We start from the raw sequence: 57,671 nt of genomic DNA on the forward strand, positions 1-57,671 counted from the left end.
GAAGATTATGTTAAATTAGGTTAACCCTTTAGCAAGTATCAGTTAAGAAAATCAAATTTCTGTCCACGCCGCCCAGATGCTGGCGGCTGGTAAGAGGCCGTTTTATTTTCGAGTCAGGGTCCCGGCCTGACGTTTACTTTGGTAATGTGCCATCTGTCAAATTGAAATCTACGCTATCATCGTCTTCGTCGGAAGAAGGCTCTGATAGCTCTACTACCACCCTACGCTGTAATATTTTACCAATGTCCGACGTACCATTATTTTTTTCCTCAGCTTTTACTTTTTCTGTTATTCTTGCACTCTCTTCTTTCTCTGCTTCAGTCACCGTTAAAGGCATCCAACGTTCCACCCCGTTGTTACTCTCTACTTGTGCTAATTTTCTTAATTTTCTGCTCCCATCTTTTAGCGAACTAGCGTCTACGCGGGGGGGATTTGTACCCATTTCTTGCGGTGGCGGAGCCCCGTTAACCGTAATGTCAGACGCTCTATGAGTAGATGAGTTCAGATCCATCGATGGTATTGAATTTGTTGAAAAGCTGCTTTGCGGCTCGTGGTTTGAGGAATGCCCGCCGTTGGATTGGTGTTGGTCTTGAGCGTGCTCATCTGTTTGCGGAGGTCCGTTCTCATTTTCCCTTTGATGTGTCGTGTCGGTTTGCGCGTGGATATTGTTTGCAGGCCCAGGCATAGATTTGGCGCCGCTATTGTTGTGAGGGGACTGACCTTCGTTAGTGTCCTCCTTGCCCGGATGCGTTGGTGTGTTTGTGCGGTTGTTGTCTGCCTGCTGCTTTTGGTGGGAGGAATCGCTACTGCTGGACTGAGGTTGGTCATGAGAAGACTGGCCACTATTGTTTTGCTGCCTTTGAGAAACCTCGTCATCGCCTTTAAGCTGGGTAACCTGCTGTAATGGCAACACAGACACGGTTATCTCACTGCGGTTTGAGGTATTGCCGTGATCATCATTAGCTACGGCCAAGATCATCATCTGATTAATCCCTGCAGGCTGATGATGGGGAAAATGGATGGCGTATGCCTGTGCGCCTAATTGTCTTATATTCCCTCCACTGGCGCGTAGCGCGTGGTCATCCCATTTAATTGATTTCATTTTAAAAGTACCATGGAAGCTGTATTTGAGCAGTTTCGTTTCTCCAGGATACCTCTCAATCGTCGGTGGAAGTACAAACTCAGGCTGCTGGCTTGTCTGCCGGTAATCCAAAACAATTTTATTATTGCGTTCCACCAAACGATAACGGCTATCGGCCACTTTGCCTTTGGTTGCTACATTTCCAGGGTCCAATTGTTGGGCTAATGGAACGCCGAGTTGGTAATTTAGCGACAGCCCGAAAGTGGTGTTACTTCCGCAGTGACGATAAAAGATGTTATCAAGACCGAAGGTGATTAATGGCACCGGCGTTTAGCCTATACCCAGTGTCAAGGCATAAGGATTGCGGCCGTGAGAAGCATGCTTGCCGAAAGCGACGCCCTCTCCAAAATAGTTTTCAAATTTGAGTTTTCCGCTAAGTTGCGGCATTGAGGGGAGCCAGCATTGCGCACGAATGTCGTAGCCATGGATACGCGCTCATCGCGTCCCGACATGGCGTCTGCAGCACGCCAGCCGGTAAGGCCGTAATAACCATTAACGGCGAGATGGAGAGAGTCGCGACGATACTCGACACCCAATCCGAGGCGTTGATGCGGGCTATCCGAGAGTTGCGCGTCGTAAAAAGCGTTGTAACCCGCAAGCCAGCCTGCGCCGTAATGCCGCTGTCCGAGACCAAGATTAAGGATATTGCGATTCTCGCTGCGACGTAAGCCGAGCTGATTAAACACTATGCGTCTATCGTCTTCATACAGAGGATAAAGTAAATCTAATGAGCCGCTCGAGATTTGACTTTCCGATAAGGGTAAGTGTACCCGCGTTTCACCTGCCGCCTGCTTATCGCTGGCGTTATTCTCCTCAAATAACATTGGCATCTCCGATGAGTGCATTTGTTGGTTCAGCGAGGGGGATCGCGCGTTTTTGCGACGACCTGATTCAGTCGATGCGGTGTGGTGTGGTTGATTAAGGTTGGGGGCAGCTTCTGCCTCCTTATTCCTCGACCACTTATTGTAGCTAACTAATGAGGTGACTAAACTTAAGGCAGAGATATATCCCATCACTTTGCGCATAGAAATTGACTTATGTGAAATGAATAATGTTAACTGAATTGATCAGCATGAGATTTAAGTTGAACAGGTAAAGTGGACCTGTCCGAAACTTCTCACACGGTCAAAAATAAATTTTTGCGGGCTGAAACTAAACGAAGAGTTTAATATAGATACATTCTGCCTCCCGGTGGATTAAAATAAGGCGTTTTTAAGCTGTCTTTCTGACGATAATGTTATGATCAAAGAAAAACGCACAAGAAAGACCTCACGGCGTTCTTAGACGGAAACGTCTTTCGGCAGCCGCTCTGTATTAACAGGGCGCTTTACAATTAATCGTATGTTTACAGAAAAGACTTTGTTGATTTTTTCCTGTTTCGTTACTGAATTTGCATCCTTTCGCGGCGACAGGGTGAACAATACTTTTTTTATCGCTAGCAAAAAATACAAGAAACTATTGCAATCTAATTGCAAAAAACACTTATTTCATTGTGTCCAATGCGGTGGGATGCCGTTAAGCTTGCTGGGTCACAGGCGCTTTTGATGTTCCGGCAGAATGAAGCAATATCTGTACTTATTAGCGATGGCATTGCTTCAAGACGCATGCAGGTGTCCCCGTTGTGTTAGATCAATAAACTCCCGGTAGTCTCATGTACCCAACACGGCAATTTAATAAAATCTAGTTCATTATCGCTACTTGAGATTTTCTGCACAGCGGGCTGGGAATGTGAGCGGATATGGGCAATTACGCGCTATATAGCAGCACGGTTGAATCAATCCCAATGCCACAGCATGGGTTGCTGCTCAAGTGTAATGGCGCGTAGGCAAGGTAAAACAAAAAAATACGTTGGCGTCCAGCCAGGAGGATGGCACACAGACACGGGTGATATTGGCTAGAGCAGCACTGAATACGAAAAGCGCGGCTGCCTATTTTAGTGAATACCTCCTCACATGTATAGCAGCCTCCGAAATAGACATGTCGGAGACTGGCATTTTATTCGCTAATAATCACGATATTATCGGGTCATTTCCATCGTTTAAATTAACTAACATTTTTACGTTTCACACAGGAGAAGTGATCGGGGAGCAGAGGATATGTTGTCGCTGCGGGTAATTCAAAATGCCACCACTCGATCGGCATTCCAACGAACCCGCCGCCCAGCATAATGGCATTTAGCATTAGACGATTTCGCTGCGCTGGCTGCGCGACATCAAGGTGAAAAGGATGCGATTGGCTCTCCATGGCATCAAACGCCGTCCCTATATCCAGTTCCCTGCCATCTTCATCCAATAGCATTAGGTCTATGGCAACGCCGCGGCGGTGATTCGATCCCTGTGCCGGTGGAACATCATAATTTGCATCTGGGCAAACATCCCACAAGTGCCATTGCGCTTGTTGCTGGCGATAGGCATCCAGTATCAGTAAGCGCAAACCCGCCAGCTGGGCAATATCTATACTTCTCTGTAAAGCGCTAGTGGCGACTGGGTGCAGCAAGGCCCGCGCCTCGCTGTATATGGCATAACCGGCGTGACATACCGCAAATCAAACGTTAATGAGGGAAATTTTGACGCTAAATCAACGAGTTTTAGAAACTGCTACATGCTTCACCTTGATATTCAGTTGTTTGGCAGCGAAAAAAGCTGGCGCGGTAACGTTGTCAGCCGCTAGCGCCATCCATTTCCAGCCCCGGCGGCTGGGCGCGACATGGCGCCTCATCCAACTCGCGCAGCACCATCCAGACTTGCGAGGTGCGCACAGCGTAGCGCTGGACCAGCTCTATATCACCTGATAATTTAGTTACAACATCATTTTGAATGATTATAAATACAATATAAAACCCTCACGTCGGCAACATTTATCTCAGAAAAGCTGAACCGGGTTCATTATCAGTATCGTGCTTATCAACACCGTTGTCGGGTTGGTTCGTTAAGATAGCACTCGCGATAATGTGATAAAGGTTCTCGGCCCGCGGAGTGAATGAGGGCTGGCCAACCATCCAACCCATCGCCGATATCAGGGCGAATAAATCAACCCCATCCATATCAGGACGCGCGGTCCCCTCGGTTTGAGCACGGCGCAGTAGTCGCCCCCCTACTGTCCTCAGCGCTATACTTGACGCATGAAGCGCTGAATTTGGGTCCGCATGGGCGCTGGCCATCAAGTCGCAGACACCGTTATAACTATGCGTGAAAATTACCCCTTCGCGAAACCAGGCCAACAGCGCGTCGTCTGCGGGCAACGACTTTTCGAGATCGTGCGCCTTTTGTATCAGATCCTCCGCTCTGGTACACAACAATGCCTCAAACAGAGCCTCTCGCGTCGGGAAATGACGCAGCAGCGTGGCCATTCCAAGGTTGGCCCTGCGGGCGATATCGCGCAGGGATGCATGAATGCCGTTTTCCGTGACAACGTCACGTGCAACTTCAATGATACGCTGGTAATTTTTTTCGGCATCGGCTCGCATAGACTCACTCTTGACAATTGGATCAGTGATCCCTATATTCGGATCGGTGATCCATAAGATGTGCCGCACTATACCATTGAAGAAGCACGCGTACCACTCCAACAACGACGAGGCTGCACATGAGCACTATCAGCGTTATCGGATCAGGCGGCCTCGCCACTAAAGCGGGACATAGCGTTGAAATCATCAGCCGCGACCCGGCCAAAGCGCAGGCGCTGGCCGGCCGACTCTCAACGACAGCAATAACAGGCGCGTACGGCGCCAAGCCGGCGGGCGAGATTGTCATCCTCGCCGTGCCATATGCCAGCGCTGCGGCGGTGGTAAGCGAGTACGGGGACGCGCTCGGCGGCAAAGTGATTATCGACATCTCCAACCCGCTCGCGCCCGGCCTCACGAGCCTTGTCACCACCGCCGGCAGTTCTGGGGCCCAAGAGATCGCCAAGGGAGTCCCCGCCGGGGCACATGTCGTAAAGTCCTTTAATACCATCTTCGGCCATGTTCTGGCACGGGGTGAACGCCTCGACGCGTTCATTGCAGACGACGATGCGGAGGTCAAAGCGCGCGTTTCAACCTTCATCGCGAGCCTCGGACTGCGCCCGCTTGATGTCGGCGGCTTGTCGATGGCCCATTCGCTTGAAGCGCTGGGCATGCTGCTTATCGGCCTGGCACGCAACGGCGCCGGCACCTTCGATATTGCCATTAACGTCAATATCGGCTAGCTCATGTCATCCATAGAAGGCAGCGGATGAGCAGGGTCTGCAGAAGAACATGATGGGGGCAAATTCACTGCCCACAGGATTGCATAATGCCTGATAATGAAGAGATTATCAGAGAACTCTACGCCGCCTCGGCGGGGGACGGGAGAGACATTAGGTTGTTCTTCATAATGCATGAAATAGCCTCAGGGCTTGTAGGATGATTCGACGTCACCATCTTCATCAGCACGCTTAATACCAGGACGGTTTATCACCGTCGGTGCCGGGCTTATTTACGCCAAGAGAGTCGTACACATGCCGCTTGGGATCTCGCGCCAATTTTACCACCAGATCGGCGACGCTCTTACGGGAAACCTCGGTGCCCTTGAAGGGTTCACCCTTTTGTGTAAGCTCGTAATCCACCTCGCCCTTATCCGTGAGCCAAGCCGGCCGCAGAATTGTGGTGTCAAGCTTCGAGGACGCGATAACGCTGGCCGCTGCGCTGTACGGTTCAAGATAGCCTCCGTCCAACATTTCGTGATTCCACTTGCCGAAGGCACCGGGCACCTCATCGTAAATACCCAAAGTAGAAATCCAGATGAGACGCCGGACACCGACAGCCTCAAGCGCTGTAACGGTAGACAACGATTGTTCCTTGATATTGTCCCCCGCCAGATTGGCATAAACGACATCTTGCCCTTGTGCCACTTGTTGCAAATGTCGCGTGTCCATGACGTCGCCATCGATCACCCGGACATGTTTACCTGCCTGAGCTTGTAAAAGTCGCGCATTACGTAAATACAGCGTCAGATCGTCCTGTTTCTGCGCGATAAACTGCGCAATGGCGTGTTGCGCGATCTTCGCGGCGGCACCCAGAATAAGAATCTTGCTCATAACCCACACCTTATTTCGTCTATCTCCCTCCAGGGGAGAATGAGGATGAAGTTTGACCGATCCCAGCCTTTAAAACAGACTCTATCTATCGTAGTTGATGAACGTTCATACCTTCAATGTGTTTGCCCCGCATTAGAAGGGTGAATTGAGGCCTACCCGCGTCAACTGTGCCACTACGGCCTGACTTAGGATGATATATTTCACGCTTGGAACCCAAGGCGCGCTTAGGAGGATGACAAGACTACCCTTCCCTTTCATCTTCACGTGCAGAGCTTGCGGGCATCTTGGGTGGGCTTTAAAGTGACGGCTCAAACAACGTGTTGACGTTTATCCTTTCCGAATGCCTTACAAGCTGCGCCACGAACTGCTTCGGCATCTGCGGCATGCGTGGCGAGTTAATCCCATTATCTCTTTCTTGAACTATCTTATTAATGGTATGCAGCGCCGTGCCAACATCCGATTGAGCCTGCACTCTACTCTTTTGCAACTCAGATGGCCGACACCCGCCATCGCGCAATGTCACTTATTGCCAACTTTTGGGTTAATCGAGGCAAATGCATGAATTCCATATTTTTCCCTAAAAGTTGGGGGGCCGAATACGTGGACGATAGCCAGGTTCGTTTTCGCCTCTGGGCGAGCGGCCAGAACAGTGTCACGCTCAGGCTGAATGGCGAAGAGCACGAGATGGACCAGGGCGGCGACGGTTGGTTTGAAGCGTTGTTAAGCGATGTCGCGCCCGGTGCGGAATATCAATACATGCTTGCCGAGGGTTCAGTCGTGCCGGACCCTGCCTCGCGCGCCCAGAAAGGCAATGTCAACGGTCCCTCTCTCGTCATCGATCCCACTCGCTATGCGTGGCAGCATCTTTACTGGCGCGGCGCCGCCCGTGGGAAGAAACGGTCGTTTAAGAAATGCATGTCGGTACTTTCACGCCGGAAGGGACGTTTCAGGCCGCCAGCAAGAAATTGCCCTATCTCGCCCAACCTGGTATCACCATGATCGAACTGATGCCGGTCTCGCAGTTCGGCGGTAGCCGCGGATGGGGCTATGATGGCGTACTTCTCTACGCCCCGCACAGCGCTTATGGTACGCCTGAAGAGATGAAAGCATTCGTCGATGCCGCGCACGGCCATGGCCTGTCTGTGGTACTTGATATCGTGCTCAATCATTTCGGTCCTGAAGGTAATTATCTACCGCTGCTGGCGCCTGATTTTTTTCATCCAGAGCGTATAACACCGTGGGGGGCGGGAATCGCTTACGATATTGATGCGGTACGACGTTATATCGTAGAGGCGCCGCTTTATTGGCTGCAGGAATATCATCTTGACGGGCTGCGTTTCGACGCTGTCGACCAGATCGAGGACAAAGCCGGCAAACATGTGCTGATAGAAATAGCCGAACGCATTCGCGCTGAAGTGACCCATCGGCCGATTCATCTGACGACCGAAGACAGTCGCAACATCATTAGCTTGCACCTGCGTGACAAAGATGGCTCCGTACCGCTTTTTACCGGGGAATGGAATGATGATTTCCATAATGCCATTCATGTTTTTGCCACCGGCGAGACGCACGGCTATTATCAGGATTTCGCCATTGCGCCGGAAAAACTTGTTGCCCGGGCGTGGGCTGAGGGCTTCGCCTTTCAAGGCGAAATTTCAAAGCAGACGGGCAAAAAACGCGGTGTAAAAAGCGCCGCTCAGCCACCGGTTGCCTTTGTGGATTTCATCCAAAACCACGATCAGACAGGCAATCGCGCGCAGGGGGAAAGGCTGCTCACGCTGATCGGCGCCGAGCGTACCAGGATCCTGCTCATTGCCCTGCTCTTCTCCCCGCATATCACGCTCCTTTTTATGGGTGAGGAATATGGTGAAACGCATCCGTTCTTGTTCTTCACCGATTTTCATGGCGATCTCGCCAAGGCGGTGAGCGAAGGGCGGGCCAAAGAATTTGCAGGCCATGACGGTCATGAGGGTGAAGATGTGCCCGATCCTAATGCCAAAATGACCTTCTAGCGCTCCAAACTCGATTGGCAAAAGCCGCACAGCGACGATGGCAAAGAGTGGCTAACGCTAACCCGAGACGTCTTGGCGTTGCGCCAGAAATATGTGGTACCTCTGCTGGCCTCGTCCGGCGGCGATGTCGGTAGAGTCGTACAGATGGCGGAAGGCTTCCTTGCCGTCAGCTGGGCCTTGCCAGCAGGCACGTTGTCGATAGCACTGAATATCGGCGTAACTCCGCAGCCGATACCCCGCTTTCCTGGCAAGACACTCTTCGCTTGGCCGCAGGAGGAAAAGGAACTGCCGCAGAATGCCATTATCGTCCGCCTTGCCTCGGGAGATGCACAGTGAACACGCCAACCGCCACCTACCGTATTCAATTTCGCAACGGTATGGCCTTTGATCGCGCCGCAAGCCTGGTACCCTACTTGAAACGACTCTGCATCAGCCACCTTTATGCGTCGCCGATTTTCACCGCGACGTCAGGATCTACCCACGGCTATGACGTGACCAACCCTAACGAGAGCGCGCCTTCCCTGGGCGGACGCGACGGTTTTGACCGTATGGTAACGGCGCTAGCGCGGGCTGGTCTTGGACTGATTCTCGACATTGTTCCTAACCATATGGCCGCCTCGCTGGAAATGCGTGGTGGCGCGACGTCATCGAAAAGGGTGATAGCAGCCGTTACGCCCGGCATTTCGATATCGACTGGTCGCGCCCTCTGACCTTGCCCTTTCTGGGTGATACGTTTAACAACGCGCTGGAAAACAACGATATTGCCGTAAAACCCGACCCAATCACAGGTCGGCCGGCCCTGGTGTACTATGACAGTGCCTATCCGCTCGCCCCTGAAACCTATGAAGGCCGAGAGACAGAAATTCTCGGTCTTTCTGATAAGGCGGCGATTGCCCGACTGCACGCACAGCAACCCTACCGCCTAATGACGTGTCGTGATCTTTCTTACCGCCGTTTTTTCGAGATAACCGGCCTCGCAGGCGTCCGCGTTGAGGACGCTGACGTTTTTAACGATACCCACCGTCTGATCCTAGCACTGGTCCATTCCGGCGCGGTCGACGGACTGCGCGTGGATCATGTGGATGGTCTTGCCGACCCGAAAGCCTATCTTGAACGGTTACGTCAGGAAGCCGGGCCGGACTGTTATATTACGGTCGAAAAGATCCTGGCCGCGGGGGAGCATCTTCCAGATGACTGGCCTGTTTCCGGCACCACCGGCTACGAATTCATGGCAGCGCTCTCGGATGCACTGGTCGATGGCGGGAGAATCGATCTGCTACGCTGGGCCTATGACAACGTTCTTGGCAAACAGGTCGATTGGCCGGCCGAACTTCGGGCGACCAAGGTGTTGATGGCGGACAAGCACTTTGCTGGTGAATTCACTACCCTGGTGAAACTTGCCATAACCATCGCCGAATCAGAGGGAGTGGCGCTTGACGAGACATCCGCCCGGTCAGCCCTACGAGAGCTGCTGGTTGCTTCCCCTGTTTACCGCACCTACGGCACGGCTGCATGGCTTACGCCGGCAGACCAGGCACTGTTGCATAAGGTAGTCGAAAAGGTGAGCTCCGGCGCAAACGCACCCTCTCACGAGGCGCTTGATTACCTGATGCGGCTGATGACCGGCGAAGTTACGGCAAACGTCGCTGATAAAACCGCCGCTTTTCGCGTACGACTACAGCAATTAACCAGGCCGCTGATGGCGAAATCGGTGGAAGACACACTTTTCTTTCGCCAGCACCTGGCGCTTAACGAAGTCGGTGCCGAACCGATGCCGCGCACTTTCTCACTCAAACACTTTCATGCGCAGATGAAGACGCGGCTTGAACGCCAGCCTGATACGCTCTCAGCCACATCGACGCATGATACCAAACGCGGCGAAGACGCCCGCGCCCACATTTACACGCTAACGGAGGCACCGGACCGCTGGGCCGCAGGCGTCGCCCGCTGGCGCAACATTAATCATGCCTACGTCAGGCGACTTGACGTAGGCCCGGCACCGGATCCGGCCGTCGAATGGATGCTCTATCAGGCGCTGGCCGGCGTCTGGCCGGCAACGCTCCAGTTGCAAGACGAAGACGGTGTAAAAGCGCTTGAAGAACGGTTTTTTGCCTATGTGGAGAAAGCGCTGCGGGAGGCGAAGCTGCGTACCCATTGGAGCGACAATAATGTCATTTATGAAAAGGCCGTCCTCGACTATGCCCGACGCCTGTTGTCAACGGACAATCACGCCTTCCTGACTGATTTTACCATCACGATGCAACCTTTTATTCGCGCCGGGTCGGTGAACAGCCTGGTTCAGACCATCATCAAACTGACGGCGCCGGGCGTACCTGACATCTACCAAGGCAGCGAGGCGCAGGATTTTAGCCTCGCCGATCCCGACAATCGGTGCGAGCCGTATTTTGCCATGCTGCAACGACAACTGTCCGAACACCAAATACCGGTTGTAAACTCAGAACAAGGCTGGCTTAATGGCAGGCTGAAACAGCATGTCATTGCCAGACTTCTGCACATGCGCCAACAAACCCCGGCACCGTTTCGCCATGGCGATTACCTGCCGCTTACCGCTACGGGGAAACGGGCGGATAACGTGATAGCCTATGCGCGGGTTCACGCTACCGCGGCGCTGCTTGTTGTTGTTCCCCGCTTGCTTTTCAGTGCGCTGGAGGGTTCCTCTACTGGCCGTCCTACGATACACGAGTCGCAAACGGAAATAGTATTGCCCGCGTCGCTTGCACACCGACGCTACCGCGATATAGTCAACCAGCAAGAAATGGTCTTAACCGACCGAATCGACTTGGGATCATTCGATGAAAGTCAGTTATTTCTGGTTTTGATGGGGTAATTACCCAGTGATACCTCTGAGACGCGTGCAGATATGCCGGTAGAAGCAAATGGCGCAACGGATGTTCGTCCACCGTTGCGCCACTTTGTTCAGCTTAGGGAAGTTTTGCAACGGTCATATCTGAAATCCGCCCGCCACATTTAGAACGCCGCCGGTGATGTAAGCAGCGTTGGGGCCCGCAAGGAAACTGACGGTAGCCGCCACTTCTTCCACCGTGGCGATCCGGCGAATGGCATGAAGATCCATTACTGATTTCGGCAAGTTATGAGCTGCGGCTTTCACCATGTCCGTTGGCATAATGCCGGGCTGCACAACATTGACGGTGATATTGCGCGGACCGAGATCACGGCCCACGCCTTTGGCATAACCGACGATAGCCGCCTTGGTCGCTGCGTAGTCCGCCGCCGCAGGGAAGGAAACACGCTCGCCCAGTGCAGAGCCGATGAAAATGATACGTCCCCCATCGGTGAGCTTTCCCGCCGCCGCTCGCGTAGTGGCTACCGCCCCCAATACATTGATGCGCCATTGTCGGTCCAATTCTTCGACGTTAAGATCAGGATCATCCACCCGCTGTCCTTGGATGGCGATAGCGGCATTGTTAACGAGGATATCAAGTTTGCCAAAATGGGACACCACAGCATCGATGAGATCTGCCGCAGAGGAAGGATCGCCTTGGTCGCTTTGTATAGCGATCGCCCGGACGCCCTGCTTTTTCAATTCATCAACGACCGCTGTCGCTTTTTCTGCTGATGCGACATAGCTAATTACGACGTCAGCCCCCTCCGCTGCCAGCGCCAAAGCGGTGGCAGCGCCAAGACCGCGTGACCAGCCGGTTATCAGAGCAATCTTACCTTGCAATACTTTCGACGTATTCGACATATAATCCCCTGCGGTACATAATCATCCTGTCGCTGGTGCAAGCGACGGTATAGCATTATCGTAACGATCATTACGGTAACGGTTGACATGAAATCTAGAAGACTTTGACAGGTGCTGTCAAGCGATTTAGTAACAACCATTATGAAAAATACTGATGACACTCATGGGGCGACATCGCGAATTTGACGTGGACAAGGTGCTCGACGCCGCATTGTGCGTCTTCTGGCGCAAGGGGTATGAAGGGGCGAGCTACGCTGACCTGACTGAAGCTGCCGGCGTAGAGAGGCCTGCTCTGTACTCAGCTTTTGGCAACAAGGAAGCCCTGTTCCGCCAGGCCTTAAACCGTTATTACGAACGATATATGGTCTTCATTCCTGAGGCACTTCAGCGTCCGACAGCGCGGGAAGTTGCTGCGCATATACTGTTTAGCTCGGCAGAACTCAATACCCGTTTTTCCGATCGGGCAGGGTGTCTTGGCATCAATGGCGCCCTGGCCGGTTCGGATGAAGCAGAACCCGTTCGTCAAACGCTGATCGACTTTCGCGCGGCTGGCGAAACCCTGCTTCGTGAACGATTCGAGCAAGCGAAGACCGAAGGTGATTTACCCCTGTCGGCCGAACCCGCTATCCTGGCGGCATTTGTGATGACGGTTATTCACGGCATGGCAGTGCAGGCAAAAGCCGGCTTCGGCCGAGACACTCTAGAGGCTGTGGCGGAACAGGCGCTTTCTACGTGGCCTGGCGATTCCTCCCCCCGCAAAAAGACGTCTTGAGATCGGCATATTTTTGGCGCCGGTCTGTCGTATATGCCCAAACACGGGCGTTTCCTCCTTATGAAAGAGGCGCCAGACTTGGCCGTGAAACCATTATTTTGCACGGGAAATATTTTCTGCATACCCTCTTGACATACCAAGATTACATAACATCGCTATTGCAAACTGAAAAAAGCTGAAATCTAAAAGTTCGATGTGCTTTCCAAGTTAACAACGTAGAACGGGAAGACTATACAATAGAGCAAGGATAGGATACTCATCAGTTATACAGGATAAGATTCCAGATTCTATAATGATTGTGAAATAAATGCATTCAATTCTCAAATGGAGGAAAAGAATGAATTCAGAATTTAATGAAAATACTGATAATAATAGACACGTCATGACGAAAAGATGTTATACGCATAAGATAAAAGTAGCTGAAAATACATTAGAAGGAGCCTATAATGCGGTAAATATTATCAGTCATTTAAAATCATCAATCAAGAAAGGTGATTTATCCCCCTGAAACACCAGACAGTAGCTGTATCTCCAGATAAGAGATAGGCTTGAATATATGTCTAACACTAACGCCAATTTTGATATGACCGGGATCCTGTTAGGTCAAGAAGTCCGTAAACGTAAAACTCCTCAGGAAAAAATGGCCATTATTCAGCAGAGGATGGAGCCCGGCATGAATGTCTCCCATCTCGCACGACTGCACGGTATCCAGCCCAGCCTGCTGTTTAAGTGGAAAAAGCAATATCAGGAAGGCAGCCTCACCGCCGTGGCTGCCGGGGAGGACGTTGTTCCTGCCTCTGAGCTTGCAGCTGCATTGAAGCAGGTCCGGGAGCTCCAGCGCCTTCTGGGTAAGAAGACGATGGAGGTTGAGATCCTAAAAGAAGCCGTGGAGTACGGCCAGTCACGAAAATGGATAGCGCACGCGCCCTTGTTGCCAAAGGCCGGGGAATAGCACAGGTCAGCCGCGCCATGAGCGTGTCGCGTGCGCCGCTGTCACTGCGGATTAAGCGTTCTGCCGACTGGCAGGACAGGCGCTGTAACCGGCGTAATGACGAAGCAGACGCTGAAATACTGTCGGACATCCTCGACATCATCAGCGATATGCCCAGCTACGGCTATCGGCGGGTGTGGGGCATCCTGTGTAAACAACGTCGCGCAGAGGGACTGCCGCCGGTAAATGCGAAACGACTTTACAGGATCATGTGTGAGCATAACCTGCTGTTATTACATTGAAAACCAGAGCGGCCGAGGCGTGAGCATAAGGGCAGGATCGCGGTGGCAGAAAGCGATATGCGCTGGTGTTCAGATGGCTTCGAGTTCGGCTGCGACAACGGTGAAAAACTGCGGGTCACCTTCGCACTGGACTGCTGCGACAGAGAGGCCATAGACTGGGCTGCGAGCACTGGAGGCTACGACAGTTCGACCGTGCAGGATGTGATGCTGATGTCGGTAGAAAAGCGCTTCGGCGACAGGTTACCCGATACAGCGGTGCAGTGGTTGACGGACAACGGTTCAGCGTATACCGCGCATGAAACGCAGAGGTTCGCCAGAGAACTGGATCTGGAGCCCTGCACAACAGCGGTGAGCAGCCCGCAGAGAATGGCCGAACGGTTCGTGAAGACGATGAAGGAAGACTATATCGAGTTCATGCCAAAACCGGATGCGAGAACAGCCCTGCGAAACCTTGCAGCAGCGTTCACGCATTACAATGAAAACCATCCGCACAGCGCGCTGGGATATCACTCTCCGAGAGAATACCGGCGGCAGCGTGCTTCGTTAACTTAAGATACAAAAGCTGTACGGAGATGGCGGGGCAAGATCACATCAATCAAGAAAGGATTAGAGGAGTATATATACGCAGGTATAATCGAAGTGGTCAAAGACACGGCGCAAACGACTTCAGAATTCGAGACGGCGCTTAAAATAAACTATAATGAAATCATGAAGTCGGAATCACCTATTACTCAAGATTTAACTGATAAATTCAATGAAAATTTTAACAATATAATGCGTTTTTCAGCCTGTGCTAATTTTCTGACCAGTATCGTGAGAGACGCCATAACTTCAGTACAAAACGTCTTTCTTGGGGGAGATGACTTTGGAAACAGTATACAGAATTGTATAAAAGTTAAGCTTACAGAAATGCACCGAAAATTCGGCAGCGCATCTGCGGACATGGATTATGATTCAGAAATTGAGGACTTAGCACATATTGCCAAGGTGGCCGCTGAGCGAGAAAGAAAAAGGGGTGAGAAGGATAATGCGGGTCAAGGAAGTGACTCTTTCAGCATCGCCTCACTCAGCCAGGAAACCGCATTAGCAACCGGTGTTATTCTCGGGGCCGGAGCAATTGCATTAGGTGCGATGATCGCCGGTAAAGGTGCCAGTGATAAAATATCGTCTACAGTTGTGGATGGAACGCTAAGTTTGACTGAGGGTGCTATTAGGGCCTCTGTTACTACACCAAGCAATAGCGCTGACACACTACCGGGTATACCATCCCTGGAAAGTTCACAGGGTGACGATATTTCTGCTATAGCAGAACAACATGAAGACAGTGTCGGAAATGTCACTACAGATTACGGTTCGACAGGAACGGGAGATCTCCCCTCAGAAAGTGATCCTTTGCATGAGATGGCACAATCTTCAGGGACTTCTACGGCATTGACTTCAAGGGTTGAGGTGTTAACAGAAATGATTGAAAAATTAAATTCCTTGCGGAAGAATATCGCGGCAGTGAAAGAAAACATAAGCAAAAGTGCTCAAGAAGCAGATCATGCTTACATTGAACTGAAAGAAATAACAGGTAAAAGGATGGTCTATGGAGATACCATCTACAATACGACGCTCAATAAACAAGCGTATATAAAATATACGTCGAGGAATGAAAAACATAGAAAGTTATCCCTTGAATATAATGCTTTAAAGGACCTTGAAAAAGAATCCATTTCATTAATTGAAAAATTAAAACAGTGAATTTCTGATGGAGATAGGGTGTCCTCGGAAGCATTGTAAAATAGCGATCTTACCTCACCTGATGTTATAAGTTTAGTTACGGCCAGGTATGAGAGGACGGCATGATGAAAAGCGCCTATCAAGGTATTAACAGCTCCATGTGCCTAGGCCAATCGGCGCCGTTTATGCCAAAACGTAGTGACTTGCCGGGTTGTTTTTTATCAGTCATGGCTGTTAAGTGAAACAGCCATTGGTCGGGGTGGTTATCCCGACCTAGAAAAAACAGATTGTTCACTATGTACGCGGCGAGACGCAATAAGAACGCTTACTGGCTGATCAGCTCATCAAGTTCTTCATCAGTTAAATCGGTCAAAAGTTTCACCATCGCACGCTCGACGCCGTTAGCAAGACATCGCCGAGCCGTTTCAATTTTTGCTTCATGGCGGCCCTTCTCCCGGCCTTGTTTCTCACCCAGCTGAATGCCTTTTTGCATCCATGCCTGAATACCTTTCTGCATACCTTTCTCTTCAAGCTGTTGTGCAATGGTCATAATTTCCTCCTGATAGTCACCCGTTTTCTCGGCCATGGCCTGCAAAAACTCCTCCGCAGCCGCCGATTCTCCCTGCATGACAATATACCAGACCAGACTGCGAAATTGCGCCGCCGACGGCGGCCAGCGTTTAGCTAGCCTGGCGATGTCATTTACCATCTCCAGCACATCCCGCGTGCGGATATGCTTTTGTACCAGCTCCAGCAGCGCCACACGCCGTTGGGTCAGGATTTCATCATCCGCCATCGCCGTGATGTCCACCAGCGTGAACGCCTGCATGTACACCGATTCTGCCAGCTGCGGGTCGGCAAAGCAATCCAGCCAGCGGGTGGTGTACGGATAAGGCGACGTGCGCCCGTGGTAAAACAGTAACGGTATCATCACCGGCAACCGGTCATGTCCCTGCTCAAGATGCTGCTGTATCGCTGCGATACTGTAGCGCAGCAAACGCTGGGGCATCAGCTTTTCCGGGCGCGATTGATGCTCTATCAAGCAATAGATGTACCCTTCCCCGCCAGCGTTCTGCACCGAATAGAGCATATCGGAAATCTGACTGCGTAAATCATCCTCGACAAAGCTGGCGGTGGCCATTGCCAGCGTCCCCAGGTCGCAACGGCGGCGGATGGCCGGTGGATAGCCAGAAAATCCCGCGCCACCGTAATATCGCCGAGAAATCGTTTAAACAGCGCATCGTGCTGACAAATAACCTGTAACATCGTGCCTCCCTGGCAAAAATCCGACGCATCATAGCGTCAGTGCCGAGGTAAAACTATACCTGGTCAGGTCAGGTCAGGTCAGGTCAGGTCAGGTTACGTTATGTTCTTTAAACACAATAAGGAACAGCCTGGATGCTCGACTTTATTGACTGGGCGGCTATGGAATTATTTTTCTGATGGTTCATTTAAATTTATGGATGATAATAAGGGTCAATGAAAAGCAAAAGTATGTTGTAACTAAAAAGTGTGCTGTTTAATATAGTCACTTACCGGCACCATTATTAGCGAAATACCATTGCATTTGGCCGTGTCAACGGCCAAAGCGCTGTGGCATAACGTGCATCGCTCCAAACGGCCAGAAAGCGTGACGTCTATAGGCTACTGTCTGTTCAGCGCTGGTGATGGCATTAACCCGGCCTGACGAGCATGCGTCCGACTGTCATTCCGTGCCGATGACGATTTCGATGAGCCCGGGTTCTTGTGGCACTACGGCGGCCCTGACCGCGTCAGCAATTTCTGAACCCAATGTTACCCGCTGCGCTTTTACACCCATTGCAGTAGCCAGTGCCGTGGAGTCGATCGCAGGCTCGTCGATTTCTATGACTGGGATGGAGCCAGCGGCATAGCATTGAGCAACCGAATAGCGCTTCAGAATAGCGTATTCTGCGTTGTTCATAATGATAAATGTCACCGGTAATTTCTGTTTTGCCGCCGTCCAAAGTCCCTGTGGACTGTAATAGAAGATCCGTCGCCAAGCAGGGCCACGACGGGAGCTCTGTTCAAACCCGGTGAAACACCCACTGCCGCCGGCAGCCCCCAGCCTAATATGGCGCTGCGCATAAAGAAATAACGTCGTATTGCGTTACGCTCCAGGCAGGCACGGACGTGATACATCGTGACCGGGGATTCATCCACACTAGCGACATTATCGCCCACGTTAGCCAACACTTCTGCAGCCGCGATGAACGGGGTGATGGGGTAATGATCTTTTTCAGCGATACATCGTTCTGCCAGTGCGGCCAAACGCTGTGGGCGGCTAGCCGCGACCTTCAGTTTCTGTAGCAATCGCTTTCATTACTTAAGTCACTCCCTACGTTTGGTTGATAAGACGTGATATTGTCTTCGGCACGGTAAACTTTTCAGGTCATTTTACTCGAGTTAAGCGAACAGCAGGTTGCGATCTCTTGCTTATTAACCGCATTATTAGCATTCAATGCTACCAATACTGTTTATACGAAGTGAGAAATGCCAGACAATCTGGATAAGATTGATCGTGCTCTTTTTTACGCCCTTCAGGCCGATCGCCGGCTACAGAACCAGGAACTTGCCGCATGCGTCGGGCTCTCGCCCTCGCCCTGCTTACGCCGGGAAAAACGTCTCGAAGACTAGGGTATCATCAGGCGATATGTGGCATTGCTTGACGCGAGTAAGGTAGGTATTGGCCTTAACGTTATCGTCCGCATATCCCTGATAGCCCAGGATGCTGAAACGGTTGGCACTTTTGTCCAGGCCATGAAAGCGCTTTCGCACGTGGTTGAATGCCACATCATGGCAGGAGAGTTCGATGCCCTGCTTAGGGTGGTCGCTGAAAATATGGAGGGTTACCGCACCTTTCAGATGGCTCATCTTACTCGCCGTAACGGTGTGCAAAATGTTAAAATCGACATCCCGATGCAGACCGTTAAAATATCGACCGAATTAACGCTGTAATGGAGTAATAGCAAAAGTAAAAGCACAGCCAGCATCTGGGTGCATTACCCTTATACTCACAAATGGCGCTTCATTCGGCGCTGTAGGTGGCGGTTACAGCGCGAGATTCAGGCGGCAGTTCGTACCGGCGAGCGGTGACATTTTGCTCCTCGTTTAGAGCTAGAATAACGCTGGTTTATGACAACAATAGCGTGCAAAGATGCGGTAGGTTGCCCCAACCACTCACGCCTGCGGGTATTGGCCAACGTCTTCCGGCCACGCTTGTTCGCGGACGGGCTTTTTTGCTGTGTTAATGGTGCCGATGTGTTTGCACTGGTTAGCGCCCTGGCATGGCTCAACGATCAACCCTCTCTGGCAACACGCGTCGATCATCTCTTTGCAATAATCGCTGACGCGGTGTTATTACAGCGGCATTGAGTCCGTCAGACGCTTAGAACACCTGAGAAGCAGCAGCAGCTTTTGTACGCCAGCTCGCCGTTCTTTGAATGACGATAAGGGAAGCAGAGGTTATCGCTTGTCATGCTTCCCCTTCCCCATGATAAACACCAGGTGCTTAGTGCGGGGGGATGGCTGACAGCACGTCAACGCCCCATACCGCATTGCACGCAGCAAGCAAACATCACATCAGCCATTGACATTAGCGAAGTCTTCGGCGTCTCATCGTTTCTTAGACCATTCTCGACGCAATTCACTAAGGCGTAGTGGTGTTTGCCGGCGTCGCGCTGGTTTGTGTGGTCGTGGTATCTGCCGGCGTGGTGGTGGCACCCTGCGGCGCCACCGTGGGTGTTTTGGGCTTTTCTTGGGTCTGCGGTAGCGGCTCGTCAGGCAACTCTGTGAATGCTGGTTTGGTCGCTTTAACCGTATAGGCGACGTGCTTCATGTTATTCGTGGTGGTGGTGATTTGCACCGGCGGGACCGTGACGTGCCCGACCAGCGATCGGGCATAACCGCCAACTTGATGCTTGCCTGCGGGGACGTGCAGCATGATGCTCTCCCCTTTAGCCAGCTCACCAGCATCATTGCCATCGACGGTGACATAGATAGAGGATCCATCGGCAGATAGGGCTTCAAGATGGGACACATTGACAACCGTAGCACCAGTGGAGAAATCGGTCGCAGGCTTGTCAGCAGCATGTTTGACACAGCCCGTCAGGGCAAAAGTAGCCGCAAAAGCGACGAGAGTGAAACGATTAATCATCTGGCGTAAACGTCCTTAGTGCTGTAAAAGTTTTATCGTGTAATATAACAGATGTAGGGATCAAGATGAATGTGCCAAATTCCTAAAGGGGTTAAATCCCAAAGCCCGCCGTTAATCCCCGCAGTCCTTTCTAGTATTAGGCACAGAAAATTAAAGAGGGCCGAACGAGGATAAGCAAATCCCGTATTCCCTGTTAAACATAAGGTTAACGACAAAACCCAACTGGTTTCTCCAATCCTTATTTTTATTTTGTTAACTAATTCAAGATGTAACCTCATGTAAATCATGTGCTTTAAATGCTATTACGTACGCTGCTGCCAGAGTGAATTGGCAAGGGATAATCTTTTTTGTACTGCGCGAGGACATGTTCTGCAAAATACAAAGTCAATTGAAGTCTGGTGTTAAAACAATCGAAGAAATCATACTTGGATTAGGCTGTTTCCTCACGAAATATTTAAATCAAATACAATAGAATCGCTAGAATGGAAGAGATTGCGTCAATCTTAGTAAAATGTGTTCGGGACATTAAACCGAAGCCACTTCGTGGCACTTCCATGTTTTGCGAACTCGAGAATTGACGCTCAATAAAACCAGTTTCACATTAAGCGATAGCGTTCTACTTCAAGGTTTATTGCAAAGATCGCAGATGACCTTGCTCCACAGAATCGATCAGCACGCTTAAGAGTAGCTTCGCATTCTCATCCGCCGGTGGCCGTGCGCGGGATTAGGCGCAGTATCGCCCACCACATGTTCCCCCTGTGTTTTCAGACATTACAGAGCCGCCTGTCGGCAAAGGTTTGCCATAGCACGCAGGAGAATGATGACCCTGCGGGCTGGGTGCAAAGGTCTGGCTAAATCGTCAACTATCACCCTCATGGAGCACAATGTGCCTGGTTGACCGGCTACTGGCACGGTGAGCCTTTGGCGTAGCCACCCTGGGTTACGTTTATACCCGTGCCTGATAGACTGCGTTGTCGTCAATATATTGCCGCACTTCCCGTTGCGAGGAAGCCTGTAACAAAGCTCTAAGAGCCCGTTCATCGCTAATCAATGCATTCAACAATTCCAGTAAGGTAATATGCGACAGATCCTGGGTGGGTACTAAAATGACTATAAGCCGTGGCGTCAGTGATACCTTTGGCAATTCAAAACGTAAAGGGTGGCGAAGTTTCAACAGCTAAAGCGCTCCCATCGTTAGGCCGGGCGGTGGCGCATGGTGATCTTGCCCCGCCATCTCCGTACAGCTTTTGTATCTTAAGTTAACGAAGCCCGCTGCCGCCGGTATTCTCTCGGAGAGTGATATCCCAGCGCGCTGTGCGGATGGTTTTCATTGTAATGCGTGAACGCTGCTGCAAGGTTTCGCAGGGCTGTTCTCGCATCCGGTTTTGGCATGAACTCGATATAGTCTTCCTTCATCGTCTTCACGAACCGTTCGGCCATTCTCTGCGGGCTGCTCACCGCTGTTGTGCAGGGCTCCAGATCCAGTTCTCTGGCGAACCTCTGCGTTTCATGCGCGGTATACGCTGAACCGTTGTCCGTCAACCACTGCACCGCTGTATCGGGTAACCTGTCGCCGAAGCGCTTTTCTACCGACATCAGCATCACATCCTGCACGGTCGAACTGTCGTAGCCTCCAGTGCTCGCAGCCCAGTCTATGGCCTCTCTGTCGCAGCAGTCCAGTGCGAAGGTGACCCGCAGTTTTTCACCGTTGTCGCAGCCGAACTCGAAGCCATCTGAACACCAGCGCATATCGCTTTCTGCCACCGCGATCCTGCCCTTATGCTCACGCCTCGGCCGCTCTGGTTTTCAATGTAATAACAGCAGGTTATGCTCACACATGATCCTGTAAAGTCGTTTCGCATTTACCGGCGGCAGTCCCTCTGCGCGACGTTGTTTACGCAGGATGCCCCACACCCGCCGATAGCCGTAGCTGGGCATATCGCTGATGATGTCGAGGATGTCCGACAGTATTTCAGCGTCTGCTTCGTCATTACGCCGGTTACAGCGCCTGTCCTTGACGCTGTCCTTACTCGCCATCCCCCCAGGGCATCGTCTGCGTTTTTCCACGCTCATGCATGGGATAGAAGGCATCACGCTGCGCAATCTCGAGCGGTACGGGCTGTTAACCCGGCATTACTTTCCCGAGGTGCCGCCGCGCGTTGAATATGAATTAACCGAGATGGGCGCGGACATATTGCCTGCGTTGGAAGGGTTTACCGGCTGGATACGCGGCCATTGGCCGCGGATTGAAGCCGCGCGCCTTCGCTACAACGAGACTCACGGTAACCAACGCTAACGTCCGTCCAGGAAGGGCTGCATGCAACAACTTAGGGTGTTGCCAGAGAGGTAATGTTACCCAGCCCGGCACCGTTTTCATGGGTTGCCCGGCTTGATCCGGGGTTTTTTGCTCGCGCTGTTTGCGACGGCGACCTTGTATGGCAACCGTTTAAGTTAGCATCGTTATAACATTTCGCCTATAAGGCAAACCGCTATTTTGCGCTTACCGACCATCATTTTATTGGGGTTTCCCAAAGCTATCGTCTGATATTCGACTGGAGTCGCCGTGTTATATATTACTCATTTTTCCCTTTTTCTGGTGTCTGTTTTTTCTTTGCATCACTCCAGGCCAGGATCTGGCCTATGTCGTAGGGCAAAGCGTAGCGAATGGCCGCCGTTCCGGCATTATCTCGGCAACCGGTGTCGCATTAGGGAGTTGCACGCATGCCTTGGCCAGCGCGGTAGGTCTCACGGCACTAATTACGGCTTCTCCGCTCCTGCTTACTCTTATCAAATATCTGTGAGCGGCCTACCTGATTTATCTGGGAAGCAAAATGCTCCTGACCACCTTTAATATTGCTAAAACCCGCGCAAACGCAGAACGCAATAACCATAGCGTTAGCACCCATAACCTGCTTACGCGGGGATGTGTCACCACCATCACCAACCCGAAAGTCCTGCTCTTTTTTATCTCTTTTTTTCCACAGTTTGTCGCGGTAGAAGGGCAACATCATGCCGCCTCGTTTTTTATTTTAGGGATCGCCTATGCCATGGTAGGTTTCATGACCGACGTCACTTTTGCCATCGTAGCGGGCGGCGCGGTAAGCAAGGTGACCAAAAGTGTTACGCTACAGAAGCTTCTCTACCGACTTGTCGGTACGACATTTATCGGACTCGGCATCAGGCTGGCGCTGAGCCGTCGTTAAGCGCGGCAGTGATAGGCCGCAGATAACCGCGGGCATGATGACAGTGAAGGACATGACGTTGTTCAGGCGCCATATCAGGCACCGGTCCCAGCTGTCACTCCCATGATACGCTGTGCAGTAAAATGTAGTTGACAAGGTATAACGACCATTCTACGTTCAGTAGCATGAACAAGACCGCATACGATACACGGGAAAAGATCCTCTCTACCGCTGAGCAACTGATTTATCAGCATGGCATTCAGGCCACCAGTATGGACCTGCTGGTGAAGACCTCCGGCGTGGCGAGAAAGAGCATTTATCGCCATTTTGCGACCAAAGACGACGTCGCGGCCGCTGCCCTGCATGCGCTGGCTGGCCTGGTTTCGCAGCGCGACCGAAACCGCGGGCAGTCCGGAATTGTTCATCCTTGCGATGTTTGATGCACTATCCTGCTGGTTCCAGTCGGACGAGTTTCGTGGCTGTGTCTTTATCAATACCGCGGGGGAGGTTGGTGATCCGCAAGCGCCTGTCCGCGTCATCAGCAGACAGCATAGACAAAAATTACTCGCTTATATCGAACATCTTTGCCAGCGGACAAGCTGCCCACAGCCGACGCCTTTGCCCAGGCAACTGCTGCTCTTGATCGAAGGGGCTATTACGCTTGCCCGGGTTATGGGCGAGCTTGATGCTGCCGATACCGCTAAAGACATGGACCGCACGCTGCTTAAGCAAGCAGCGACATTGCCGGCTGAATAATTCAGCGCTTGATTCCACCCAAAACTGATCCCCGAGAGGCCCCATGTCGCATAATACGCAATCACGTCCGCCACTACCGCCATTTACGCCATCATCCGCGATTGAGAAAGTCAGCTTGGCGGAAGATGGGTGGAATAGCCGCGACCCGGAGAAGGTGTCGCTTGCCTACAGTCTTGACACGCAATGGCGTAACCGTGCCGAATTCATCCATAGTCGTGAGGAAGCCAGGGCTTTTCTCAGCCGTAAATGGCAAAAGGAACTCGATTATCGGTTAATTAAGGAACTATGGGCTTTCAGTGACTATCGTATTGCCGTACGTTACGCTTATGAATGGCATGACGACGCCGGAAACTGGTTTCGCTCATACGGTAATTAAAATTGGCAATTTGCCGCCGACGGCCTGATGACACGGCGATTTGCCTGCATAAATGACCTGGTGATACAAGAATATGAGCGTAAATACCATTGGCCGCTGGGGCGCCGCCCGGACAACCATCCTGGCTTGAGCGAATTGGGGCTCTAAGCGGTCGTCATCTTTCTCGACTGCCGGCCGGAACAGGTATGACATGTGTGGACGTGGTTACTTTGCCGGTAGTCGAACACGTTTGCCGAGACGGTGCTAAAGAGGTGTTGTGCCTGGCTTGACATGTGAGAGGTGCGTACAGCTGCATTGGCGTTGCCGTCAGCAGAAAAGGGTGGCATCTCGTAATGTCAATGTAACCCACACCAGCTGTCATTAACCTGACTTGCAGTCCGCTTTGTCACTGAAGTGGCTTGGCAGGCCCACTTCGTAACGAATATGTTTATCCGTCCCACCGCCGAAGAGCAGGCAGAATTCCAACCCGATTTCCTGGTATTGAACAGCTCGAAATGTACTAATCCGGCATGGTGATTTATCCCCCTGAAACACCAGACAGTAGCTGTATCTCCAGATAAGAGATAGGCTTGAATATATGTCTAACACTAACGCCAATTTTGATATGACCGGGATCCCGTTAGGTCAAGAAGTCCGTAAACGTAAAACTCCTCAGGAAAAAATGGCCATTATTCAGCAGAGGATGGAGCCCGGCATGAATGTCTCCCATCTCGCACGACTGCACGGTATCCAGCCCAGCCTGCTGTTTAAGTGGAAAAAGCAATATCAGGAAGGCAGCCTCACCGCCGTGGCTGCCGGGGAGGACGTTGTTCCTGCCTCTGAGCTTGCAGCTGCATTGAAGCAGGTCCGGGAGCTCCAGCGCCTTCTGGGTAAGAAGACGATGGAGGTTGAGATCCTAAAAGAAGCCGTGGAGTACGGCCAGTCACGAAAATGGATAGCGCACGCGCCCTTGTTGCCAAAGGCCGGGGAATAGCACAGGTCAGCCGCGCCATGAGCGTGTCGCGTGCGCCGCTGTCACTGCGGATTAAGCGTTCTGCCGACTGGCAGGACAGGCGCTGTAACCGGCGTAATGACGAAGCAGACGCTGAAATACTGTCGGACATCCTCGACATCATCAGCGATATGCCCAGCTACGGCTATCGGCGGGTGTGGGGCATCCTGTGTAAACAACGTCGCGCAGAGGGACTGCCGCCGGTAAATGCGAAACGACTTTACAGGATCATGTGTGAGCATAACCTGCTGTTATTACATTGAAAACCAGAGCGGCCGAGGCGTGAGCATAAGGGCAGGATCGCGGTGGCAGAAAGCGATATGCGCTGGTGTTCAGATGGCTTCGAGTTCGGCTGCGACAACGGTGAAAAACTGCGGGTCACCTTCGCACTGGACTGCTGCGACAGAGAGGCCATAGACTGGGCTGCGAGCACTGGAGGCTACGACAGTTCGACCGTGCAGGATGTGATGCTGATGTCGGTAGAAAAGCGCTTCGGCGACAGGTTACCCGATACAGCGGTGCAGTGGTTGACGGACAACGGTTCAGCGTATACCGCGCATGAAACGCAGAGGTTCGCCAGAGAACTGGATCTGGAGCCCTGCACAACAGCGGTGAGCAGCCCGCAGAGCAATGGCATGGCCGAACGGTTCGTGAAGACGATGAAGGAAGACTATATCGAGTTCATGCCAAAACCGGATGCGAGAACAGCCCTGCGAAACCTTGCAGCAGCGTTCACGCATTACAATGAAAACCATCCGCACAGCGCGCTGGGATATCACTCTCCGAGAGAATACCGGCGGCAGCGGGCTTCGTTAACTTAAGATACAAAAGCTGTACGGAGATGGCGGGGCAAGATCACTCCGATCAGGAAGGTACACCACAGCAAATTCGCAAAGTGGTGGACACGGTCAAAAAATACCGTATCCCGGCCGTATTCAGCGAGAGCACCGTTTCCAATAAACCGGCGCGTGAAGTGGCACGTGAGACCGGCGCACATTATGGTGGCGTTTTGTATGTGGATTCCTTAAGCGAGCCCACAGGCCCGACGCCCACCTATCTCGATCTGCTGCGCGTCACGGCGGATACCGTGGCAGAAGGCATGACCGACGGGGTAAAGCATGATTGAGCGCGGAAAATATACCCTTACTGTTGCGCCGGGGGGCGCAACAGCACTTGATGTCAGCCGGGCGACGGTGATTTACCGCAACGGCCATCTGGCGTTAAAACAGGCGACATTTACTATCCAGCGTGGGGTGATTGCGAGTCTGGTCGGTGTCAACGATTCCGGCAAGTCGACGCTATTCAAATCGATTATGGGGTTTATTACCCTGGCCAGCGGCGAAATCAGCGTCATGGGACACCCGCCGGCGAAGGCGTTGAAACGGCATCTTGTCTCCTACGTTCCCCAGTCGGAAGAAGTGGACTGGAACTTTCCCGTGCTGGCGGAGGATGTGGTCATGATGGAGCGCTATGGCCATATGGGTACGATGCGTATCGCGCGTCAGGCAGACAGGGATGCCGTGGCATGCTCTTTGGAGCGTGTTGGCATGGGCGGGCTGCGAAAACGTCAGATTGGCGAGCTCTCCGGCGGCCAGCGTAAACGGGTTTTTCTGGCGCGGGCCATTTTGCCCAGGATGGCCAACTGATACTGTTGGATGAACCCTTTACGAGTGTCGATCTGAAAACCGAAAAACAAATAGTCACCCTGCTGCGCGGTCTGCGCGATGAAGGCAGGACCATCCTGGTATCCACCAATAATCTCGGTTCGGTGCCGACATTTTGCGACACGAACGTATTGGTAAAAGGGACCGTGATGGCTTGTGGACCGACCCGGGAAATCTTTACCCGCAGCAATATCGAGCGCGCCTTTGATGGCGCGCTGCATCAGCTTGCCTGGGACGATAATCTGTTGACGCCGGAAGCCCGCTGAGGAATGTATGCTTGACGTATTACTTGAGCCCTTTACCTACGACTATATGCGCAATGCCATGTGGGTTTCCGCTTTGGTCGGCGGCGTCTGCGTCTTTCTTTCCTGTTATCTGATGCTTAAAGGATGGTCCCTCATGGGGGATGCGCTGTCGCATTCCATTGTCCACGGTGTTGCCGGCGCCCGGATGTTAGGCATGACGTTATCGGCCGGCGCGTTTCTCGCCGGCGGTCTGGCTGCTTCCGCCATGCTGTTTATCAATCAACGCACCAAGTTGAAAGAAGATGTCATCATCGGTTTGACGTTTTCGTCTTTCTTTGCGTTCGGGCTTTTTATACTGTCGCTGCGCCCTGCCGCCATGAATATTGAGACGATTATGCTGGGCAATCTGTTGGTCATTGCGCCGTCCGATATTGTGCAATTGGCGCTGATTGGCTTCATCTCGCTGGCCATTTTGCTGCTTAAGTGGAAAGACCTGATGGTGGTGTTCTTTGATGAAAACCACTCCCGCTCCGTCGGTATCAATCCGGTAAGACTGAAATGTTTGTTCTTCACCCTGTTGGCCGCCGCTACGGTTGCCGCACTGCAAACGGTCGGCGCCTTTCTGGTCATTTGCATGATTGTCACCCCCGGTGCTACCGCCTGGTTGCTGACCGACCGGTTCCCGCGTTTACTGATGGTGTCGGTGCCGATGGGCGCGCTCACCAGCTTCGTCGGCCTACAGCATTTACTATCTGGACGGCGCCACTGGCTGGTTGATCGTTTCGCTGCAAACACCCCTCTTTTTGCTGGCATTCGTTCTGGCGCCGCGGCACGGTTTATTGGCTTCCCGTAAACGTGCGCGCACCGAGTTAAGGAAATAGAGATGAGCCTAACAGACACTTTGTTGATGCCCTTTCACTTTGTTTTTATGAATAATGCGTTCTTGATTGTGCTGCTGATTGCCGTTCCCGCCTCGCTGCTGTCGTGTCTGATGGTCTTGAAGGGGTGGGCGCTGATGGGCGACGCCATGAGCCATGCGGTATTTCCGGGCGTCATCGTCGCCTATATGGTAGGCCTGCCACTGGCGGTCGGTGCCTTCGTGGCGGGTCTGGTGTGTGCCATGACGACCGGATTTTTGAAAAACAACAGTCGAATCAAGCACGATACCCTGATTGGCATCGTATTTTCCGGTATGTTTGGTATGGGGCTGGTGATGTATGTCAAAGTGCAATCCACGCTTCATCTTCAACATATTTTATTTGGCGATATGCTGGGCTGGGGATAGGCGCGGATGATCTCATCGAGGCAGCGCTTATCTCCGCCGCTACGGTGCTGTTTATCGCCGTTAAATGGAAAGATCTGGTACTGCAGACCTTTGACGCAGTACAGGCCAAAGCCTCCGGTCTCAATGTGCGCCTGTTACATTACGGCCTGCTGTGCTTCCTGGCGCTGACAATTGTGGCGGCGCTGAAAGCGGTGTGGATCATTTTGTCGGTCTCGTTATTGATTGCCACCGGGGCGATAGCCTTCCTCATCACCCGCAAATTCTGGTCGATGATGCTGGCCTCCGTCGCCATTGCCATCACCGGCGGCTTTTTGGGCGTGTACGTGTCCTTCTTCCTCGACAGTTCGCCGGGGGCGACGATCGTATTGTTCTTCACCCTAATGTTTGCCGCAGTCTTTTTCATTAACGGGTTGCGCAACTACCGTCTGCGCTGTGCGGCGTAACCCACCGGCCCTGCCCCGCCGCCATGGGCGGGGCAAGTCTTTTTTAGCCGCCATCGTGCAACGGCGCCCAGCGGCGTTGCAGATAGTTCACCGCCGCAGCGGTCTGAGGCTGGCTGAGATAGGACTCACTGAACAAAATGGTGCCGTTAATCTCAGGTAGAGCCTCGTTAATATCCAACTGTCTTCTCAACTCCGCAACCCCCTCGGCCGCGCCCCAATCCGGTTCCGCTTTGGTCGGACTGCCTACTTTATATAGTGCTACGCCAATATACAGCCGGGTGTGGGTAGGGCGAACCACCTCCGCCCACCATTTGGCTAGCACATCATAGCGCACGATCTGGCGCCCAACCGGCCAGTACAGCTGCGGGGCAATATAGTCCAGCAGACCTCTTTCAACCCACAGCCGGGTGTCGGAGTAAGCGGTATCATACGCCGGCCCCCCGCCCTGGGTAGCCGAGCCGCGCGGGTCATCCGCCACGTTGCGCCAAACGCCGGCGGGGCTGATGCCAAAAGCAACCTGTGCGTTGAGAGATTTTATCGCCTGGGACACTTGCTGGACCATCAGTAAGGTATTGTTGCGCCGCCAATCAGCTTTGTCGGAAAACCTCTGACCGTAAAGGTGGTAAGTGGCATCGTCATCCAGCCGGGAATCCGCGGTTTCATAATAGAAATAATCGTCAAACTGAATGCAATCGACCGGGTAATTTTTAACCAGTTCGATCACCACGCTGACAATCCATTGGCGCACATCGGGCAAGCCGGGATCAAGGACGTAACGGCCGCTGGCAATGCGGATCCAGTCGGGGTGTAGCGCATAAACGCTGGCCGGTGATGATCGCAGCGTGGCCCTCAACGCAGCGGCGGTTTCGGGTCGGGTGTTCAGCGTGACCCGATAGGGGTTGAGCCAGGCGTGGACCTTTAAGCCTCTTTTGTGGGCTTCGGCCAGCATAAACGCCAGCGGATCATAGCCCGGATCCCGACCGACCGTCCCCGTAAGGACCTCCGACCACGGTAACAGGGCTGAACGATAAAGAGCGGTGCCGTCGGGTTTGACCTGAAAGAACACCGTATTAATGCCGATCCTTACCATATTGTCCAGCTTCGCGACGAGCGCGCTTTGCTGCTGTTGAGTCCGTAGCGCGTCGCTTTGTGCCTCAAGCGTCGAAGGTGCGGGCCAGTCGAGTCCGTAGACGGTGCTCAACCAAACGCCGCGCATCTCGGGCGCCTGGGATGGACGGGGCGGCGGCGGCGGGAGCTCCGCCACCCGTTTTTGCCCACAGCCGGCAAGTCCCGTCAGCCAAAAGAAGAACACCAGCCAAAAAACCATTCCTTTGTAACGCCGCACTTTTGTCTCCCCGAAATAAAGCCTGAAATACCTGAATCACCAGTGGCAAAGGCCGGACGCCGCTAAGTCCGCCGGCGAACAGCTCTACCGGCTTGCCTGTGCTAGTATCAGCACCGATTGGCAAACTGGCCTGCACCTTAGGCGCTCACTTCTCTTGGTTACCAGCTGAGCCCAAACCCGCGGGGGTAAGCGACAGTACCGGAATTGGTCTTCTCATCGTAATGATGCCAGGTGTTAACCGGCAGTTTGCCCCGCGGCGAACGTTGACCCGTTAATACCTCGGCCAGCGAGATCATGGCATGACTGCCACAAACGCCGTTGTCATAACCATAATAGGAATAGGCGGCGACAGCGGCGTCAACGTCTGCGGCATAATTGACAATGTCGTAAGGCGCTCGCAAAGATAAGTGAATACGCGTTTTCCCTTGTGCCGCCGCATAACGCAACTAAGCAAGGTAGCGATCGCTGGTTTCGTCGGTTTGCGGTTTGTACGGCAGCGTCGCATTATCCACCGGCGAAAAGGCGGTTGAGAGCGTACCGAGCATAAAAACGTCGCAGTGGACGATTTTCGCTTTGACCTCTGCATCCGTCAAATCCGATTCCTTTGCCGCCTCTACCGTAAGATACCCCTGTTGCGCCATTACCGCCGCAACGCCCTGCGCCTGCTCCCCACACGGCGTTAACACAAAATAGCGCTGAGTTTTGTCCGTTAATGGCAACGTCGCGCCCTGATTGATAACGACGGTAATCGACCGATCGGTAATGCGCTTTTCCAGCGCCTGCCCTTCGGCCACGGGTTGCGGCGCTGTTTCACAGGCGTTGCCCAGCAGGTGATAACGCTGCTTTAGCGCCAGAATGCGCGCAACTGAGGCATCGATATCCGCTTCTTGGATGAGACCTTGTTTGACCTTCTGCGCTATCAACGTAATCATCTGCGGCAAGCGTGGCGCCTGGGCGGGCGCCGCAATGCTTACCCGGCATCAAGGCGATATCAACGCCGGCGGTGAAGACCAGTAGGAGCGCCTCACCTTGGCTGAAATGGTCAGTGATAGCGCCCATATACAACGCATCCGACAGCGTCACGCCAGTAAAGCCCAACTGGTGGCGCAGAATGTCGGTTTGTATTTGCCGCGACATGGTAGCGGGGACGGTAATATCAACGCCGTGGCGGTTGCGTACCCGCGTATCGTCCAACGCCGGGTATTGAATATGGGCCGTCATAATCATCTCTGGCGGGGTATGACTAGCAATGGCTTGCTGGTAGGGCGCAATATCAATGGCAAACGCGTCCTGACGATTTCGGTCAACCCGCGGCAAAGCGGTATGTGAATCGGTGGCGGTGGCGCCATGACCGGGAAAATGTTTGTATACGCTTATCATGTGTTGCTGATGCATCCCCGCGAGCGTTTTCTCCGCCAGCGTGATAACCGTCGCGAAGTCGTCGCTGAAACTGCGCACATTGATTACCGGATTGAACGGATTGGTATTAACGTCAACCACCGGTGCGAAGTCGACATTGAAAGCTAAAGCCAGCATATCGCTGGCCAATTGTTGCGCCTGTTCACGGGCAAGGTCGCTGTCAGCGCCCCCTTCGCACGCCGCCGCCAGCGCCATATTGCCGGGGAAAGAGACATATTCGCCACGCGGTAGACGAAATACGTTTTCACCATCATTATCTGTACCAATAAATAGTCGAATATTACCACTGACCTTTAATCTCGCATACCAGCTCTTCAATGCCCGTATTTGTGTTTTATTCTGTAAATTGTTGCCAAACAGGATCACGCCGCCGATATGATTATCGCCAATTATCTTTTCAATGGTGTCATCGGGGGCCACCATATCCCGATTATTAATGCCGTTAGCGTCCCAATAACGGAAATCAAGCATGATTTTCTGGCCGATCTTCTCCTCCAGGCTCATTGCGTCGATTAGCTGCCTCATGTCCATTTCTGAGCTCCTCGTTGGTTGCACTGCGCGATAATCAGGCAAATCATGTCATTTAAAAAGACATCAGCGCAAGATAATTGTGTCAGTTTATGGCTTTAGATAAAATATGGTTATAAATATATTAAACAGCTAATAAACAATTGACAAAAATATGACTACATATGGAAATAGATTACTTCTTTCTTATTACCATTTCCTAAAAACATGGCGCTTTAGCACGGCCGTGCTGCAAGTTTCGTCACAACTAAGGGTTTTTGTGGCGCCGGCTGGACAGACTGCTGACTGCGGTACCAAGGCCACGTTAAGTTTGTCGGTAAAGGCGATAGTCTCGCGCGCCACGGGCAACCGTTCGCTTTCATAGGTGGCAAGCAGACCTGCCGGCGCGCCGTGCCGTAACACCGCCCCCAGTTTCCAGGCCAGTTTGGCGGCACCCTGTAACCCGGTATTCATTCCCTGCCCCCCTGCTGGGGAGTGAATATGGGCGGCATCTCCCGCCATGAAAATGCACTCGTCACGATACCTGTCCACGCAGCGATGGTGGGTGCGAAATTTCGTCAGCCATTGTGCATCGTCAAGTGTCACGAACACCTTCGCCGCAGAGGAAAAGGCGCGCTGCAGTTCATCCAGCTGAAGCGGCGCCGCGGCGGCTTCCCCCGACCCGCGCCGCGGGTCGCTGCCGGCGTCAGTGCTGCGCGCGTTGCCAATATTGGCACCGATGTCGGTTGTCATCACGCGTGAAAGACCGCTACCCACCAGCGGCAGGAACAGTCCTATGCGCTCACCGTGCATGAAGATGCGAAAGTGATCATGGCCGTTTTCCCACGTGACCCGAACATCTCCCAACAGAAAGTTTTGCGTATACGGCGCGCCGTCAACGCACCCAGAGACGAATAACGATGCCGCAAAATCGGCAGGATCATGAGATATATTCAGATCCCTAAGATTAAAAGAGACTTTCTGATATAACGAACAGGACAGTGATGGTATGCTGGCGATGAAGCACCGGAAATATGCGATGAAAACGGCAGGCGTCAACAATATGCTTTAATCATGCAGGAAGGGGCAACATCATGAAGTCAGCATTTTATGCTCTTTTATTATTAGCCTTTAGCTCTGTTGTGTGGTCGAATAATGAGGAACAGGCATTGCCGCTGGTTAAATTAGCGATCAATGCCATGGATGCAGGGTATTTTTCTGAACCGGGTAATCTAAAAATTACGCAATGGGCCTCGGGTGAGAATCCCACCTCTGCAACGGTTGAAATCGAAAAGGATCTGGTGGATGACTCTATTGCAATCGAAAAGATCGTTTTCAAAATGCAGCGTCAAAATGACATCTGGGTGATAGACAGCCACTCAACCACTTTTAAATGTAAATGCCGGAAAGGACGGGGACATCAAACGTTATCCCCGGCATGCTGCCATTAACGGTTCGTGGTCTTAACTCGTCCTTTTCCTGCGGTCACTCCACCGTCGGCAAAGGGCGGTTAAGGGTGGACCAGACAAATTCACTGGCCAGCGCACTGTGAAACGCGGCTTGTTTCTTATCCGCCGCGGCGCTGTGTCCCCCCTCGGTGTTCTCATAGAAATACACCTGTTCATGGCCCATCTGTCGCATGCGCGCCGCCATTTTACGCGCATTGGCCGGATTAACCCTGTCGTCACTGGTGGCGGTGTAAAACAGTACCGGTGGATAAACTGTCTCCGCCTGGATATTGTGGTACGTCGAGAAGGTTTTTATATACTCCAATTGCGTCGGATCTTCATGGTCGCCATATTCAGCAATCCAGGAAGCGCCGGCGGAAAGCTGGGTATAACGTTGCATGTCCAGCAATGGCACTTCGCAGACAATGCAGCCAAACAGCGCTGGATAGAGCGTCAGCATATTGCCGACCAATAAGCCGCCGTTACTACCGCCGCGCGCGCCAAGAAAGGGGGAAGACGTCACTTTACGGGCGATCAAATCCTCCGCTACCGCGGCGAAATCCTCATAAGCACGGTGGCGATGTTGCTTAAGCGCCGCTCGATGCCAAGTGGGACTATACTCGCCTCCGCCGCGGATATTGGCCACCACATACACCCCGCCCCTCGCAAGCCAGGTTAACGCTTCGCTCCCCATATAATGCAGCAGCAGCGACACCTCAAAACCGCCGTAACCGTTGAGAAGCGTGGGATTAGCGCCACGCAGCTGCATGTCCTTGGCCGCAATATGGAAATAAGGCACACGGGTGCCTTCCTTGGAGTGAGCAAAATGCTGGCTGACCTGATAGCGGTCAGGGTCGAAATCGTTCGGCCCCTGCTTCATCCGTTCCGCTTCACCACCGTCGAGGTTACCGAGATAAAGCGATGTCGGCCGTAAAAACCCCTCAACGGTCATGAAATAATCATTACTTTCTTCATCAACACCGCCGGCAGACAGGGAGTTGAGCGTTTGCTGATCGCCGAGCGGCCGACGCTGCCAACACTCCCCCCGCGGCGTCAAGACCTCGAGGCGACTCGTCACATTCTCCATGATACTGAGAATAAGATGGTTGCGGGTGCTGCTTAAGTCGCTTAATGCTTTCTGCGCATCAGGCGTAAAGAGTATATGCAACTGCCGCTTTCCCGCCAGGTAAGCGTCAAACTTCGCCGCCAGCAATGCACCGTAGGGATAGCGACGCCCCTCCACCGCCCACTCTCTGCTCAACTTTATCAGCAACCATTCACGGTGGGTGCTGAACTCAGCATCCTGCGGGATAGCGATGTGGATTTGCTGGTTGAGCGCCGTCAGCCAATATGTATCGCGACGATAAAAATCCAGGCTGCGGCCGACATAATCGCGCTCGAAACTCGGCGTGTGATCGTGATAAGCGAATACCGCCAGATCTTCCGGCTGCGCTTCATATACCGTTTCGGCCGCGCTTAGCGGCGTACCCCGCCGCCAGCGTTTGGCAATGCGCGGATAACCTGACCGGGTCATGGAGCCGGGACCAAAATCAGTGGCGATAAACAGCGTTTCCTGGTCGATCCATGATACGTCGCTTTTCGCCAGCGGCAGGTAAAATCCTTCAGCCACGAAGCGCTTGGCGATCAGGTCGAATTCGCGGATTTCGACGGCGTCCCCACCGTCCGGCGACAGCGCGATCAGGCTATAACGGTATTACGGCGCCAGCGGCTGCGAACCATGATAGACCCAGTCCCTGCCTTCTGTTTTACCCAGCGCATCGATATCCAGCACCGTTTCCCAGACCGGTTCGGCTTTACGGTACTCCCACAGCGTGGTGCGTCGCAGTACCCCGCGCGGATTGGCCTGATCCTGCCAAAAATTATAATAGCCTTCCCCCAGCTTACTGACCCACGGGATCCGGCTGTCCTTATTGAGAATATCCAATACCTGCCGCTCAAGTTTGGGGAAATGTATTCCTTGGGCGTACTGCGCCAGAGTGCGCTGGTTTTCTTGGGTTACCCATTGCAGCGCAGCCTCGCCATGAAGATCTTCAAGCCACAGGAAATCATCGCCGGCATCAGCGCGCTGTGCAGCTATTGTTATGCGGTTACGGTTGGAAAATGACGTCATTGCGAATACGGATCCTACGGTTTATGCATTGCGATTACCCCATCAGCGTGGCGGAATAATCGGTAAATCCCCGGGCTCGTCATAGTAGCCGTCGTCACGGGATAAAATTCGGTGTGACCTCCCGATAAGTCATATCGGTTTCGGCGGGTGATACCCGGAGGAAATCATCAAAGAAGAGGGACCATTCGACTTCGGCTAATTCTGCCCGAACTGCGATGCCGCCAGGCATCACCAGAGGCACTTCGGGAGACGACTATTCTCTGCCCGAAAACCCGTTCTGCGGTGAGTAAGCCGGATATGCACCCTATAACAGCGCCGCCGTGGGCTTCCTCTCGATCGGCATTTGCCTCATATTGCCAGTATGCGTGATGCTTCTCCCTGCTGGCAATCTTTGTCGGTCGGTATTCTGGTTCTCGGCACCATGCGGCCAATGGTTTTTATTTCAGGGTGATAGCACTGGTGATTATCCCAGGCTACCGCTTGATGAATATTGCCTGCTCTTGCCTTGATATCAGGTCGACGTCCCGTTGATGCCATTGGCGAGTGCGCCGCAACCTGGCTCTGGTCAGGACAATCGCCCCGCCAGGGCGCGCGTCAGCGGCGCCTGTCAGCCCATTATCACTCCGACGCGTTTCTTGTGTACGGATTGTTGTTCAACCGAAAACACGCATTTATCACCCTGACAGATGACCCGCTATGGATCTGAAATGGTTTGGATATTTTCTGAAAGTCCCACGTTGCTAGTGCTTTACCCGCACTGCCGAACAACACATTATACAATCCGCCCTGAGTCGCCCCATTTGTCAACTGGAGGGATGGCTGGGGGTGCGGTTATTTAAACCCGATAACGTTAACGCGGGAAGGACAGACTTTCCTTGCTATCGCCAGCGAAAACGATTTCAAGCCGCAGCGCAACTTACAACAGGATGCTCCAGCCAAGCTTACACGTATCAGTAATGAGTCCCGGCGCGCTGAAGAGGATCTGCTGGACGACGGTCTTACTCTCATCGTGGCCCTGCAAAAGAGGGATGGGAGCCAGCTTATGGCGCAACGGCGGAGTGCCAAGGGCGGACTTGGGAAACGTTTCACCGATGCGGACCGGCGGCAAAAATTTACCGACTGCTGTCAGGCGCTTTCGGACGCCACTTCCCTCTAAGTGCGATCAGCGTCGCTCGACGGTCAGTCAGTTCAGTGCTTTTGCGCCCATTGCGGGTGGCCTGATCCCATTTATCCCGCATGCCGTAGGGCTGACTGTGATAACGATAGCGGCCAGTTAAAATAGATAAATTAACTGAACCTGTTTAATTACCGACTGAATTGTCCCGCAGTAACACCCGCGATAATCATCCTTAAAATATTTCTTTCGTTTGAAAAACGTCTACAGCACATATTGGTAAATAACTTTCTCGATTTTATCTGCGTTGCCACGGAAACCGCGATCGGTAATAACCGCTTTTGGGAAAGGAACTTTTATGGCAAGCATGGTGATGTTACGTTTTCTCGCGTTGCCACTGGCATGACATAATCATGTAGAATAGATAATCAATGCCATCAGTTTTAACAACAACAGTTATTTGTTACATCGGAATTTTTATGCATGAATTCATATAAGGTTACTATTAAAGCGCCATTATGCTTGACTGCCGATGATCAGGAAACTTAACTTGCTAAGGAAAATAACCCATGTAAACAATCCAGGTGAAAAACATGAACCCAGATGTCATCGTTATTGGTGGAAGTTTTGCAGGGCTTTCTGCAGCAATGCAACTTGGCAGCGTTCGACGTAATACGCTTATTGTTGACGCGTCACAACCCCGCAATCACTTTGCCACAGTATCACACGGTTTTCCCGGTCAAGATGGCCGTTCTCCTGCTGAAATTAAACGTCTCGCTGAGGCGGAAGTATTGGCTTATCCCAGTGTGGCATTAAAAAAGACTGGGCCGAAGCGGTTAATCCCGTCAAAGATGGCTTTGAAGTGCGATTTACCTCTGGGGAAACTATTTTTACGCGCAAGGTCCTCCTTGCCATGGGTGTAAAGGATGAATTGCCTGCAATTCCCGGGCTCATTGAGCGTTGGGGCAAGTCGGTAGTGAACTGCCCTTATTGTCACGGCTATGAGTATAGGGATGGTCGCCTTGGCATGCTGGCAACGGTGCCGCGTTCCGCCATGGTCGCATTATTGTTGTCGGATCTCGGACCGACAACCTATTTTTGCCAGGAATCTGCCTTTGAGCCCGATGCAACTATGCTGGCGTTATTTGAAAAGCGAGGGGTCACCGTTGAACATTCCCCTATCGTAGAAGCCATCGGGCAAGCTGAAAAACTTGAGACGGTGCGTTTGGCAAACGGTAGAGTTCTCCCGCTTGATATCCTTTTCATTGGCGCCCGTACTTCGCTAGCCGGTGATTTACACCTGCAATTGGGCTGTGAGCTTGAGGAGGGCATATTGGGTCCGTATCTACGGGTCGATCATTTTCAACAAACCACCGTGCCAGGTATTTTTGCTGCAGGCGATGCAGCAAGTCTGCACTATAACGGGACCTTAGCTGCCGCGTCCGGAGTTATGGCCGGCGGGTGTCTTCACCAAATGTTGGTCGCCGATGAACTGGGTATAAAACCGTGATCGCAAGGACGCGATAGCGGCATAGTAATGACACCCTCTTTCAAATAGGGTGTCCCTATTTGCGCCGCGCCGACTTATGAACAGCCTGCGGGTAATAGCTTCATCATTTCATGCTGAGAATTATGTGTGTCACTGCACCGTCATCACGTGCATGGGCTGCCGTCGTTGTTACCCTCTTGCTCTTTAATCGCGCTGTGATGGGTCGGGTAGATTTACATCTCTGCCTGATTTTTTCCTGCTAGCAAGGGGGATATCTGCACGATAGAAGACTACAGCTCATCAGCAACGGGCATGTCCGCCGTTTGTAATGCCGTGAACTGTAACCGTGGGATGAATCCGCAGCCAGAAGACTAAAATGCTATCGGCTATTCGCTATTCATTCAGTGCGCGTCTGAAGATGGCCTCCGCCGCAAGGGTAATCGTCAATTTTCCGATGACCATTTGACAGGTGGCTGGGTTAAACTGCAAAAGCGGTAATGTTCGTTGCATAACATTTTGATTTGGTGTCCCAAAATAAACGGCTGATTGGTTTTACCGTGGCCGAATTCGGGATAATAATAGACAGGATAAGCCACCCTGCTGGCGAATTCCTGCAGCACAAAGCGGTAAAGATCTCTTTCAGTTTTATCCGCCTTAATGCTATAAAACTGCCCAAAGATAACCGCTTTAGGTTGAAAGTTTTTCATGTATTCGAGCTGATGAAGCGTTCTGTCAAGTTGCTTATAAGTGGCGCCGGTGTCCTCCATAAGCATTACCTTATCGGCATAGCTTTTCTCAAAGCGTGTTGAAAATAACAATTGAATCAGTGTCAGATTGCCACCGCTTAAGGTGCCTTGGCCGCCTGCCCGAGCAGACACATTGAGTGGTTCAACGCCCGTGTAGGTCATCCCGTTCGCAATGGTACGAAAAATCTGCTGTATACTGCTATACATGCTTATAGGTTCACTTTTATCAACTTCATACATTTCACGATTAAACGATGCGAGAATCCAGTGAATACTGGGCCATTTAATAACATTATTGATAAAATGATGGAGTGCGGTGACATCGCTAAACCCGATAAGAAGTTTAGGGGAAGCGGCAGCAATTCTTTCCCGATTACGATATAGATAAGGATAGAGATTCAGGGCGCCCGATCCTCCTCTGACAAACCAAAGATACTTTACATTGTCATCCGTTAGCGCGTTGATTAGCGTTGCCGCCCGCCTATCGTCGGTGTTGACGTAACCTAACGGCGTGGGTTGTTGATTAAGATAGCGGCTATCTACAGAATAGCCTTGTTGCTGAAAGACCCTTTCAATTTCGCCTATAGTATTTTCGTTGTATTGCGATGAACTGGATATCAGATAGATTGTCGGTTTTACCGCTGTTTCACTTGCGGTCAATGCCTGTTTATTGCCAATCAGATGAGGCACATTGGCCGCGGCAGCCCCCACCGTCGGTGATGACATGCCTGTCACTATCAGTAAGATAGCGATAAAGGGATACTTCATATATTCCTCCGCGATGGCCGGTCACGATGACCTGCCTATTTAATTAACACGCGGAAGCGTTCAAAACGCCTAAAACTAGAATGACGTTTATTTTAGATTTAAACTTTACCGTATAACCGTGTCGTTTACAGCAAGAGAATACGGATAAGAAATAGCGAATCATTCTTTCTAGCCACGGCATTTATCAAAACAGTAACGCCTCGACATCGCCCGTCACGCCACGGATCATGCAGAGATGTTACAAATCGAAGACAGCATGCCATAAAAAAACCCGTCGAGGCGCGATCGTCCAGATTGAAGTGCATGATGTCAGCGCATTTAATTGCCGTTTGGAGGCAAACAAAGTGATTCTTATTGTCAATTCCACGATAACGGCGACAGCATTGGGCAGGGATGCCTGCTAAGGAATTTTTGCTACAGGAAGCTAACGGCTACCTGATCTACTTTTTACAGGGCATCAAAAAGTCGGTTCACGCCACCAAACAATGGTTTTTAAAGCCACTGCGACCAGAACCTTGCAGTATTGAGGTCCTGATCCCTGATGTAGTCTCGCTTTGACTGAGGAACGAGAGCTCGAAGAGATTTTATACCCTTGGCAATATCACTTGAGCATCTCAGTAATCATTATTATCTCTAATCAGCAATAACTCTATTACGTGGGTATTTCATTTATTATCTGAACAATTATTCACCCATTGCCGCGGGCTTTAAGGCTGATACCGTTTTGCCGAACCTCACATCAAGGCCGCGAAAAATAGACTCGCAGATAAGGTATACCGCGTAACAGAAAGGCAACCGTTTTGGCTTGATCTTGCCCCGCCATCTCCGTACAGCTTTTGTATCTTAAGTTAACGAAGCACGCTGCCGCCGGTATTCTCTCGGAGAGTGATATCCCAGCGCGCTGTGCGGATGGTTTTCATTGTAATGCGTGAACGCTGCTGCAAGGTTTCGCAGGGCTGTTCTCGCATCCGGTTTTGGCATGAACTCGATATAGTCTTCCTTCATCGTCTTCACGAACCGTTCGGCCATTCTCTGCGGGCTGCTCACCGCTGTTGTGCAGGGCTCCAGATCCAGTTCTCTGGCGAACCTCTGCGTTTCATGCGCGGTATACGCTGAACCGTTGTCCGTCAACCACTGCACCGCTGTATCGGGTAACCTGTCGCCGAAGCGCTTTTCTACCGACATCAGCATCACATCCTGCACGGTCGAACTGTCGTAGCCTCCAGTGCTCGCAGCCCAGTCTATGGCCTCTCTGTCGCAGCAGTCCAGTGCGAAGGTGACCCGCAGTTTTTCACCGTTGTCGCAGCCGAACTCGAAGCCATCTGAACACCAGCGCATATCGCTTTCTGCCACCGCGATCCTGCCCTTATGCTCACGCCTCGGCCGCTCTGGTTTTCAATGTAATAACAGCAGGTTATGCTCACACATGATCCTGTAAAGTCGTTTCGCATTTACCGGCGGCAGTCCCTCTGCGCGACGTTGTTTACACAGGATGCCCCACACCCGCCGATAGCCGTAGCTGGGCATATCGCTGATGATGTCGAGGATGTCCGACAGTATTTCAGCGTCTGCTTCGTCATTACGCCGGTTACAGCGCCTGTCCTGCCAGTCGGCAGAACGCTTAATCCGCAGTGACAGCGGCGCACGCGACACGCTCATGGCGCGGCTGACCTGTGCTATTCCCCGGCCTTTGGCAACAAGGGCGCGTGCGCTATCCATTTTCGTGACTGGCCGTACTCCACGGCTTCTTTTAGGATCTCAACCTCCATCGTCTTCTTACCCAGAAGGCGCTGGAGCTCCCGGACCTGCTTCAATGCAGCTGCAAGCTCAGAGGCAGGAACAACGTCCTCCCCGGCAGCCACGGCGGTGAGGCTGCCTTCCTGATATTGCTTTTTCCACTTAAACAGCAGGCTGGGCTGGATACCGTGCAGTCGTGCGAGATGGGAGACATTCATGCCGGGCTCCATCCTCTGCTGAATAATGGCCATTTTTTCCTGAGGAGTTTTACGTTTACGGACTTCTTGACCTAACAGGATCCCGGTCATATCAAAATTGGCGTTAGTGTTAGACATATATTCAAGCCTATCTCTTATCTGGAGATACAGCTACTGTCTGGTGTTTCAGGGGGATAAATCACTCAAGCAACACTTTGTTTGAAGCAGAACAGGTTAATTATGCTCTGATGGATGTCGGTTCGGGACGTGGCGGCTATCTTATAAAGCCTTCCCGCCGTTCGGAACACTTAACGTTTTAATCATCAGGAGCATTCATTTCATCATCGGCGTCTTCTTCTTCCAGCACTGGCTCGAGCCCAGCCTGATCGTCCTCTTCAGGGTCAAGTTCTGCATCTAAACCTAATCGCATACAGCAATGAGCAATTTCGTCCCTAAAATCTTCTGGCAAGTCCTCGAACCTTAAAGGATGAGGAATGTCATTCATCCCAAAACATCCTGGATCGCCAGCTATCTGGTTTAATAAAAATTGAATGCGGTTAGTATAGTCCATAATGATCAATTTATTGTGATGCGCTACTATCAGTCTTTTGAATTCCTCAATCGCATTGGGAGCGCTGCTTCGTTTCATCATTTTATTGTCCTTCATTTTTACATGCCATTAGCAGATTCTTGCACCATCACCAATATAGACAGTGCGAGTTCACCGATGGGTAAACGCTGGTAGTGCTTTTGCGGCCCAAATCATATTTATGTTCTCCCCTCATCCTGGTGTTATCATGCATATCACCCGCAAACAGCGACGACTTGTTTCCATTTACGTTTGCTGCCATACTTTCGACAGAAAGAAAATATTGTCATTTTAAAATAATGTAGTCACTCATTTTCATTTTATTAGGTTGATTCCCCCGGCCGACAACGCGCTGCCAGCCCCCTTCCATTATCCCATCGAACTGCGCCGGAGACCGCAGCCAGTGAAATCATTTTATTCGACCAGATAAAATGGCCTGCTTTAGACCACGCAGTCACAACCTGACGCCTTGTTTATCCCCGCGCAGGACTTGATGCGCGAGTGATTTATTGCCAAGCACAAAGGGGGCCGCCTTACTGCCATGGTTGGTGCAAATCATCGGCGTTGTAATGCGCCAGCCTAAAGAAGGCCACCCCTAACGGTCCTTCCTTACTCTGCCGTATTGGCAATCACCAGAAATTCCTGCTGTAAAAATTTATTCGTTGGGCGGTTATCTTTCACGTAATCATTTTCTCTCAGCCAGATCCGCATCAAATTATGTTCTGTTTTTAGCTGGCCAAAATCCCTCGGACTCCATTTTGCCACCTGCATGACATACCAGGCGGGAGAATGATACGTTCCCTTCTCCCCATTTTTATAAGCATCGTAACTTCTGCCATGGAACGTCAGCCCCCTAACCTCCGGCTCATTCTTGATTTCGATATCCAGTCTCTTCGCTTTTTGCAGAAATATTGTCATAACATCCCAAGGTTCAATATCCGTGGCTTCATATGGGAAATATTCAATCATGCTAAGACGCACCATCTCATAGAGATCCTGTGCTTTGAATATTGGGTTTTTCATTTTGAACATTACGCTCATTTTCTAATTCCTTTTTAACGGGCGGTGTCCTTCACCTTACCGGATCGAGGCGTGTTGTGAAACCCGTCCGGTTCGACTGCGCCGCGTTCACCTTGATTCGGTTTTACGGGTTGTTTGCCGACCGGCAGTGTCTAGCAGCGGCCAGGGTACCACTGCCGCCGGCGGCGCCAGGTCACGTCCTCAGCATTATGAGCCAATTCGGTTCTACTGGCAGTCTACCGAAACTGTCGTAGGCATTGGTTTCCCAATTTTAATGTGCTATAACTATGCACATAAAATATGTTGAAGAGGTTATAATGAGAACTAACATTGCCGAAAAAAAACGTAGTACAAACGTATACTTAAATGCAGGTCTGCTTGAAGAGGCTAAAGAGCTGGACTTGAACGTTTCCGCGATATCTAACCAGGCGCTGGAAGTGGCCGTCAAGGAACGCAAGCGCGAACGCTGGATCGCAGAAAACCGAGCAGGCATCGAGGCGTTAAACAGCTTTTTAGAAGAGGATGGGATTTTTTCAGATGATGAAAATTTCAGGGTGATTTAGTGAAACAGTTTGCGGTTTACAAAAATAAATCCCGGAACAAGCAGGTGTATTCGTATTTTATTGATGTGCAGGCAGAGATGCTTGAACATCTCAATACTCGCCTGGTAATGCCTTTAACACAGAAAACTAACTCAAATTCTCAGGTAAAGATGTTAGCACCAGTAGTCACTATTGAGCAGGTAGATTATGTTGTTCTGGCTAACATGATAACGACAACGGATGTAAAAAATCTGAAGGATGAAAATGCGGTTATGGATGCTTCACACATAAGTGATCAACTGGTTGCTGCAATCGACATGATGATTTTAGGTATTTAAAAAATTTGCTGGGCTGGTAGAAATTTTATTAACCGTGGGGCTTACTTATTTTACCTTACCCGCAATTACTAAAAGTAGCGTATTATGGCTAAGGTTAGATTTCAAAATACATTAAATAAAATTATTTTTTTGAAATTCGTGGTCATGAATCATTTTCTGAAATGGAAACCGCGTTGTTGGAACATTGCGATGACACAATGGTGGCAAACCATCCTGATATAGTGGTGGAATATTCTATATATTACAAGCATTTTATTAACGATAGAATTTCTTACGAACATATAATTTATATGCGTTTAGGAATAGATCAGGATGATGGCTCTTGCTATACTATATAACATCTGACATTATACCGCAGAACATTCAAAAAACATTGGCATCCATTTTATTTTTATAAGGGTGAATACGGATTCAAAAATATTGTATGGGGTATTATATGAGATAGTACCCACTCCTTCTTTTTATCGTTCCTGTGACTAGTTTTGTTTCAAACGATAATGTTGAGCAGGTTTTCATAAGGACTTTTCAGGCAGCTTTAACTGATCGACAGTGCCTGGCACTGACCAGAAAAATTTGGGTAAAACCGTCATATTCAGTTTTACCGGAATAAACACGAACTCGCACGAACGCAGACGTCTTAGCCTTGCCGCTCCCGCCGCTGACATACTGTAACCCTCGGTCGCCCTATTGGAAGTCAGTCTACTATCAAAAGCTGGCATCAACACTAATATCATCCCTATGCGCCTGTTTGAAGACAGCTTTGCCGTGACTTAAGCGGTGGACTAATTTGTAACTTCAACTTTCAATTATATAATCGACACTGAAAAACAGCAGTCATCGCATTATTTACGCGCCGATGAGATAAACCAATTGATTGCGATAACGGTTCTTAGATTTTTTACATATGACCATACTCTATTTCCCGCTCTAACAGCTAGATTTCGCCCATCGGTGCTACTAGAACCTACCCTAACCGGCACAAAAGTGGACGGTGAAGCATTAGTAATCATAATTTCCTCTCAAACTTGTCATATATGTATATTTGTGTTCGATGAAAACTATATACTGAACTAATTCTTATTTTTATCAAATAACGGAACTAGGTTGACAACCCCATGCTGCATATTAATTGAGATGCGTTAAGCTCCTCACTGCCTGGCCTCGCGGAGATGGCTTTTACTAGCACGTTTAACAATGTGAAAATGAAGGCGTGGGGGGGCCTAGCAAAAAAGGCAAACATAGCCGTTGTATCTCCACGGCCAAAGGCTGGAAAGACATATTTATCTGCATAGCAAACCCATAATAACTGTTTGTTTATACATCTCTCGTTAGCAGGAAACGTTAAAGCTGGCAAGACGCGCGAAGCCGCCAATGATGTCTACAGCGTTGATAAAAAGGAGTCAAGCAGAGCTAACAAAACGGCCCATGGAGTAGAATGTTAGCAACTCCCAGCAAAGGCAGACAGGCTACCACCGCGAAGGAAATCACCGTCGTCCTATTGGGGGTATAACTTAACAAACAAATCGTGTCCAAGGAGTATGACGGATCCGACAGTGGTGACTTTTGACCCGTACAAGAAGGGGGATTACCATCGTCCTGTCATCGTCCAACAAACATGACCAGGACATTTTTTCTAGAGTGATGTTTTCACTGGCATACGGCCGCAGTACATTCCCTCTAATGAATGGGTTTTTGATTCTGAGGTGAAAGCGGGATCAGTGACGCAATTGTTGCAGGTCATCGTCTGACAATCCGGTCATTTCCATGACGGTCACCCGGTCAATCCCACGCTGTATCATGGAACGGGCAATTTTAAGGGTAGCTTCGCGCTCACCTTTCTCGATCCCGCGTTGCTCACCGAGTTGGATGCCTTCGGCTCGCCCCTTCTCGATGCCCTTCTCGATGCCCTGCTGAATACCTTTTTCGATACCTTTTTGTTCGAGCTGCTGTGCGATAGTCATCAGTTGATCCCCGTGTTGCGGCACTCGCTGTGCCAGTTCGCGTACAAAGGCTTCGGCATCTGAGGATTCACCAGCCTGCAATACATAGTATACCAGCGAAATCACCTGCGGCGAAGCCAGCCAGTCTTCCATCAGTAGCGTGGCCAGTCTGTCGGTCAGTTCCGCCAGGTCGCGCTGATGAATATGTTTCTGCAGCAAGGTCAGCGCCGCCATGCTGCGGTGGGTCATGATTTCATCATCCGGGATGACCGTCACATCAACCAGCGGGAAATCGCCGTGGTAAAGTTTACCAGCCAGTTCAGGATCGTCAAACTCCTGCAGCCAGTTGGTGGAATACGGATACGGGCTGCGCCGGCCAGTATAAAACAGTACCGGAATTACCAACGGTAGCGTTTTGTGGCCGGCGTCCAGGTGACGCTGCATCGCCGCCACCGCATAGCGTAGCAACCTGAATGCCATATGTTTGTCCGGCGTCGACTGATGCTCAATCAGCACATGGACGTAACCATCCCCGGCCGTGGTCTTCAGACTGTACAACACGTCGCTGAAATACTGGCGAAGGTCATCCTCGATAAAGGAGCCGGACTCCAACTTCAGGGTACTGAGATCGCAAATAGCGCGCAGTTCTGCTGGCAGATGGATCTCCATGAAATCACGGGCAATAGCCGGCTGGGTCAGAAACTGCCTGAACGTGGCGTCATGGAGCGTAGGGGTACTGTTTTTTTTCTTCATTTGAGCCGTCGCTGCCTTACCGAAACGGACAGACTCTACCATAAAGCGGGCGTAACTGCTGCCGAATGCACACTGTGTTCCCCTGCCTTCGCCGCAACGACGAAAAGCCGGGCGCGGAACGGCGTTGCGCCTTACCTCCCTCGCCGCAGAACCGGGAGAATGGGAACGCAGCAAGCGCAGAATTGACTGTTATCATCGAACCCTAGCCGCCAGGCCTGGCATTAATTAACGCCGCGATTTATGTCAGGTTCAGGGCATACTGATCCCCTTAATAAGGTACATCTACACAGATCATAAAATCTTTGCCTTTCTATGCACGCCAGCTCTACACCGCCAGGATGACGCCATAGTGGATAACCCTCGCTGCTATAACGACACCGCATTTGGCGATGCAAGCAGGACCAGTCTGCATTTTCTCCAAAGAAAGCGCTCATTATGAGAACAGTGACTGACAGTCGTGCTATTGCCGTTCGGCGGTATACAGTGCAACGAAACATCCCTCGATAGAGTTGCTTCCTTTACCCAGGAACGCATAGCCTAGGCGTGTTTCTTTTGCGCGAACAACCCTGCTTTGACTTGAATAGCATGCCAGCAAAAAGGCTTATTGGGGCGTATAGACTGACTTAGCAAAGTTTTTTTATTCGTTAACGATGATGCGTATATGAAAAAAAACCGTGTTCGGGTGATCCCCTGCGCGGCAGCTTCTACTGGCATAACTTTTCGGCTTGGTTTTGCTTGTAGAGGGGTTATCTATCCTGTTATTCAGGCTAAGGCGTGATGTGGTTCGATAATCAATAATGTCGTTTACGCTTTTTCACTGTATAAACACCTGCTCATAGGCTAGGTGGACAGGTCTTGAAATCAGAAACAATATGTAGATGAAATGGTTTTCTACCTCGGTGGTAACTTAGAAGCTGCCAGGCTTTCTCATTCTATAATAATATGTTTTTTAGTTAATGAGTCGACTAAATCCCGCTTGCTTACCTCGATTTCAAGTCAGGTTACCTGCCCCATTGCGCATCACCACAGCCTCTGCAGCGTCAAGTAATGCCTTGTGATCTATTGTTTTGTTTAGACCCATCACATACCCTTTTTTAATACCGTCTGGACAGATATATCTCAATGCCTGGTGTATATCAAAGCAATGGCGCTCAAGCGCAAAGAGGTTTTACGATGTTGTTCCTTCAAAATCGCTGGTTTGTACTGCTTTCGGTTCTTTTGGCATTTTTGCCCATCATCATCGATATGACTATTCTGCACATCGCCGTTCCTTCAGTTACCCTGGCATTGAGCGCCAGCGGAAACAAGGTCCTGTGGATCATCGACATCTATCCGCTGATAATGGCTGGACTACTGGTCCCCATGGGGACATTGTCAGACCGCATCGGACATCGACCTATGCTGCTGGCAGGTTTGTTCATCTTTATGCTCGCCTCGCTGGCAGCCGCTTTCTCACCTACGGCAAATATTCTGATTACCGCACGTGGCCTGCTTGCGGTTGGTGGCTCCATGGTGATGCCCAACGTACTCGCTATCATCAGACATCTATTCGATGATCCCAAGGAGCGAGGTATTGCTCTGGGTCTTTGGGGGACGATGGGTTCGGCCGGTGCCGCTCTCGGCCCGCTAAGTGGTGGAGCGTTGCTGGAGCATTTTTGGTGGGGGTCGGTATTTTTAATCAACGTGCCGGTCATTTTGGTCGTCCTGCCATTAGCGTATTTAAGCCTGCCACGGCATACGCCAACGGTGAAGAGCAGCTGGGCCATGGGACAAGCCTTGGTTCTGATTGCAGGCCTGATAGCCGTTGTTTATGCCGTGAAATCCGGCTTTAAGGTAGAAAGATCACCACTTACTACCTGCCTCATGTTGGCGGCAGGACTGGGTCTGCTTACCGGATTCGTTTGTAAGCAACTTTCCAGCGCAGATCCCATGCTAGATCTTTCCCTATTCAGCGAGCCTGCTATCTGTATTGGCATCTTGATGGCACTGGTTGCCTGTGCCGCGCTTACGGGGGTGGAATTGACGCTGGCTCAGGAACTGCAGTTTGTGGTGGGTTATTCGCCGCTACAGGCAGGTCTCTTTATGGTACCGCTGGCCGTCGGCTCCGCCCTGGGCGGCCCTGTGGCCGGTTATGCCACGGCTCTGTGCGGTCTTCGCAGTGTTGCCGCTACCTCATTGCTGGCAGCGGCGGCGTGTCTCGCGGGACTCAGCGTCAGCGACTTTCACCATCCCAACATTATGGTCATCACCTTGCTGATGGTATTGGGCATATCACTCAGTATCGGTCTAACAGCATCGTCTATCGCCATTATGAATAGCGCACCCCCGGACAAGGCCGGTGCAGCCGGTTCGCTGGAAGTAACAGGGTATGAACTTGGCGCCGGACTGGGTATCACGTTTTTTGGCGTACTGCTTTCGACAGCCTATTCAAAGACCATTATTTTGCCCGCTGACCTGCCGGTCAGCCTTCATTCCAGAGCGGCCAGTTCCATTAGTGACACGATGGTTGTGGCAGAACACCTTGGAGCAACTGGCATCGCCCTAACAGAGGCTGGCCGTGCAGCATTCTCCCGTTCACATGACATTGTGCTGCTGGCAGCCACCAGTATGATAGCCCTGTTAGCGGTTGCTGTATTCGTCGCATTGCGAAACTATCGCAAACCTGCCCAAGAGTAAGCAGCACAAACACCGGGCGCATACCCATGAGCCCGGTGAAGGTTTAAGTAACATTAAATGCAGGAGCTGTTCAATTCTATGATGCATGACCCGAATAGGCTAACGGGTGGTGCAGCATGCTGCACCACCGTTTTAAGCGCTACATCAGCTAGAGAAAGCTAAACCACCCTAAAGTTCGTCCTGCGGCGTGGAATGACCGATAATTGTGCCACCTCGCTTACGATGACTATCGTTAGCGTTACGGGGACTCTGAGAAAATAGTGTTTTGGTGCCGCATTGAGCAAATCAAATTGGGGTTTCAACCGTTAATCCCAAACCTGTAAGATCAACAAAAAGGTGAATTGCCCCTCGCTTATTCACATTGTCGAAAGGGCCTGTCATGTTATCGCCAAAATAAGCTTAAACTTGTATATTACAGATGTAATTATAGATAATTTATTATCGTTGGCACATAGTGATTAAAATAAATCCGATTGATGAATAGACATTATATTAATTTAATTATCATTAGGCTCAACGAGACAGTTAAATCATCAAAGTATTGGTGAATCACACTCAAATGTAGATGTGACTCATTTGAATATTGTTGATATGTTACCATTTATATTTACCAACCCTAACAGAATTTTAAAAAAGAAAACAATTGTGCATCGCAACTGGATACAACATAAGTTAAAGGTTGATCGCTCCACTGAAGCAAACCCTCCATCATCAGCCCCTGATTTATTTCACTAGAATCTAAAATATAAGCTAACACCGGTTAATAATACTTCATTAGATTTGAATATAGGCAAAAATAATAATGCCATTCGCAATATGACACCCAGTAATTATAGTGTCTCCACACTACTCACAAATGAAATTAATGGGTCAAGTGAATATAGACCACTAATAAAACCCAAGAAACAGATAACATCGCAATAACACAGCAATCTACAAAAGCGCCGATTGAGAATTATGGTAAAGAAAAAGATCTTTTTATGGTTTGGGGCAATATAATATTCTGTATAAATCACTATTAGCTGAAAGTTCTTTTCTGATTGTTGAAGGGAAAAATAACAATCTTGTAGATCTGCTTCCAATGGAAGAAATTACACAAACGCTGCATGATTTGAGAACATTCGTTCCTAATCTGAATGAACACGTTCCCGTACCAACCAATCATAAAGAAAAAGGCCCATATCAACCAGCCCAGCTTATTACCTGAGGTGCGCTATACAAACAGAATATGATTGAAGGCCAGGACAATCCGGGCCGGCTTATTTCCAGAAGATCACTAATGAAGCGACAGAAGCTAGATGACCAGGACAATCCGGGCCGGCTTCCTGAAGCGGACCGGGCAGTTGAAGCCGTTATGGTATGAGTCAGGCCGCAATTTTCACCAACTGGCACTGTTTTACCCGCAAAGGTAGCCGGTAAACACGTCATGAATAGCAGTCGTTCCTCAAATCACTCTACTATACGGGTAGCCACTGCGATGTAACCGGACACAGCGCCTGCGTCGTTAATACAGGGGGTGCAATGCGAGCGTAACCAGCGCTTCGAGTTCGGTCCGGGTTGCCCCCTCCCTGGCCTGGAATGAAATCATCTGAGTGACACCGTGGAGAAACGCGGCGCGGTTTTGGATATCGCATCCGGCGGGCAACTCGCCCGTAGCAAGGCCGCGTTCAAGTCGCGCGTGGATCAGTGCTCGCGTTTTGTCGCGGGCCGCTTTAAGGTGTGCCCGCGCCAGCTCATTCTCCGGCAGGCAATTCACCACGCCGAGGATCAGCATACAGCCACCTGGCCGTATTGATAAGGCAATGTCTATACTGGCGCGGAGCATCCCCTCTAGCCCGTCGCACAATGTCGCGCCGTTGTCCAACGCCTGCCTCGGTATTGCCCCGACCGTTGCGACGTAATGATCCACCGCTTCGCAGAAAGCAGCCTCTTTGGAGCCAAAAGCAGCATAGAAGCTCGGCGGCGCAATACCTGCCGCTACCGTGAGATTGACCAGCTGCGCGCCTTCGTAGCCTCGCGCCCAAAAGACTTTCATTATCGCATGTAAAGCTGTATCCCGGTCAAAACTGCGCGGGCGACCACGTTGAATCATGGACTTTTCCAAATCTGTAATTTTCACTACAATATTCTACGGCCTCACACCGTTGCAGGCAATCTTGAATATCCACTACAAAACAAGGATCACGGAATGACGACATCGCCGCGCGCTGTTATCGAAGAATTTTTCCGCCGTGCAGGCTCGGGGGAACCCGTTGACAGAATCGCAGAGCTGGTCAGCGAGCAAGTCGATTGGTTCGTAGCAGGCGACACAAGTCTCGTGCCTTGGATTGGCCGCAAGGTCGGTAAGACTGGCGCGGCGGAGTTTTTCAGGAGCAAATTGCATCTGAAGCATTTGAAGTGAGCGAAATTATGTCACAAGGCGACCGAGTGGTTGCCCTTGGCGCGCTAGCTTCGCGTGTCTTACGCACGGGGAAGCTGATCGAGTCAGAATTCTGCTTCGATGTCACCGTCGAGAAAGGCGAAATCATTCGATTCCGCCTGTTTGAGGACAGTTTCGCCGTAGCTCAAGCGGTAACCTGATTTGCCACTTTAATTTCCATCTCAACAACAGGCGCCAAAATTCTGCCGCCGCGTTAGCGTCGTGCCTGTTGCTTTGCTGTACTGCTTAGGCAAAGGGATTTGTGTGAGGACACCGAAGCGAAAAACAACGTATTTCTAATCCCCTTAGAGGCTGTAACACCGGTACATCTCACTCTGAAGACGAATTTTTTCACTTCCGCCACACAGTGACCATGTTGGTAAAAACAAAAGTCCTTTTAATCTTCTTCCTTAAAGAAGAGATTTCGGGACGAAGCATATGCACACGGTTAATTATACGGAAATACTAAAGTCAATATTGACGCCCATTAGTAAAGCCCTCTCCCCTGTGATTTAGGTTACACATAGTTGTTCCTGTAGATCTCTTCTGGTAAAAGGAGCAGATTATCGTGCAACTGCAATGGCATGAGAGGTAATATTGCCAAGTTTGGGCAAGGCTTGACCAATATCCACTGAATAACAAACCGTGACCTGGTAAATCGGTATTTTCCCATCCTGTGGAGTGGTAGGAGAAAGGTTCTCCAGCGTCGTACGTTCGATAGATGACTCACATGTATCGTCCCCTTTGCCGGCACGATAGGAAGTATAAATGGGGTTACCATTCCCTGCGGCCAGGGCCGCGCGGTTTGAATGGACACTGTTGAGCGCTGTTTCTCTAGGGAAATAGATTTCCTCCGCTTTGATCGTAAGATTTGATGAATCGACGCTGCTATTCATATCGTGCAATACCCCTTTTGCTATGGCGTACAGGTCATCAACATCAGCTGATGTGAGTCGTTGATGGCGAGGATAAAGGACAGACCGCTCGCGCAGTATGCCGGCTAAAGAATAACTGAGACGATCAAGTTTCCCTTGCGTATATATACTCACCGCAATGAATGTCATGTAAATTAATACAATACCAATCATTGAGCATATTAAACCGCATTCGACTGTGACTGAGGCATGCTGATTATTTAAAATTGGGCATATTCTGACTTTCTTGTACAAAGATGACCTCTCGCGTAGTTAGTCTGTTCGCCCAATAAGTGGGGTAGGGTAAGAACAGTGGGTGATAGTTATAGCTGAATTTGTATCGAGCGATACGGTTACCCTCAGCCTGTATGCCTAAGCATCCGCTCTTCAATTCATTAATGGTGTGACAGAAACGCGTTTCAACCGTAATGTCCGGCTCACGCATAAAACCCCACAACAAGCGCGGGCTATTGGACAGAGTGTCTTTGAAGGTGTTTTGATATTGCGTTGCCGTTTCTTGAACCGAGTTTTTCGCCTTTTTGGCCGCTTCAGAAATAGCCAAATCTAAGGCGGCGGAAATATAGGTGATATACATCATTTCAGCAAAAAATAAGATAAGTGTGAAGAAAGTTACCACGGTAAGCGAAAATTTAATGGTTGCAACACCGCGTTGATTTGAAAACAATTTTCGCAGACGCAAGATTAACTTCTCCTGATTTCAAGCAAGTCGACGCGCTGAAGTGCGTTCAATAACGTATCGGCATCGGAAGATATATTCTCCTTTTCGATTATTATCCTGGCATGATAAAGATCCCCACTTTTAACCAAGCCTAAAATCAAATTATGCACAAGCCGAGGATAATTATGGCCATTGATGTATAATGGAAATAAAATATTCACCGCGTCATGATACTGATGATTTAGTAATGAAACCATGGCAAGATTATTATTGGCTGTTACATCATCGATAAACAGCTGACGAGCAGTAATGAATAATTTTTTACTCTCTAATAGCCTGCTGGATAAGGACTGTGCTACGCCTCGCAAATTATAAGCTTCGGGATTTTTATTGTTGAAGGTAAGTATCTTATCGCAAAATTCAATGGCCAGTGGATAGTTACCTAAAGATATCAAGTTTTTTGCCTGTAAGTGGTAAACGTGTGTACCTTCGTTGCTAAGTAATGGCTTTAAGTAAAAAAGGGATGAGCGGTAATCTCCGTTCAAATAATAAAGGTTGGCAAGTTTAAAACGCATCTTATGATCTTCATTCTTCTTAAGCTCATTGCGGTAAAGAGTAATAAGATCCGCATAATTCTTCGTTTTGACGTAAATATCTTCCTGTAACAAATAATTAGATTTAGAATTAGCATTAAACCATGCGCAACAGCTCACAACCGAGGCAACTAAGTATATACAAACCATTTTTTATGAAATGCCATTTTGCAAAATCCTTAAAAGGCTAGGTGATATAATCAAAATAACTATATGGAACATGATGAAAAGAACGAGCGGGACACTCATTTTAGCCGAAAGCTTGCCGATTTTCTCCTCTACTTGCAAAAGTTGCATCTCTCGCATATCTTTAGCTAGCTCGGATAACGCTTCATAGAGCGAAGCGCCATAATGGACGCTCTGCAATAAGCATGAGCAAAACATCCTTATCTCGGTGAGCTTGATGGCGCGATATAAACTATTTAGAGCATCCTCAAGTCCGCTTACCTTCGCTTTTTTTACTACATGCGTTATCAAATTAGATAAATTGGCATCAAGGGGCGTGAAATGATGACTAACATATTTGAGTGCATCTTACACCGTCATCCCAGATTGTACACAAACAGCAATCAAATCGATAAAGTAAGGTAACTTGTCCTGCATGTGTTTCTTTCTATTGTTGACCATGGTTTTAATCAAAAAACCGGGCATTAAAATTATTAATGCGAATATCAAGCCAAAAAGCATAGCTAAATGGTGAATCTCTAGGTCAATTAAACTCAAATATTCAATGGCCAAAGCTATAAACATTACCACCAAAATTGCTTTTATCTTGTAAGCAACTCGTTGGTCAATATTATATAAAAAGGTCATCAGTGGGATAAATGTCACAATCAAAGCATCGTAATCAGAAGTTTTTTCTTCAGAATCTGTGGCCAATTCCTCTTGTTTATTTAAGGCATATTTAAGGAGCGTAACCTTATGCCGTACAAAAAAAGTAAGCATTAATAAGAAACTACCTAATATCAATGCTAGTGCGAAGACTATATACATCAGGTTGCCCTTTTAAGTAAATACCAATTAATAAGATTACCTAATAAAATACTCGCTAAGGTATAGTATAATATATATCTGCCGACGGGGTCGTTGAGTATATAATCCAGATCCTCAGGTTTTAGGTACTTCATGGAAAGAAGATAGAGAATCGGGAGGCTGGCTATAATTTTTGATGAGGTGCGCGCTTCGGATGTTAATGCCTTTTTTCTACAAGCGTTTTTTATTATTGCTAATAATACGCGATATTTGACCAATCAGTCCTTTGAGTTGCCCCCCTCTTTCCATACTGACAAGTATGACGATTGAGAAAAAATGGAATTCCGCGAAGCGGAATTCTCGCCTGGCATCAGAGAACACTCGTTCAGGTTCCTCCCCCAGATTCAATCTGCGATCAATTCGATTGAGGGTAGCGCCTAACGTACCAGAAATGGTATTACCACAGCGTTGTAACGCCTGCTGCACACTATTACCAGTTGATACTACTGCATTCACAATAGAGAGTGCCTCGGGGAAATTATCCTCGAAATGCTTACGATGCAGTAAGCGACCGATGTGTAACTGGCCGATAAACAGTGCCCATACAACAACGGGAATAAATATCCATAGTGCAATGTGCAGCCAAGTAAGATTAATGAAGAATAACGTTACACCTATGACTAAGCTTATTACAAGACCCAAACATGCACGGCCTTTTTTACTTTTTATGCGTAACCATACCATTCTGCTAACACGTCCTTGCAGGGTAATGCTATTAATGTTTGTTTGACACTGCCAGACTGATCATTATCGCTAATGAGTCTAAAACGTTGCCATCGAGTAACATTAAAAGCTAGCAATAACAGGCCTAAAAAGAGTATGAGGAAATACATGCTCACTCCATGGAAAATATATGTTTTAGTTCATTATCAAGATTGAACATTACCGCATTCCGCATGATTGCTGATCTTACTAAAAGACCGTTGTTAATAAAAGTGACAATCATTTTGTCGTTTTCGTCTCTGCCGCTTTGTCCTTCAAAGCAAAAAATATTTTGTAAGATGACTTGATCACCTTCAATGCCCATTATTTCACTGATGTTCATGATTTTTCTCGAACCATCGCTTAGTCTGGAGACTTGAATAATAATATTAACAGATGAAGCAATATTACGTCTAACGGTCACCATGGGTACATTGGCGCTTGCCATCATGACCATGTTTTCCAACCGTGCTATTGCATCGCGGGGGCTATTGGCATGAATGGTGGACATTGAACCATCATGGCCGGTATTCATTGCCTGCAGAATCTCAAATACCTCTTCACCCCGGCACTCACCAACGATAATGCGATCCGGCCGCATACGTAAGGAATTAATCAATATGGCACGCATATTCACCGTGCCAGTATTCTCTACACTTGCCAGTCGAGTTTCTAGATGTACGACATGAGGCTGCATAAGCCTTAGTTCCGCTGCATCTTCCAGGGTAATAATTCTCTCATCTTCGCTTATGTAATGAGATAATGCATTTAACAGCGTCGTTTTTCCAGAACCAGTACCGCCGGAAATGATGATATTCAGGCGGCAGCGCGCTATTACTGCCATGAAATTCGCCATTTGTGCCGTCAAAGCATTCGAGTTTATGAGATCATGCAAGTGCAGATTCTTCTTACCAAACTTGCGGATGGAAATAGATGTCCCGTCTATATCAATGGGGGATATGACGATATTTAACCGGCTGCCATCCGCTAATCTCGCGTCCACTAACGGCAGCCATTCATCAAGTCGTCTGCCGACACGTTGCACTAAACGTTTCGCAATATCGGTAAGCTGAGCATTGTTAATGAAACGCTGGGGCACTTTTTACAATTTACCAAAACGTTCAACAAAAATATCCCCTGGACAATTTACCAGAATATCGCTGACCGTATCATCCTCAAGCAATGGACGTAACGGTCCGAAACCGATTATCTCATCCGCCATCAGCTCAGCCATCAGTCGCCGTGAGGAGGTAGAGAGATAATCGTTTCGCGATTCACTTACCCGTTCTAACACGCGATTCATCTCTTCCACTAATGCTGAACGGTCATGAATCAACTTTTCTATTTTTTCCAGCTCAATATTTTGCAATACTTCATAACGCAATGTCTCTTGCAATGACAGACTAATATCCATTAGCACGGTATCCCCCATCTTGTCTTAAATGCCGTAAACAAAGATTGTCTCGGTGGCTTTACACCCATCACTGCATTGGCCAACTGTTCAATGGGGGCCAATTTGCGGCAAAAACCTAACCGTGCTGGAGGAGTTTTAAGACCAGATACACTGTAAGTGAAAACAATATCTATAGGGTCAGCCAAAAGCGATGGGATGTCATCTTGAGCCAAGGTGTCTATCACAATAGGGCGGGTATCATTTAAGCAGATTATTAAACGCCGAAATGTGCGGTCGGTGCGCTGCATCATTTGCAGAGTTTCGACCATGTTGTGCGCGACTCGCGAAGCGGCCATTGACCTGTCAATAACCAAAACTACCCATAAGGAGCGTTCTGTCAAG

37 protein-coding genes and 20 pseudogenes (1 of these 57 running past the window's edge) are annotated in these 57,671 nt (G+C 50.3%); 27 read left to right on the forward strand and 30 right to left on the reverse strand.

What is annotated here, in order from left to right; all coding sequences use genetic code 11:
• Positions 1 to 133: 133 nt before the first annotated feature.
• The 4 genes and pseudogenes from JZM24_RS20115 to JZM24_RS17230 all read right to left on the reverse strand — a co-directional run bounded on the left by JZM24_RS20115 (position 134) and on the right by JZM24_RS17230 (position 4,607).
• A complete protein-coding gene (locus JZM24_RS20115) occupies positions 134 to 1,261 on the reverse strand; it encodes a hypothetical protein (protein WP_512699080.1) in 1,128 nt (375 codons plus the stop codon).
• 21 nt (positions 1,262 to 1,282) lie between these two features.
• A pseudogene (locus JZM24_RS20120) lies at positions 1,283 to 2,166 on the reverse strand (inverse autotransporter beta domain-containing protein); the annotation flags it as partial.
• Positions 2,167 to 3,184: 1,018 nt separating this feature from the next.
• Positions 3,185 to 3,684 (reverse strand): annotated as a pseudogene (ddpX, locus tag JZM24_RS17225) (D-alanyl-D-alanine dipeptidase).
• Between the two features lie 314 nt (positions 3,685 to 3,998).
• The gene (locus JZM24_RS17230; protein ID WP_215671275.1) at positions 3,999 to 4,607 is read right to left on the reverse strand and encodes a TetR/AcrR family transcriptional regulator; all 609 of its coding nucleotides are present in this window, start codon (positions 4,605 to 4,607) and stop codon (positions 3,999 to 4,001) included.
• A 119-nt stretch (positions 4,608 to 4,726) separates the two neighbouring features.
• On the opposite strand from JZM24_RS17230, the gene JZM24_RS17235 reads away from it, so the two are divergent.
• A complete protein-coding gene (locus tag JZM24_RS17235) occupies positions 4,727 to 5,326 on the forward strand; it encodes an NADPH-dependent F420 reductase (protein ID WP_215671277.1) in 600 nt (199 codons plus the stop codon).
• A 228-nt stretch (positions 5,327 to 5,554) separates the two neighbouring features.
• Here JZM24_RS17235 and JZM24_RS17240 read toward each other — a convergent pair whose 3' ends face one another.
• Complete coding sequence (locus JZM24_RS17240; RefSeq protein WP_215671279.1) at positions 5,555 to 6,196, reverse strand: NAD(P)H-binding protein; 642 nt, start codon at positions 6,194 to 6,196, stop codon at positions 5,555 to 5,557.
• 558 nt (positions 6,197 to 6,754) lie between these two features.
• Here JZM24_RS17240 and treZ point away from each other — a divergent pair.
• Positions 6,755 to 8,544 (forward strand): annotated as a pseudogene (treZ, locus tag JZM24_RS17245) (malto-oligosyltrehalose trehalohydrolase).
• A gap of 41 nt (positions 8,545 to 8,585) precedes the next feature.
• Positions 8,586 to 11,056: pseudogene (gene treY / locus JZM24_RS17250) on the forward strand (malto-oligosyltrehalose synthase).
• Positions 11,057 to 11,170: 114 nt separating this feature from the next.
• Here treY and JZM24_RS17255 read toward each other — a convergent pair.
• A complete protein-coding gene (locus JZM24_RS17255; RefSeq protein ID WP_215671280.1) occupies positions 11,171 to 11,935 on the reverse strand; it encodes an SDR family oxidoreductase in 765 nt (254 codons plus the stop codon).
• 154 nt (positions 11,936 to 12,089) lie between these two features.
• Here JZM24_RS17255 and JZM24_RS17260 point away from each other — a divergent pair, with 154 nt between their 5' ends.
• From JZM24_RS17260 to JZM24_RS17275, 4 genes and pseudogenes are all read left to right on the forward strand, one after another.
• The gene (locus JZM24_RS17260) at positions 12,090 to 12,707 is read left to right on the forward strand and encodes a TetR/AcrR family transcriptional regulator (RefSeq protein WP_246580117.1); all 618 of its coding nucleotides are present in this window, start codon (positions 12,090 to 12,092) and stop codon (positions 12,705 to 12,707) included.
• A gap of 337 nt (positions 12,708 to 13,044) precedes the next feature.
• The gene (locus JZM24_RS17265; protein WP_215671282.1) at positions 13,045 to 13,215 is read left to right on the forward strand and encodes a hypothetical protein; all 171 of its coding nucleotides are present in this window, start codon (positions 13,045 to 13,047) and stop codon (positions 13,213 to 13,215) included.
• Between the two features lie 75 nt (positions 13,216 to 13,290).
• Positions 13,291 to 14,492 (forward strand): annotated as a pseudogene (locus JZM24_RS17270) (IS3 family transposase).
• A gap of 87 nt (positions 14,493 to 14,579) precedes the next feature.
• On the forward strand, positions 14,580 to 15,683 hold the full coding sequence (locus tag JZM24_RS17275; protein WP_215671284.1) for a hypothetical protein: 1,104 nt from the start codon (positions 14,580 to 14,582) through the stop codon (positions 15,681 to 15,683).
• Between the two features lie 304 nt (positions 15,684 to 15,987).
• Here the strand turns inward: JZM24_RS17275 and JZM24_RS17280 are convergent, their stop codons facing one another.
• On the reverse strand, positions 15,988 to 16,803 hold the full coding sequence (locus JZM24_RS17280; protein ID WP_312885056.1) for an Rpn family recombination-promoting nuclease/putative transposase: 816 nt from the start codon (positions 16,801 to 16,803) through the stop codon (positions 15,988 to 15,990).
• A 564-nt stretch (positions 16,804 to 17,367) separates the two neighbouring features.
• Positions 17,368 to 17,822, reverse strand: a pseudogene (locus JZM24_RS19895) (thiamine pyrophosphate-dependent enzyme).
• Between the two features lie 351 nt (positions 17,823 to 18,173).
• On the opposite strand from JZM24_RS19895, the gene JZM24_RS19565 reads away from it, so the two are divergent.
• Positions 18,174 to 18,317, forward strand: a complete 144-nt coding sequence (locus JZM24_RS19565; protein WP_312885058.1) for an Lrp/AsnC family transcriptional regulator — start codon at positions 18,174 to 18,176, stop codon at positions 18,315 to 18,317.
• 18 nt (positions 18,318 to 18,335) lie between these two features.
• Positions 18,336 to 18,638, forward strand: coding sequence for an Lrp/AsnC family transcriptional regulator (locus JZM24_RS17290; RefSeq protein WP_312885059.1), 303 nt, complete (start codon positions 18,336 to 18,338; stop codon positions 18,636 to 18,638).
• 691 nt (positions 18,639 to 19,329) lie between these two features.
• Here JZM24_RS17290 and JZM24_RS17295 read toward each other — a convergent pair.
• Complete coding sequence (locus tag JZM24_RS17295) at positions 19,330 to 19,836, reverse strand: hypothetical protein (protein ID WP_246580119.1); 507 nt, start codon at positions 19,834 to 19,836, stop codon at positions 19,330 to 19,332.
• A 1,254-nt stretch (positions 19,837 to 21,090) separates the two neighbouring features.
• A pseudogene (locus tag JZM24_RS17305) lies at positions 21,091 to 21,852 on the reverse strand (IS3 family transposase); the annotation flags it as partial.
• Here JZM24_RS17305 and JZM24_RS17310 point away from each other — a divergent pair.
• From JZM24_RS17310 to JZM24_RS17355, 10 genes and pseudogenes are all read left to right on the forward strand, one after another.
• Positions 21,851 to 22,132 carry a winged helix-turn-helix transcriptional regulator gene (locus JZM24_RS17310; protein WP_246580120.1) on the forward strand — a complete coding sequence of 94 codons (282 nt, stop codon included), beginning with the start codon at positions 21,851 to 21,853 and terminating at the stop codon, positions 22,130 to 22,132. The pseudogene JZM24_RS17305 and the gene JZM24_RS17310 overlap by 2 nt on opposite strands.
• Positions 22,133 to 22,469: 337 nt before the next feature.
• Positions 22,470 to 23,039: pseudogene (locus JZM24_RS17315) on the forward strand (LysE family translocator).
• 164 nt (positions 23,040 to 23,203) lie between these two features.
• A pseudogene (locus tag JZM24_RS17320) lies at positions 23,204 to 23,774 on the forward strand (TetR/AcrR family transcriptional regulator).
• Between the two features lie 43 nt (positions 23,775 to 23,817).
• A pseudogene (locus JZM24_RS17325) lies at positions 23,818 to 24,297 on the forward strand (nuclear transport factor 2 family protein).
• Between the two features lie 222 nt (positions 24,298 to 24,519).
• Positions 24,520 to 24,663, forward strand: a pseudogene (locus JZM24_RS17330) (phosphoenolpyruvate carboxykinase (ATP)); the annotation flags it as partial.
• Positions 24,664 to 24,754: 91 nt separating this feature from the next.
• Positions 24,755 to 25,962: pseudogene (locus JZM24_RS17335) on the forward strand (IS3 family transposase).
• Positions 25,963 to 25,997: 35 nt separating this feature from the next.
• Positions 25,998 to 26,267: pseudogene (locus tag JZM24_RS17340) on the forward strand (metal ABC transporter solute-binding protein, Zn/Mn family); the annotation flags it as partial.
• Positions 26,260 to 27,071: pseudogene (locus JZM24_RS17345) on the forward strand (ATP-binding cassette domain-containing protein). The pseudogenes JZM24_RS17340 and JZM24_RS17345, both read left to right, overlap by 8 nt.
• A 7-nt stretch (positions 27,072 to 27,078) precedes the next feature.
• Positions 27,079 to 27,931: pseudogene (locus tag JZM24_RS17350) on the forward strand (metal ABC transporter permease).
• A gap of 2 nt (positions 27,932 to 27,933) precedes the next feature.
• A pseudogene (locus JZM24_RS17355) lies at positions 27,934 to 28,778 on the forward strand (metal ABC transporter permease).
• Positions 28,779 to 28,821: 43 nt separating this feature from the next.
• On the opposite strand, the gene JZM24_RS17360 reads toward JZM24_RS17355, so the two are convergent.
• The 5 genes from JZM24_RS17360 to JZM24_RS17370 form a co-directional block, all read right to left on the reverse strand.
• A complete protein-coding gene (locus JZM24_RS17360) occupies positions 28,822 to 30,105 on the reverse strand; it encodes a glycoside hydrolase family 10-like protein (RefSeq protein ID WP_246580128.1) in 1,284 nt (427 codons plus the stop codon).
• 176 nt (positions 30,106 to 30,281) lie between these two features.
• Entirely contained in the window at positions 30,282 to 30,569 is a 288-nt protein-coding gene (locus tag JZM24_RS18960) for a glycoside hydrolase family 3 C-terminal domain-containing protein (RefSeq protein WP_312885060.1), read from the reverse strand.
• Complete coding sequence (locus JZM24_RS18965) at positions 30,570 to 30,917, reverse strand: hypothetical protein (protein ID WP_246580122.1); 348 nt, start codon at positions 30,915 to 30,917, stop codon at positions 30,570 to 30,572.
• A gap of 16 nt (positions 30,918 to 30,933) precedes the next feature.
• Complete coding sequence (locus tag JZM24_RS18970; RefSeq protein WP_246580123.1) at positions 30,934 to 32,067, reverse strand: glycoside hydrolase family 3 N-terminal domain-containing protein; 1,134 nt, start codon at positions 32,065 to 32,067, stop codon at positions 30,934 to 30,936.
• A 192-nt stretch (positions 32,068 to 32,259) separates the two neighbouring features.
• The gene (locus JZM24_RS17370; RefSeq protein ID WP_215671288.1) at positions 32,260 to 32,916 is read right to left on the reverse strand and encodes an FAD-dependent monooxygenase; all 657 of its coding nucleotides are present in this window, start codon (positions 32,914 to 32,916) and stop codon (positions 32,260 to 32,262) included.
• 227 nt (positions 32,917 to 33,143) lie between these two features.
• Here JZM24_RS17370 and JZM24_RS17375 point away from each other — a divergent pair, with 227 nt between their 5' ends.
• Positions 33,144 to 33,500, forward strand: coding sequence for a hypothetical protein (locus JZM24_RS17375; RefSeq protein WP_215671291.1), 357 nt, complete (start codon positions 33,144 to 33,146; stop codon positions 33,498 to 33,500).
• 34 nt (positions 33,501 to 33,534) lie between these two features.
• Here JZM24_RS17375 and JZM24_RS17380 read toward each other — a convergent pair.
• Positions 33,535 to 35,628, reverse strand: a pseudogene (locus tag JZM24_RS17380) (prolyl oligopeptidase family serine peptidase).
• 1,707 nt (positions 35,629 to 37,335) lie between these two features.
• Between JZM24_RS17380 and JZM24_RS17385 the strand changes: the two are divergent.
• Together JZM24_RS17385 and JZM24_RS17390 are read left to right on the forward strand one after the other, a co-directional pair.
• Positions 37,336 to 37,665: an FAD-binding protein gene (locus tag JZM24_RS17385; protein WP_215671293.1), complete on the forward strand. Its 330-nt coding sequence runs from the start codon at positions 37,336 to 37,338 to the stop codon at positions 37,663 to 37,665.
• Positions 37,656 to 38,252, forward strand: coding sequence for an NAD(P)/FAD-dependent oxidoreductase (locus JZM24_RS17390; RefSeq protein WP_215671295.1), 597 nt, complete (start codon positions 37,656 to 37,658; stop codon positions 38,250 to 38,252). Before JZM24_RS17385 ends, JZM24_RS17390 begins: the two co-directional genes overlap by 10 nt.
• 422 nt (positions 38,253 to 38,674) lie before the next feature.
• On the opposite strand, the gene JZM24_RS17395 is transcribed toward JZM24_RS17390, so the two are convergent.
• The 4 genes and pseudogenes from JZM24_RS17395 to JZM24_RS17410 all read right to left on the reverse strand — a co-directional run bounded on the left by JZM24_RS17395 (position 38,675) and on the right by JZM24_RS17410 (position 43,309).
• Complete coding sequence (locus tag JZM24_RS17395; protein ID WP_215671297.1) at positions 38,675 to 39,745, reverse strand: LD-carboxypeptidase; 1,071 nt, start codon at positions 39,743 to 39,745, stop codon at positions 38,675 to 38,677.
• An 843-nt stretch (positions 39,746 to 40,588) separates the two neighbouring features.
• A pseudogene (locus JZM24_RS17400) lies at positions 40,589 to 41,790 on the reverse strand (IS3 family transposase).
• Positions 41,791 to 41,995: 205 nt separating this feature from the next.
• Positions 41,996 to 42,346, reverse strand: a complete 351-nt coding sequence (locus JZM24_RS17405) for a hypothetical protein (RefSeq protein WP_215671299.1) — start codon at positions 42,344 to 42,346, stop codon at positions 41,996 to 41,998.
• Between the two features lie 531 nt (positions 42,347 to 42,877).
• Entirely contained in the window at positions 42,878 to 43,309 is a 432-nt protein-coding gene (locus JZM24_RS17410) for a hypothetical protein (protein WP_215671301.1), read from the reverse strand.
• Between the two features lie 296 nt (positions 43,310 to 43,605).
• On the opposite strand from JZM24_RS17410, the gene JZM24_RS17415 reads away from it, so the two are divergent.
• Both JZM24_RS17415 and JZM24_RS17420 read left to right on the forward strand, forming a co-directional pair.
• A complete protein-coding gene (locus JZM24_RS17415) occupies positions 43,606 to 43,851 on the forward strand; it encodes a type II toxin-antitoxin system CcdA family antitoxin (RefSeq protein ID WP_215671303.1) in 246 nt (81 codons plus the stop codon).
• Positions 43,851 to 44,168, forward strand: coding sequence for a CcdB family protein (locus tag JZM24_RS17420; protein WP_215671305.1), 318 nt, complete (start codon positions 43,851 to 43,853; stop codon positions 44,166 to 44,168). Before JZM24_RS17415 ends, JZM24_RS17420 begins: the two co-directional genes overlap by 1 nt.
• A gap of 1,715 nt (positions 44,169 to 45,883) precedes the next feature.
• Here the strand turns inward: JZM24_RS17420 and JZM24_RS17425 are convergent.
• Positions 45,884 to 46,861, reverse strand: a complete 978-nt coding sequence (locus JZM24_RS17425; protein ID WP_215671306.1) for an Rpn family recombination-promoting nuclease/putative transposase — start codon at positions 46,859 to 46,861, stop codon at positions 45,884 to 45,886.
• A 1,173-nt stretch (positions 46,862 to 48,034) separates the two neighbouring features.
• On the opposite strand from JZM24_RS17425, the gene JZM24_RS17430 reads away from it, so the two are divergent.
• Positions 48,035 to 49,537: an MFS transporter gene (locus JZM24_RS17430; protein ID WP_215671307.1), complete on the forward strand. Its 1,503-nt coding sequence runs from the start codon at positions 48,035 to 48,037 to the stop codon at positions 49,535 to 49,537.
• 985 nt (positions 49,538 to 50,522) lie between these two features.
• On the forward strand, positions 50,523 to 50,744 hold the full coding sequence (locus tag JZM24_RS17435) for a hypothetical protein (RefSeq protein ID WP_215671308.1): 222 nt from the start codon (positions 50,523 to 50,525) through the stop codon (positions 50,742 to 50,744).
• Positions 50,745 to 51,041: 297 nt separating this feature from the next.
• Here JZM24_RS17435 and JZM24_RS17440 read toward each other — a convergent pair whose 3' ends face one another.
• The gene (locus JZM24_RS17440; protein WP_215671309.1) at positions 51,042 to 51,629 is read right to left on the reverse strand and encodes a TetR/AcrR family transcriptional regulator; all 588 of its coding nucleotides are present in this window, start codon (positions 51,627 to 51,629) and stop codon (positions 51,042 to 51,044) included.
• 96 nt (positions 51,630 to 51,725) lie between these two features.
• On the opposite strand from JZM24_RS17440, the gene JZM24_RS18975 reads away from it, so the two are divergent.
• Complete coding sequence (locus JZM24_RS18975; protein WP_246580124.1) at positions 51,726 to 51,938, forward strand: nuclear transport factor 2-like protein; 213 nt, start codon at positions 51,726 to 51,728, stop codon at positions 51,936 to 51,938.
• 581 nt (positions 51,939 to 52,519) lie between these two features.
• Here JZM24_RS18975 and tadF read toward each other — a convergent pair.
• From tadF to JZM24_RS17485, 8 genes and pseudogenes are all read right to left on the reverse strand, one after another.
• Positions 52,520 to 53,044, reverse strand: coding sequence for a tight adherence pilus pseudopilin TadF (gene tadF, locus JZM24_RS17450; protein ID WP_246580125.1), 525 nt, complete (start codon positions 53,042 to 53,044; stop codon positions 52,520 to 52,522).
• Between the two features lie 43 nt (positions 53,045 to 53,087).
• Entirely contained in the window at positions 53,088 to 53,570 is a 483-nt protein-coding gene (locus JZM24_RS17455; RefSeq protein WP_215671313.1) for a TadE/TadG family type IV pilus assembly protein, read from the reverse strand.
• A 2-nt stretch (positions 53,571 to 53,572) separates the two neighbouring features.
• Positions 53,573 to 54,217 carry a tetratricopeptide repeat protein gene (locus tag JZM24_RS17460; protein WP_215671315.1) on the reverse strand — a complete coding sequence of 215 codons (645 nt, stop codon included), beginning with the start codon at positions 54,215 to 54,217 and terminating at the stop codon, positions 53,573 to 53,575.
• A gap of 78 nt (positions 54,218 to 54,295) precedes the next feature.
• A pseudogene (locus tag JZM24_RS19900) lies at positions 54,296 to 54,664 on the reverse strand (type II secretion system F family protein); the annotation flags it as partial.
• 12 nt (positions 54,665 to 54,676) lie between these two features.
• Positions 54,677 to 55,135, reverse strand: coding sequence for a type II secretion system F family protein (locus JZM24_RS17470; RefSeq protein ID WP_215671317.1), 459 nt, complete (start codon positions 55,133 to 55,135; stop codon positions 54,677 to 54,679).
• Between the two features lie 210 nt (positions 55,136 to 55,345).
• Complete coding sequence (locus tag JZM24_RS17475) at positions 55,346 to 55,858, reverse strand: type II secretion system F family protein (RefSeq protein WP_215671319.1); 513 nt, start codon at positions 55,856 to 55,858, stop codon at positions 55,346 to 55,348.
• Between the two features lie 151 nt (positions 55,859 to 56,009).
• Positions 56,010 to 57,290 (reverse strand): annotated as a pseudogene (locus JZM24_RS17480) (TadA family conjugal transfer-associated ATPase).
• Positions 57,290 to 57,671, reverse strand: partial view of a hypothetical protein gene (locus JZM24_RS17485; RefSeq protein WP_215671321.1) — the 3' portion only. It continues 221 nt past the right edge of the window; 382 of the gene's 603 nt are visible here — the last part of the coding sequence; its start codon lies off the right edge, out of view; the stop codon is at positions 57,290 to 57,292. Before JZM24_RS17485 ends, JZM24_RS17480 begins: the two are co-directional and overlap by 1 nt.

Source organism: Candidatus Sodalis endolongispinus (assembly GCF_018777395.1).
GTDB classification, from domain to species: Bacteria; Pseudomonadota; Gammaproteobacteria; order Enterobacterales; family Enterobacteriaceae; genus Sodalis_B; species Sodalis_B endolongispinus.

Excerpts from the sequence above, each read along its gene's own strand:
- JZM24_RS17230 (WP_215671275.1), bottom strand. The coding sequence starts at position 4,607 with ATGCGAGCCGATGCCGAAAAAAATTACCAGCGTATCATTGAAGTTGCA.
- JZM24_RS17235 (WP_215671277.1), top strand. The coding sequence starts at position 4,727 with ATGAGCACTATCAGCGTTATCGGATCAGGCGGCCTCGCCACTAAAGCG.
- JZM24_RS17240 (WP_215671279.1), bottom strand. The coding sequence starts at position 6,196 with ATGAGCAAGATTCTTATTCTGGGTGCCGCCGCGAAGATCGCGCAACAC.
- JZM24_RS17255 (WP_215671280.1), bottom strand. The coding sequence starts at position 11,935 with ATGTCGAATACGTCGAAAGTATTGCAAGGTAAGATTGCTCTGATAACC.
- JZM24_RS17260 (WP_246580117.1), top strand. The coding sequence starts at position 12,090 with ATGACACTCATGGGGCGACATCGCGAATTTGACGTGGACAAGGTGCTC.
- JZM24_RS17265 (WP_215671282.1), top strand. The coding sequence starts at position 13,045 with ATGAATTCAGAATTTAATGAAAATACTGATAATAATAGACACGTCATG.
- JZM24_RS17280 (WP_312885056.1), bottom strand. The coding sequence starts at position 16,803 with ATGGCCACCGCCAGCTTTGTCGAGGATGATTTACGCAGTCAGATTTCC.
- JZM24_RS19565 (WP_312885058.1), top strand. The coding sequence starts at position 18,174 with ATGCCAGACAATCTGGATAAGATTGATCGTGCTCTTTTTTACGCCCTT.
- JZM24_RS17295 (WP_246580119.1), bottom strand. The coding sequence starts at position 19,836 with ATGATTAATCGTTTCACTCTCGTCGCTTTTGCGGCTACTTTTGCCCTG.
- JZM24_RS17360 (WP_246580128.1), bottom strand. The coding sequence starts at position 30,105 with ATGGTTTTTTGGCTGGTGTTCTTCTTTTGGCTGACGGGACTTGCCGGC.
- JZM24_RS18970 (WP_246580123.1), bottom strand. The coding sequence starts at position 32,067 with ATGAGGCAGCTAATCGACGCAATGAGCCTGGAGGAGAAGATCGGCCAG.
- JZM24_RS17375 (WP_215671291.1), top strand. The coding sequence starts at position 33,144 with ATGAAGTCAGCATTTTATGCTCTTTTATTATTAGCCTTTAGCTCTGTT.
- JZM24_RS17385 (WP_215671293.1), top strand. The coding sequence starts at position 37,336 with ATGAACCCAGATGTCATCGTTATTGGTGGAAGTTTTGCAGGGCTTTCT.
- JZM24_RS17390 (WP_215671295.1), top strand. The coding sequence starts at position 37,656 with ATGGGTGTAAAGGATGAATTGCCTGCAATTCCCGGGCTCATTGAGCGT.
- JZM24_RS17395 (WP_215671297.1), bottom strand. The coding sequence starts at position 39,745 with ATGAAGTATCCCTTTATCGCTATCTTACTGATAGTGACAGGCATGTCA.
- JZM24_RS17405 (WP_215671299.1), bottom strand. The coding sequence starts at position 42,346 with ATGAAGGACAATAAAATGATGAAACGAAGCAGCGCTCCCAATGCGATT.
- JZM24_RS17410 (WP_215671301.1), bottom strand. The coding sequence starts at position 43,309 with ATGAGCGTAATGTTCAAAATGAAAAACCCAATATTCAAAGCACAGGAT.
- JZM24_RS17415 (WP_215671303.1), top strand. The coding sequence starts at position 43,606 with ATGAGAACTAACATTGCCGAAAAAAAACGTAGTACAAACGTATACTTA.
- JZM24_RS17425 (WP_215671306.1), bottom strand. The coding sequence starts at position 46,861 with ATGAAGAAAAAAAACAGTACCCCTACGCTCCATGACGCCACGTTCAGG.
- JZM24_RS17430 (WP_215671307.1), top strand. The coding sequence starts at position 48,035 with ATGTTGTTCCTTCAAAATCGCTGGTTTGTACTGCTTTCGGTTCTTTTG.
- JZM24_RS17440 (WP_215671309.1), bottom strand. The coding sequence starts at position 51,629 with ATGATTCAACGTGGTCGCCCGCGCAGTTTTGACCGGGATACAGCTTTA.
- JZM24_RS18975 (WP_246580124.1), top strand. The coding sequence starts at position 51,726 with ATGACGACATCGCCGCGCGCTGTTATCGAAGAATTTTTCCGCCGTGCA.
- tadF (WP_246580125.1), bottom strand. The coding sequence starts at position 53,044 with ATGATTGGTATTGTATTAATTTACATGACATTCATTGCGGTGAGTATA.
- JZM24_RS17470 (WP_215671317.1), bottom strand. The coding sequence starts at position 55,135 with ATGTATATAGTCTTCGCACTAGCATTGATATTAGGTAGTTTCTTATTA.
- JZM24_RS17475 (WP_215671319.1), bottom strand. The coding sequence starts at position 55,858 with ATGGTATGGTTACGCATAAAAAGTAAAAAAGGCCGTGCATGTTTGGGT.